This is a genomic window from Umezawaea sp. NPDC059074 (genome assembly GCF_042738955.1).
Lineage (GTDB): Bacteria > Actinomycetota > Actinomycetes > Mycobacteriales > Pseudonocardiaceae > Umezawaea.
Window position 1 is genome coordinate 35710 of record NZ_JBHYHC010000037.1, and the last position, 40689, is coordinate 76398.

Here is a 40689-nt window from a genome sequence, read left to right on the forward strand (position 1 = left end):
CGTGAGGCACCGCCTTGGCGTACCCCCCCCCCCGCTCGCGAAATTTTTACACCCCCCGTTCCGTCTTGTCACGGGGGTAACGTGCCCTTCACAAGACGAAACGGGTGCGAAGGCGCTTCTGATCGGGGTGGGGCGAGGGGGCTGGGTGCCGCCTTGGTTGCGTGCTTCCGTGTGTCCCTTGGTGGTCCGGTTGCGTGCGGCCGTTAGCCCTTCAGGGCTAGGTCTACCGCTGCTTCGACGTGTAGTCGGGTGGTGGGGAAGACCGGGACCGGGCTGTCGTTGGGGCTGATCAGCAGTTCGATCTCGGTGCAGCCCAGCACGATTCCTTGAGCCCCCTCCTTGACCAGGCGCTCGATCACCTCTCGGTACGCGTCCCGAGATGCTTCTCGCACTACTCCGACGCACAGTTCGTCGTAGATCACTCGGTGCACCAGTGCGCGATCGTCCACTTCGGGCACCAGCACTCGCAATCCGTGTCCTGCCAACCGGTCCCGGTAGAACGACTGTTCCATGGTGAACGCCGTTCCGAGCAGCCCGACGGATTCCACCCCGGCGGACACCACGGCTGTGGCGGTCGTATCCGCCAGATGCACCAACGGAATCCCCACCGCCTCCTGCACCTGATCAGCGACCTTGTGCATGGTGTTGGTGCACAGCAGCACCATGTCCGCCCCAGCCGCCTCCACGCTCCGGGCGGCGGCCGCGAGGACCACCCCGGCCTCTTCCCACCGCCCCTCCACCTGCAACCGCTCGATCTCCGCGAAATCGACCGAGTACAGGACGCACCGCGCCGAGTGCAGGCCTCCGAGCCTCTCCCGGACCAGGGCGTTCACCAGCCGGTAGTACTCCGCGCTGCTCTCCCAGCTCATCCCGCCGATCAACCCGATCGTCAACATCCCGCGTCCTCCTCGTACGGCCGGTTTCCCGGTTCGCGCAACCTGTTCGGCACTCCGGCGCGTCCTACGGACGACACTCTTCCAAACGGAGGCCTGATCTTGCCGACCACCGTGTGCCGTGCCTGTGGCGGAGCGGGTAGCGCGCTCCGCTGGGCCTGTCCCAGTTGTGTCCGCGTGACGACCGATCGGCTCGACGAGATTCGCGGTCACGCCGTGGCGATCTGCACCGCCGGGATGCTCGACGGGCCCGGTCGCGCGGGGCGCGTCGACGACTCGCCGTTGGGGGAGGGGCTGCTGGTGTCCGTCGACGACGAGCCGCTGCTCGCCCCTGACCCGGCGTTGGTGGTGTTGTCGATCCTGGAGGTCCTGCACCGGATCGCCCGGCACGTCCGCCACCACCGCGGTGAGCCCGCCGAGTTCCGCTGCACCATCGCGAGCGAGGTCCGGTACCTGCGGGCGAACGCCGAATGGTGTGCCCACCAGCTCTGGGGGCACGAGCTGGTGGGAGCGGTCGAGCGGCTGCACGGGTTGACCCGTGCCCGGTCGGGTGCGCTGGTGCGTTAGCTGCGACCTTCCGGCAGCGGTCGTACGACTTTCGGTCAACCCTGACGTGCGAGCACGGGTTGACGCGCGCTGACGTCGTCGACCGGCAGTCTCATCGGTGTACAGCTTCTCCCCCTAAGGAGTGGAACCGATGGACACCAACCACGTGCTCGCGGCCCAGAGCACGGCCCTGAACTGGGCTTTCGCCGCCGCCATCGTCGTGGTCCTGCTCGGGCTCTTCCTGTTCTTCCTCGGTGCGCTGGTCAGCGTCCTGCGCTCGGACCTCACCGGGGGCATGAAGGTCGTCTGGGTGCTGTTCGCGTTCTGGGCGCCGTTCCTGGGGCCGCTCGTGTGGTTCCTGCTCGGCAAGCGGGACGCCGAGCGGCGCGGGATCCGCGTCTGAGTCAGCCCAGCCCGGCGTCGTGGACCACGATCGCGACCTGCGTGCGGTTCACGACGTCCAGCTTGGCCATGACCCGCCCGATGTGGACCTTCACGGTCGACTCGCTCAGCACCAGCGACCGGGAGATCTCCGCGTTGCTCAGCCCGCCGCCCACGGCGACCGCGACCTCGCGTTCCCGCGCGGTGAGGGCTGCCAGACGGGTGACGGCCTCCTGCTTCGCGCCGCCGCCCGCGAACTCCCGCAGCAGCCGCTTGGTGATCCGCGGCGAGATCATCGCCTCGCCCGCGGCCACCATGCGCACGGCCTGCACGAGGTCGCGCGGCGGCGTGTCCTTCACCAGGAAGCCCGACGCGCCCTCGCGCAGCGCGGTGTGCACGTACTCGTCCAGGTCGAACGTCGTGAGCACCAGGACGGGCGGCCCGTCCGGCAGCGCGGCGACCAGCCGGGTCACCTCGAGGCCGTCGACGCGCGGCATCTGGATGTCGGTGAGCACGACGTCGGGCCGGTGGCGGGCGACCAGGTCCAGCACGCCGGTCCCGTCGGCCGCCTCCGCGACGACCTCGAGGTCCGGGTCGGACTCCAGGATCATCCGGAGGCCGCCGCGCACGAGTTCCTCGTCGTCGAGCAGGAGCACCTTCACCGTCACGGGCACGTCATCCGATCACCGGGGGAACCGAGCGGACACAACGTACCCACCGCCGTCGGTCGGCCCGGACCGCACCGTGCCGCCCGCGAGCGCGACCCGCTCGCGCATCCCGACCAGCCCGTAGCCCGCGCCGGTAGCCCCGACCGGCGTCCGCGCGCCACCGGGGTCCCGGTTGGTCACCTCGACCGCCACGGCGTCGTCGGAGGCCACGACCTCGACCCGCACCGGCGCGCCGGGCGCGTGCTTGCCCGCGTTGGTCAGCGCCTCCTGGACCACGCGGTACGCCGCCCGGCCCACCGCGTCCGACGTCTCCGGCACCACGTCCGGCAGGGCGAGGTCCACCCGCGCCCCGGCCGAGCGGAACTCCTCGACCAGCTTCGCCACGCCGTGCAGCGCGGGGCTGTGCCGTGGCGTGGGGGCGTCGCCGTCGTCGCGCAGCACCCGGAGCACGTCGCGCAGCTCGGTCAGCGCGGCCGTGCTGCTGGTCCGGATGACCTCGGCGATCTTGCCCACGTGCTCGTCGTCGGTCGTCAGCTTCAACGCGCCCGCCTGGAGGGCGATCACGCTCACCCGGTGCGCCACCACGTCGTGCATCTCCCCGGCGATCCGGCGGCGCTCCGCGGTGACGGCCCGCTCGGCGAGCAGGTCGCGTTCGCGCTCGGCCTGCTCGGCGCGGTCGTTCAGCGCGGCCAGGAGCGTGCGGCGCTGGAACGTCCACAGCCCCGCCACCACCGGCAGCGCGACGAACACGACGATGACGAGGGATAGCGGGTCCCACTCGTCCGAACTCACCCACGTCGTGATCAGCAGGGCGGCGAGGATCACGGCCGTCCCGATCCACGTGCGCAGGGCGGGCCCGTACCGCGACGCGAGGCTGTAGGCCGCCACCAGCGGTGGCGCGAGGTTCGGTCCGAACACCAGGACGACGACCGCCGCTCCCACCGCGACCAGCGGGAACCTGCGCCGGACGAGGAGCCCGGCGAACGCCACCACGCCCCAGGCCACCAGCGCCGGGGTGAAGGCGTGGCCCGCGACGCCGAACCAGGTGACCACCGCGGCCACCGCCACGTCGAACAGCAGCGACCGCACCCGGCCGTCCCACCACGTCAGCACCGATCGCGGTTCGCGCATCACCACGGCGATCACGGTAGTGCCGTCGGCCCGACCGGATCGACCACGACTCCACGCACCGTGTCCGCCCGGACCGCCCCGGAAGACCGACTGGTCCAGTGGAGGGGTGCGTTGTGCCTGGCCAGAGGTCCTTTGCAACGCAAAGTAGTTGGTTGCGCCGATAGGGTGACTTCGGTAACGAATCGGAGCCGGGTGCCACGGGTCGCGTCAAACTCCCGCGTCACCCTGGAGCGCCACTTCGCGGAGGGATCCCCGGTGCAGTTCCGCATTCTCGGCCCGGTCGAGGTCCTCGACGACGACGGGGTCGTCCTGCCGCCGTTGCCGCCCAAGCCGACCCGGATCCTCGCGGTGCTGGCCGCCGACTGCGGGCGCGTGGTCCCGGTGGACCGGCTCATCGACCTGGTCTGGGGCGAGAACCCGCCGCCGCAGGCCCGCAAGTCCCTCCAGGTGCACATCTCCGGCCTGCGCCGCGCCGGCGTGCCCGTCGAGCACCGCGCCGCGGGCTACCGGCTGGCCGCCGACCCGGACCAGGTGGACGCGCACGTGTTCGGCGACCTGGTGGCGCGCGCCGGGGAGACCGCCGACCCGGCGGAGCGCCGCGCGGTGCTCGGCCGGGCGCTGGAGCTGTGGCGCGGGACGCCGATGGCCGGGATCGACCGGCTCGGCGCGCCGATGGAGGCCCGGCACCTCGCGGCCGTCGAGGACGCCGTGGACGCGGACCTGGAGCTGGGCCACCACGCCGAGGTCGTGGACCTGCTGTCCGGGCTGGTGGAGGAGCACCCGCTGGCCGAACGGCTGCGCGTGCGGCTCATGCGGGCCCTGTCCGGCGCGGGCCGCCGCACCGAGGCGATGCGGGTCTTCCAGGACACGCGCCGCGTCCTCGTGGACGAGCTGGGCGTGGAGCCGGGTCCGCAGCTCCAGCGGCTCTACCAGGCGGTGCTGGAGGGCGACGAGCCGGAGGAACCCGTGCGGCGCAACTACCTGCCCCGCGACGTCGGCGACTTCACCGGCCGCGTCGCCGAGCTGGCACGGCTGACCGAAGGCGACGCGCAGGGCGTGTGGTGGATCGAGGGAGCGCCCGGCGTCGGCAAGAGCGCCCTCGCCGTGCACGCCGCCCACCTGCTGGCGAGCCGCTTCCCGGACGGGCAGCTGTTCGTCGACCTGCACGCGCTGCCGCCGGGGGCCGCGCTCGACACGCTGCTGCGCGCGCTCGACGTGCCCAGCGTCCGCATCCCCACCCAGCTCGACGAACGCGCCGCCCTCTGGCGGGCCCAGCTCACCGGACGGCGGGTGCTGGTCGTGCTGGACGGCGTGTCCAGCGTCGCGCAGGTGCGGCAGCTGCTGCCCGGCGCGCCCGGCTGCCTGACGCTGGTCACCAGCAGGCTGCGCCCCGGCGACCGGCAGGTGCGGCGGCTCGCGCTAGACGTGCTGACCTCGGCCGAGGCGGTCGCGCTGCTGGCGGACATCCTCGGCGACGACCGCGTGGCCGAGGAGCCGCAGGCGGCGTTGGAGGTCGCGCGGCTGTGCGGGCACCTGCCGTTGGCCGTGCGGATCACCGGCGCGCGTCTCGCGGGTCGAGTGCACTGGCCGGTGTCCCGGCTGGTCAGCCGGTTGCGCGACGAACGGGGGCGGTTGGACGAGCTGGTCGCCGACGACCTGGCCGTGCGCAGCAGCCTGGAGCTGACGGTCCGGGCGCTGGACGAGCCCACCCGCCGCGCCTACCGGGCGTTCGGCTTCCTCGACCACCCCGAACTGCCAGCCGACCTGGCGTCGCCGCTGCTCGGGCTGCCGGAGGACGAGGCGGAGGACGTGCTGGACCGGCTGGTCGACGCGCGGCTGCTCGACGTCACCGGCGAACTCCGCTACCGGATGCACGACCTGGTCCGCATCCACGCCCGTGAGCTGGCCGAGGCGGACCCGGCCGACGCCGACCGCCTCACGGCCGTGCACCGGGTCGTGGAGGCGTGCCTGGCGAAGGTGGACGCCTGCGCGGAGCGGCTGATGCCCGCGATCCCGCGGATGCAGGGGTTCTTCGGCGAGCTGCCGGACCACCCGGTGGCGCCGGGGGAGCGGGACGGGTGGTTCGCGGTCGAGGAGCCGCTGCTGATCAAGGTCGTCGAACGGGCCGCCGAGCTGGGCTTCGCCGCGGCCGCCTGCGACCTGGCCGAAGCGCTGGTGTTCGCCTGGTTCGGCCTGCGCAACCGGTACGACGGCTGGGAGCGGACGCACCGCGCCGCGCTGGACGCCGTGATCGCGACGGGCGACCGCAGGCGCGAGGCGGTGCTGCGGTGCAGCCTCGGGCAGCTCTACTTCAAGCGCGACCGGTTCACCGAGGCCGGGCTGTGGTTCGGCGCGGCGGGGGCGCTGTTCGTCGAGCTGGGCGACCTGCACGGCGAGGCCGTGGCGCTCAACGGCGAGGGCATGGTCACCCGTGAACGCGCCGAGTACCACCACGCGCTGGCGGCCCTGCACCGCGCGCGGGACCTGCTCACGGGTCTCGGCGACCGCGAGGGCGTGGCGCACTCGCTGTACGGGCTCGGCTCGGTCCAGCGGGAACTGGCCCGCGACGAGGAGGCCATGGCGAACCTGCGGGCCGCCGAGACCGCGTACCGGGTGGCGGGCAGCAGGCGTGGCGAGGCGCTGGCCGTTCGGGGGATCGGGCTGGTGCACCGGGCGCGTGGCGAGTACGCGGAGTCCGAGCCGTACTTCCGCCGAGCCCACGACATCGTGCTCGCCATCGGCGATCCGTTGATGCGCTGCTACACCGCCCAGTCGCTGGCGAAGGCGTGGCTGCGCACCGGTCGGACCGCCGAGGCCGCCGACCTGCTCGCCGAGGCCCTACTGGACTGCCGCGAACTGGGCGACCGATTCGGCCTCGCGCTGCTGCGACGCACGATCGGCGAACTGCACCTCGCCACCGGCGAGGCGGACCGGGCCGTCGTCGTGCTGGGCGCGGCGCTGGCCGACTGGGACGAGCTGGACCTGCCCGCGTGGCGCGCCCGCACCCTGCGCGACCTGGGCGCGGCGCACGCCGCGGCCGGGGACGACAGCAGCGCCGCCCGCTGCTGGAGCGAGGCGGCGCTGCTGCTGGAGGGGCTGGGCTCCAGGGAGGCGGGGGAGTCCGACACCTGGGCCCGGTGGGGCTGCTCCTCGGTCAGTCCGTGATCTTCTTGTACTTCCACGGCACGTACCCGTTGTCCTTCAGGTACGATACGGACACCGTCTCGTGGTCCATGTCCGTGGCCGTGCTGCCCTCCTCGTAGATCCACATCGACGTCTTCGCCGACGAGGTCCACTTCTCGAACAGCTTCACGTGGTGCCCGGCCCGCAGCACCATGTCACCCGGCTTCAGGCTCGCCCACGCCACCTTGGTGGCGATGTCGTCCAGGGTGCTCGTGTTGCGGCTGCTCGTGATCTTCCAGGTCATGGACACGAAGCCCGAGCAGTCGGTCCGGTACTTCTTGCCCTTGTTCACGTCCCACGCGTACGCGCTCTGGCTGTACGGGACCTTCCGGTCCCACCAGTCCTTCGCCCGCGCGAGGACCTCCTTGCGGGTGATCGTGCCGCCGTAGCCCGCCGCCTTGAGGGCGGGACTCGCGTCCTCGAGGTCGGGCGCGCCCTCCGGCGCGTCCACCACGATCGTCGTCGCGGGCACGGCGAAGGCCGGAGCCACCACCACGCCCGAGAGGAGCCCGAACACGAGTGCGGTCGCCGGCAGCAGCGCCGCGGTTCGAATCTGCATCTGCGGAGTTCTCCTCGCTCGTCCCGGTCGTTCGGACCGGCACACCGTGTCCGCGAGTGCTGAAGAACCGCCTAAGACCCGGTAACCGCCCAGGTCAGCACCCCCGTGGACCACACGATGGGGTGACGCCCGCATGATCCGCGTCGGCGTCGGGCACCCCTTCGTCGTGGTGTCCACAAGGGACGCCGTCGAGGGAGGCTCCGAGCTCATGGGTATCGGCGACAAGTTCGACGCTCTGAAGGACAAGGCCAAGGACGCGCTCGGCGACCACGGCGACAAGGTCGACCAGGGCATCGACAAGGCCGGTGACTTCGCCGACGAGAAGACCGGCGGCAAGTACTCGGACCAGGTCGACCAGGGCCAGCAGAAGGCCAAGGAAGGCCTCGACCGCTTCAGCCAGAGGTAACCACACCAGCACTCCCGACGGCCTCCCCCGCCACGACGGGGGAGGCCGTCGCGCGTTGCGCACAGGAAACCCGGACGACGACCACGACCAGGGCTGAGCGGGTCGTGAGCCCGTTCGTTCCGGGTTCGACCGAACGCCGCATTGCCTTCCTGCTCGCACCCCCTACCGTTGTTCGCGTAGGACCGAACTCTGGCGGCGCCTACCGGTGGTGCGAGCCCCGGTGGCCAGTGTGCGGGAACCCATGGGGTTCGCGTGCTGCCCGTCGGAGGATCGTCGTCCGCTCCTCCTCGTCCAGCGCCGCCGTCGCGGACCCCGCACACCAGCACGACCGTGCGCGGGTCCGCTCCCTGCTGACAGCGGGCCCGCCGAGATCAAGGAGCCTGCACATGGTTGGTTGGACTTCACGACTGCTGGCCGTCGGCGCGGCCATCGCCCTGCTCGCCGCACCCGTCTCCGCGTCGGCGGCGCCGGTGGCGGCGCTCGCGGACACCTGCGCGCTCAAGGCCAAGCCCGCGGGCAAGGTGCTCCAGGGGTACTGGGAGAACTGGGACGGCGCGTCGAACGGCGTGCACCCCCCGTTCGGCTGGACCCCGATCACCGACTCCCGCATCCGCGACCACGGCTACAACGTGATCAACGCGGCGTTCCCGGTCATCCGCTCCGACGGCACGGTGCTGTGGGAGGACGGCATGGACGCGACCGTGAAGGTCGCGACGCCCGCCGAGATGTGCGCGGCGAAGGCGGCGGGCGCGACGATCCTGATGTCCATCGGCGGCGCGGCCGCGGGCATCGACCTCAGTTCCACGGCCGTGGCGAACAAGTTCGTCTCCACGATCGTGCCGATCCTGAAGAAGTACAACTTCGACGGCATCGACATCGACATCGAGACCGGTCTGGTCGGCAGCGGGAACATCAACACCCTGTCGGCCTCCCAGGCGAACCTGATCCGCATCATCGACGGCGTGCTCGCCGGGATGCCGTCGGGCTTCGGCCTCACCATGGCCCCGGAGACGGCGTACGTGACCGGCGGCAGCATCACCTACGGCTCGATCTGGGGCTCCTACCTGCCGATCATCAAGAAGTACGCCGACAACGGCAGGCTGTGGTGGCTCAACATGCAGTACTACAACGGCAGCATGTACGGCTGCTCCGGCGACTCTTACTCGGCGGGCACGGTCGCGGGCTTCCAGGCCCAGACCAACTGCCTGAACAAGGGTCTGGTCGTGCAGGGCACCACCATCAAGGTGCCGTGCGACAAGCAGGTCCCCGGTCTGCCCGCCCAGCCGGGCGCGGGCGGCGGGTACATGTCGACCAGCCTCGTGTCGCAGGCGTGGAACACCTGTAGCAAGGGCATGAAGGGGCTCATGACCTGGTCGATCAACTGGGACGGGTCGAAGAACTGGACGTTCGGCAACAATGTCAAGGCACTCCAGGGACGCTAGGCACGTCCGACCGTGGGCGCGGATCGCGGATCCGCGTCCACGGTTAGAGTCACGATCATGCTGACGGTCGGGATCGTGGGAGGTCAGGACGCCGTGGCCGCGGCGTCGCGGTTGCGCGCGCTGGGGGTCGCCGCCGTCCTCGGCCCCGGTTCGGCGGTCGCCTTCCGCATCGCGACCTCGGACACCTCGGTCGACACCCGGTTCGTCGACGCGGTCCTCTCGGCCGACGAACCGGTTCACGTCCAGGTCGAACGGCTCTGGACCACGCGGCTGCGGCCGTGGTCCGAGGCGCTGGCGGGCGGCCCGGTCGACCGCCGCACGGCGGCCGTCCAGGTCCACGACCCCCGCTGGCAGTGGGCGGGCCGCCGCGGCCTGGACCGCGTCCGCTCGGCCCTGTCCCGCCTCGACCCCGCGGGCGCGTTCCGCTACGACCACATCGGCTCGACCGCCGTGCCCGGCCTGGGCGCCAAGGCGTTCGTCGACCTCCAGGTCCGGGTCACCCGGCTGCCGGACCCGGCGGAGATCGACCGGGCCATGAACGCCATCGGCTTCCTCGCCGCGACCGGCGCCCGCCCGGACTCGCCGGGCGTGCACCGCGACCTGCCGCGCGGCAGCGAGGTCGTGCCGGACGAGGTGTGGGCCAAGCGCCTGTTCACCTCACCGGACCCGGTGTCGCCGACGATCGTGCACGTCCGCCGCGCGGACTCGCCGTGGGGCAACCACACGGTCTGGTTCCGCGACTGGCTCCGGGCGCACCCCGACCAGCGCGACCGGTACCAGGAGATCAAGATCCGGCTGGCCGCGGAACACTCGAACGACCCGGACCACGACGACTACACGCGGGCGAAGACGGCGTACTTCGACGAGGTCCAGGGCGTGTTCGAGGAGTGGGCGGCCCGGCGCTGACCCGGTCGGCCACCCGATCGGGGCCGCCGATTTCGGGCCCCGCGGTCGGGGAACCGGGGGACACTGGTCGTTCCAGGTCCCCGTCCGGAACGAGGAAGCATTGTCCAGCGACACCCCCAGGGAATTACCGCCGTACCGAGCCGTGCTCGTCGTCGACACCAAGGGCTTCGGCAGCAACAACGACGTCGTCCAGGCGGCCATCGCCGACACCATCCACGATGTGGTGGCCCGCGCGTTCGAGCGGGCGGGCCTCGCGCACGTGCTGGAGGGCGCGCTGTTCCCGCACAACACCGGTGACGGGTTCGGCATGGGGTTCGAGACCCGGTACCTGCCCGCCGTCGTGAGCCTGTTCTTCGACGCGCTCCAGACCGAGTTGGCCGAGCAGAACGCGCGGATGAGGTCGAGGCCCGGCCGGGCCTCCCTGCGGATGCGGGCCAGCCTGAACGTCGGCCCGGTGCGGGACGTCGACCCCGAGGGCAACGCGTCGGTGGTCGGGACCACGGTCGTCACGGCGCACCGCCTGCTCGACGCCGAACCCGTCCGCCGGGTGCTGACCGGGTCGGATCCCGAGCAGACGTTCGTGTCCGCGGTGCTGTCGCAGCGTGTGTTCGAGGACGTGCTGGCCAGCGGGTACGCGACGGTGGCGGTGTCACGGGTGGCTGAAGTGCCCGTCCGGGTGAAGGAGTTCACCGGGACGGTCTACCTCTACGTGCCCAACCCCAGCGGCGACCTGCTGCGCGACGGGTTCGGTTCCAACCCCGAGTACCGCGAGAAGCTGGCGGCCGCCGAGGTCGAGCGCGAGCGGGAGGCGCGGTCGAGCCGCGCGACCAGGAACATCATCAGGGGCGGTACCCACAGCGGGCCCACCATCCAGGTCGGCCACCTGCACGGCGGCCTCAACCAGCGCTAGCGGGCCCGGTTCAGCGACACCGACACCACCAGCGCGAGCACGCTGAACCCGGCGATCACCGCCGCCATCGGCAGCGCCGTGCCGGGGCCGCCCAGCCCGACCAGCGGGGTGGCCAGCCCGCCGCCGATGACGAACTGGAGCACGCCGAGCAGCGCCGACGCCGCACCCGCCGACCTGGCCTGGTCCGCCAGCGCCAGGGAGGTGGCGTTCGGCATCACCATGCCGACCGTCGACACCAGCAGGAACAGCGGCACGAGCAGGCCGACCAGCCCGAGGTGGAACACGACGGCGGCGAGGACGCCGAGACCGGCCGCGGCGGCGATCGACAGGCCCGCCAGGAGCAGGGTGTGCTCGGAGACCCGGCCCACCAGTCGGCGGTTCACGCCGCCCATCGCGATGATGCCGACGCCGTTGAGGCCGAACACCAGGCTGAACTGCTGGGGGCTCAGGCCGTAGACGCCCTGGAGGGCGAACGACGAGCCGGAGATGTAGGCGAACATGGCCGCGAACATCAGGCCCGAGGCGAGCGCGTAGCCGACGAACGAGCGCTGGGTGAGCAGCCGGGCGTAGGTGCGCAGCACGGCACCGGGGCGGGCGGGGGAGCGGAGGCCCGCGGGCAGCGACTCCGGGAGCAGCAGCGCGACCACGGCCAGCAGCAGCGCGCCGATGACGGCGAGGGTGACGAACACGCCGCGCCACGACGTCCAGCCGAGCAGTTGCGCGCCGAGGACCGGGGCCAGCACCGGGGCGACGCCGTTGACGAGCATGAGCGTGGAGAAGAACCGGGCCATGGCGACGCCGGAGAACAGGTCCCGTACGGACGCCCTGGCGATCACCAGTCCGGCGGCCGCCCCGACGGCCTGGAGGGCGCGGGCGGCGATCAGCACGCCGCTGGTCGGGGCGATCGCGCACAGCAGCGAGCCGACGACGTAGAGGGCGAGCCCCGCCAGCAGCGGGCGGCGCCTGCCGAGCGAGTCCGACAGCGGCCCGATCACCAGCTGGCCGATGGCCAGACCGAGGACGAACGACGTGAGCGTGAGCTGCACGGTGGCGTCCGCCGCGTGCAGGTCGCCCGCCATCAGCGGCATCGCGGGCAGGTACATGTCGATCGACAGCGGGCCGAACGCGGTCAGCCCGCCGAGCACCAGCGCGAGCTTCGCCACACCCGGCGCGATCGTCGGACGGTCGGCCGTGGTGGTCATCGTGCTCCCCGTCTCGGATGGTGTTCCGTGGTGCACAATCCCCCACGACCCCCGTTTGTTTCCACCTGTGAGGCGGAACACCGTCCACCTCGGACTCCGCCGTGGAACCCGTTGACCCGAAAGGAAGTCCTGTGACGCGCGTGCTGGTCGTCGGAGGCGGTATCGCCGGGGTGGCCACGGCCGTGGCGCTCAAGGGCGAGGTCGACCTGGTCGAGCGCGCCCCGGCGTGGCGACCGGGCGGCAGCGGCCTCTACCTGCCCGCCAACGCGGTGCGCGCGCTGCACGCGCTCGGCGTCGGCGCGGAGGTCGAGCGGCGCGGCGCCCGCATCACCCGCCAGCGGATGCTCGACCACCGCGGCCGGACGCTCGTGGACGTGGACCTGGAGGCGCTCTGGGGTGACGTCGGCGCGTGCGTCGCGATCACCCGCGAGGACCTGCACGAGGTCCTGCGCTCCGCGCTGCCCGAGGGGGTCGCGCGGCTGGGCGTCGGCGTCACCGACGTGGACCAGGACGGGCGGGTGACGTTCGACGACGGCTCGACGGAGACCTACGACCTCGTCGTCGGAGCGGACGGCATCGACTCCACGGTCCGCCGCATCGCGTTCCCCGCCACCGAACCCCGGTTCCTGAACCAGGTGTGCTGGCGGTTCGTGCTGGACGGCGAGCCGTCGCAGACCGGCTGGACGGCCCGTCTGGGCAGCGGCGGCCGCACGTTCCTGGCGGTGGAGCTGGGCGACGGCCGGATCTACTGCTACGCGGACACGAACAGCGCCACCCCGTCGGCTCCCGACGGCGACTGGCGCGACCTGTTCGCCGACTTCGCCGACCCGGTGCCCGGTCTGCTCGCGCGGGCGACGGACGCCTACTTCGCGCCGCTGTCGGAGATCGACGGGTCGGACTGGGCCCGGCCGGGCCTGGTGCTCATCGGCGACGCTGCGCACGCGTGCTCGCCGAGCATGGCCCAGGGCGGGGCGATGGCGCTGGAGGACGCCGTGGTGCTCGCGGAACTCGTGCGGGAGGACCGGGTCGCCGACTACACCGCCCGCCGCGCCGAACGCGTCCGGTGGGTGCTCTCGCAGAACCACCGCCGCGACCGCGCCCGCACCCTGCCGACCCCGTTGCGGAACCTGGTCCTGAAGCTCGGCGGCCAGAAGCTCGTCCGGGCGAACCACGCTCCGCTGCACGCCGCACCGTGACTTCGGTACGGCCACTCGAGCGAGAGTTGATCAAGCCATTCGGGGGCTGTCCGCACGTCGGCGACGTGGTTGTCTGACGGCGGAAGTCCCCGTGTGGAAAGGAAATCCATGACGCGAGTCCGTTTTCTCGTCGTGCTCTCGCTGGTGCTGGGAATGCTGGGGATGGCGGTCGCGCCGGGCTCGGCGGCGATCGTCCCGACCCCGGTGTCGACGGCGAGCGACCCCACCGCCGAGGAACAGGAGAAGCTCCGCCTGGTGGCGGGCGCGATCTGGACGCCGGAGCTGGCCGCGGGCTGGAACATGAACAGCGACGTCGCCGACGTCCTCTCCACCGCCACCGGCGAGATCCTCACCTGCTCCGAGCGCTTCGCCCTCGTGCCCCGCCCGCCGGGTTTCGTCCCCGGCCTGCTGTACCTCGTCACCTACGCCCTGAACCTCCGCGACTACTTCCTCGTGGTCACCGCCAACCGCACCTACCGCGCCTGCGTCGTCACGGCCGCCGCGAACTACCGCACGGCGATCGAACTGGCCTCCATGGGCATCTGACACCCCCGGCCGGGTGGCGTCCCACGACGTCACCCGGTTCCGGCGGCCCGCTGAGTACCGTGGAGGCGGGTCGGACCCCACCGAGGAGGAACGCCGATGGCCGCAGCGGAGATCTGGATCGTCGGCGGGTACCAGAGCGACTTCGCCCGCAACCTGACCCGCGAGGGGCTGGAGGTCGCGGACCTCGCGGCCGAGGCGGTGCGCGAGACCCTCGACGCCGCCCGCGTCGAGCCCGCACGGGTGGGCGTGGTGCACGTGGGCAACGCGTTCGGGCAGCTGTTCACCGGGCAGGGGCACTTCGGGGCGCTGCCCGCGACCGTCGAGCCCGCCCTGTGGGGTGTGCCCGCGTCCCGGCACGAGGGGGCCTGCGCGTCCGGGTCCCTGGCGGTGCTGGCGGCGATGGCGGACTTGGAGTCCGGGCGGTACGACTGCGCGCTGGTGCTCGGCGTGGAGCTGGAGAAGACGGTGCCGGGTGACGTCGGCGCGCGCTACATGGGCGCGGCGGCGTGGGTCGGGCACGAGGGGCAGGACGCGAAGTTCCTGTGGCCGCACATGTTCAGCGTCCTGGCGGACGAGTACGACCGGCGGTACGGGCTGGACGCCGCGCACCTGTCGGCCATCGCGGAGCTGAACACCCGCAACGCCCGCGCGAACCCGTTGGCGCAGACCCGGAAGTGGGCGTTCGAGGAGCGGAGCTTCCAGCCCGACGACGAGGTGAACCCGGTCGTCGAGGGCAGGCTGCGCAAGTCCGACTGCGGGCCGCTCACCGACGGCGCCGCCGGTGTCGTGCTGGTGAGGGGGGAGTTCCTGGCCGCGCACCCGGAGGTCGCGGCCCGACCGCGGGCCCGGATCCTCGGCTGGGGGCACCGGACCGTGGGGCTGTCGCTGGAGCAGAAGTTCGCCCGCAGCAAGGACGACGCGCTGGTCCTGCCGCATGTGCGGGACACGATCCTGGACGCGTTCGGGCGGGCAGGCGTCGGTGGCGTCGACGACTTGGACCTCGTCGAGACGCACGACTGCTTCACCATGAGCGAGTACCTGGCGATCGACCACTTCGGCATCACGGCCCCCGGCGAGAGCTGGAAGGCCATCGAGTCCGGTGCGTTGGAGATCGGCGGCCGTGTCCCGATGAACCCCAGCGGCGGGCTGATCGGAGGCGGGCACCCCGTGGGGGCGACCGGCGTGCGGATGCTCGTCGACTCCTTCAAGCAGGTCACCGACCAGGCGGGCGGGTACCAGGTGCCGGGCGCGCGCACGGCCGCCACGCTCAACATCGGCGGCAGCACCACGACCACCGTCAGCTTCGTGGTCGGCGACGCGCGCTAGACGACCCGGTCGATCGTCCCGCCCCGCAACGGCGAGGCGCACCGCGAACACGCCGACCGCGGCCGGAACGCGTGCCCGGCGTGCCCGTAGACCAGCGCCGGGCCCTCGGGGGAGCGGAACCACCGCTGCGCCCACTCCATCGTGTGCACGGCGACGGGGAAGAACGCGAGACCCTTGGCCGTCAGGCGGTAGTCGTCGGTCAGGACGCCGAGGTCGACGAACGTCCGCAGCCGGTCCGCGATCACCACCGGCGGCGCGGACAGGCGTTCCTCGAAGTCGCGGAACCGCCGCGCCCCCTGGAACGCGGCCCCCAGCAGCGCGCACGACCACCGGTTGCCCACCAGCGCCGTGGTCTGCGGGAAGAACCCCTCCCGGTGCCCCGGCGCGGACGCGGCCCGCCGCCGGGTCGTGGCCGACGGCATCGACCGCTCCCACGTGCCGCTGGGCCCGAACCCGCCGGTGAGGTCACGCGGCCGCACCGGTTCCGAGCACGTGCCGCACACCAGGACGGGCTCGAAGAACTCGCCGCACTCCCGGTGGCGCATCCGGGGCAGCTCCTCGGCGTGCTGCTCCACGAAGGACAGTTCCCACGCCCACACGCCCAGCAGGATCGGCCACACGCCCCGACCCCGCCCGGTCAGCCGGTACTCGAACCGCTCCGGCCGCTCCTGGTAGACCACGCGCTCCAGCAGCCCGAACTCGGTCAGCCGCGCCAGCCTGCCGGTCAGCACGGCGTGCGAGATCGGCAGCCTCCGCATCCAGTCGCCGTACAGGCGCGTGCCCTGGAGGGCGTGGCGCAGGATCAGCAGCGTCCACTCGTCGCCGAGCAGGCCCAGCGCCACGCCGATCGGGTTGCGCCCGCCCGCGGGCAGCGCCGTGACGTCCTCAGAGACCGAGGGCAGCAGCGGCATCGTCACTCGTCCGCCAGTTCGGCAGGCTCTCCCCGGACGCCCACGTGGCGTGCGTGCCGCTGGACACCCGCTCGGGCAGCCGCACCCGCGCCACCGGGCCGTTCGCGACGTTCCGCGCGTCGAACACCAGGCACTCCGACAGGTTCCGGTTCATGTCGACGGTGATCGTGACGAGGTAGCCGTCGTCCTCGCTCGTCGCGCCGGGCCGGGGAGCCATCACCGTCTCGCTGCCGAACACGCCGTCGCCGAACGGGTAGCGCTCCTCGGCCCCGGTCAGCAGGTCGTGCTTCACCAGGCCGTTGAACAGGAACCAGCCCGGCTCGCCGGTCGCCGCGTACACGTACTGGTACGCACGGCCGCCGTGCGCGGCGTTGATCATGCCGAACTCGGTGACGCTGTCGGAGATCCGCTCCTCCTTGACCTGCCCGGTGGCCAGGTTCAGCCGCCACCGGTGCAGCTTGGTCTGCAACCGCTCCAGCGCCAGCCCGCGGAACACCCGCTCGCGGTTGTCCGCGGAGCCGTTGAACTTCGGCATCGGGTCGCCCTGGAAGAAGCCGTCCAGGACGATCTCGTCGCCCTCCTCGTAGGCGTTGGTCCAGTGCAGCACGTACGTCGGGTCCGCCTCGAACCACCGCACGTCCGCGTTGCCTCCACGCCGGGGCACCACGCCCAGCCGCAACGGGAGGTCGCGGTGGAAGCGCGGGACGTGCGCGCCCTGCTTGAGCAGCTCGGCGTCCCAGAACAGCGGGCAGTCGTTGAGGATCGCGTAGTTGTCGGTGAACGCCATGTCGTGCGGCAGGCGCGGGCCGGGCAGTTCGATGCCCGTGTAGTGGGCCAGCTTGTCGTCCGCTCCCACGACGCCGTAGTGCAGGTACGGGGATTTCTTGCCGTAGCCGAAGAACAGCAGCTCACCGGTGCGCGGGTCGACCTTGGTGTGCGCGCTGACGCCGACCGAGGACGGGAACTTGCCCTCCCAGTCGGACTTGCCGAGCGTGTCGAGGGTGAGCGGGTCGAGCCGGTACAGGTCGCCGCACTGGTAGAAGCTGGTCAGCGCCACCCCGGCGTGCACCACGACGTCCGTGCTCGACGCGTCCTTCATCCGGCCGCGCGCGCCCCACCCCTGCTCCCGGACGGCGCTGTTCGGGTCCTCGGTGACCCCGGCCCACAGCGACCGCTTCTCCTCCTGCTCGGCCAGGAACCCGTCAGTGCGGACGAACCTGTTGCGGTAGAAGGCCTTCCCGTCGCGGAACCCGACGACGTGGACCATGCCGTCGCCGTCGAACGGGTGGTAGCGCTCGATCGCCGGGTGCAGCGCGGTCTCGGTGTTGCGCAGGTACACGCCGTCGAGGTCGGGCGGGATCTCGCCCACCACGTCTAGGTCGTCCGCGCGCCACTCCGTCGTCTGCCCCTGCCACGCCCCCGTGCGGTACGGGTGGTCGTCGTCGGCGGGGAGGGTGCTGAGCACGCGTCCGAGAACTTCCACGTCCATGGTTCGGGCTCCCTGGGTCGGATCCTCCCTTACTACAACAAGCAGAGTGACCGGTCAACGGCGTCGGGTGGTCGACCGCGGGCGATCACCCGTACGGTGCTCGCCTGCGAGGAGGAGGTCCTGGGGTGGTCAGGGAGCAAGCCGGTCAGGTGCTCGCGGCGAACCTGCGCGCGCTGCGCGACCACGGCGGTCTGTCGCTGTCGGAGTTGGCGCGCCGGTCGGGCATCGCCAAGGGCACGCTGTCGCAGCTGGAGTCGGGGGCGGGCAACCCCACCATCGACACGGTGTTCAGTTTGTCGAACGCTCTGGGGGTGCCGGTGTCCGACCTGCTGACCGCGCCCGCCGAGTCCGAGGTCGTGCTGGTGCGCGCGGCCGACCTCGACGTGCTGTCCAGCAACGCCGTCGACCTGCGCATGGTCCGCAGGCTGACGCTCGGGGACACCGTCGTCGAGGTGTACGACCAGCGCGTCCGACCCGGCCAGACCCAGTACTCGGCGGGCCACCCTGGCCGCGAGCACGTGCTGGTCACGTCAGGAGTGCTCCGGGTCGGCCCAGCGGCAGCGCCCTACGAGTTGGGGCCAGGCGACTACGTGTGCTTCCCGGCCCAAGGCGCGCACACCTACGAGACGGTCGGCGGCCCGGTGGAGTCCGTGCTGCTGCTGGAGTACCCGGACGGCGTGCACGCCTCGCACGGGGATTGACCCTGCTGAGGTCCGCGCTTACGCTCCGGGTGTTCACTTCGCTGAACGATGGGGGTGCGCGTGCGGTACCCGGACGTGGTCGTGGTCGGCTCGGGCGTCATCGGCGCGGCGTGCGCCGAGGCGCTGAGCGCGGCCGGGCTGCGGGTCACCGTGCTGGACCGCGGCCCGCTCGGCGCGGGCACGAGCGCGGCGGGCGAGGGCAACGTCCTGGTCTCCGACAAGGAACCGGGCCCGGAACTCGACCTGGCCCTCGCGTCGCTGCTCCTGTGGCCCGCGCTGCTCGACCGGCTGGGCGTGGACGTCGAGTGGGACGCCAAGGGCGGCCTGGTCGTGGCCACGAGCCCGGACGCCGCCGAGGCCCTGGCCGGTTTCGCGGCCTCCCAGCGCACGGCGGGCGTGGACGCCCGGCCGATCACTCCGACCGAGGCCCTCGACCGCGAACCCCACCTGACACGAGCCGTCGTCGGCGCGGTCCACTACCCCCAGGACGCCCAGCTCCAGCCCGTCCTCGTGACAAAAGCCCTGCTCGCGGTAGCGGCGGGTCGCGGCACCACGCTGCGCCCCGGCGTCCGAGCACTCGGCCTGCGCCGCACCGCGGGCGCCGTGTCCGCCGTGGTGACCGACGACGGCGACCTGCCCTGCGGCGCGGTGGTCAACGCCTGCGGCCCATGGGCGGGGGAGACCGCCACGGCGTTCGACTCGCCGATCACCGTGCTGCCCCGCCGAGGCGTGGTGCTGGTGACCGCCGCCCTTCCGCCGACCGTGCGGCACAAGGTGTACGACGCCGACTACGTGGGCGCGGTCGCCAGCGGCGACGCCGACCTCCAAGTCTCGACCGTGGTCGAGTCCACCGCGGGCGGCACCGTCCTCATCGGCTCCAGCCGTGAACGAGTGGGGTTCGACGCGGCACTGCGAGTCGAAGTGCCCCGCGCCTTGGCCAAGCGGGCGGTCGCGCTGTTCCCCGTGCTGGCGGACGTCCCCGTGCTGCGCGCCTACGGCGGCTTCCGCCCGTACGCGCCAGACCACCTCCCGATCATCGGCCCCGACCCCCGCACTCCGGGCCTCTGGCACGCGACCGGCCACGAGGGCGCGGGCATCGGCCTCGCGGCCGCCACCGGCCGCCTGCTCACCGACCTCCTCACCAGCGCGGAACCCGTGGTCGACCCGACCCCGTTCCGCGTCGACCGACCGGGGGTGTGCCCATGAGGATCACCATCGACGGCGAGCCGCACGACGTGCCACCGGACCGGACCCTGGCAGCCGTGCTGATCGCCGCGGGCCGCCCGTCGTGGCGCACGACCAGGACCAACGACCGTCCGCGCGGCGTGTTCTGCGGCATCGGCGTGTGCTTCGACTGCCTGCTCGTGGTCAACGGCGTCCCCGACGTCCGCGCCTGCCAGCGGTTCCCGGCGGACGGCGACGTCGTGCGCACCCAACACGGGGCGGAGCTGCCGGAATGAGGGTCGTCGTCGTGGGCGGAGGCCCCGCCGGACTCGCCGCGGCCGACGCGGCGGCCCAGGCGGGCGCGGACGTCGTCCTGGTGGACTCCGAACCGCGATTGGGCGGCCAGTACCACCGCGGCACCGAACAGCACGTGGACCCCCGAGTCCGCCACCTGCCGCTGAGCACGGTCTGGGCCACCGAAGGCCGACGGCTCCACGTTCGAACCCGCCCCGCCGACAGCCCTCACCGCACCGGCCAGGTCCTCGACGCCGACGCCGTCGTGCTCGCCACCGGCGCACACGACCACGTGGTCCCGTTCCCCGGCTGGGACCTCCCCGGCGTCTACACCGCCGGAGCCGCGCAAACCCTGGCCAAGGCCCATGGCGTCGCCGTGGGCGAACGGGTGGTCGTGTCCGGCACCGGCCCGTTCCTCCTGCCCGTCGCCCACGAGTTGCGGAAGATCACCAGGGTCGTCGCGCTGCTGGAGGCCAACGGCGTCGGCGGCTGGGCGCGGCACCCGTGGGCGGCGGCGGGCAAGCTGGGGGAGTTGGCGGGCTACGCGCACCTCCTTCCCCGCGTCCGCACCCGAACGGCCGTGGTCGCCGCCCACGGCGAGGACCGCGTCACGGCGGTCACGGTGGCTCGGCTGAACCCCGACTGGTCGATCCGCGAGGACACCCGCCGACGAATCGCCGTGGACGCGGTCTGCGTGGGCCACGGCTTCACCCCGCGCCTGGACCTCGCCGTCAGCATCGGCTGCGACATCGTCAACGGCTTCGTGCGCGTCGACACCACCGGCGCGACCTCGATCCCCGGCGTCTACGCGGCGGGCGAGATCACCGGCATCGGCGGCGCGGCCCTGGCCGCCGCCGAGGGCACGGTCGCGGGATCAGCCGCCGCTCGCGCCCCCCAACCACCCCTGGACGCCCTCCGCGCTGTACGCCGAGGCAGGGCCTTCGCGGCTGCCCTGGCCTCCGCCCACCCACTGCCATCCGGCCGCCACACCTGGCTCACCCCGGACACCACGCTGTGCCGGTGCGAGGAGGTGACCGTGCGCGATCTCGACGCCGCACTCGCCCGAGGTGCGGCCGACGGTCGCACCCTGAAGCTGACCAGCCGCGCGGGCCTGGGCCTGTGCCAGGGCCGCGTGTGCGGCCGTGAGGTCACGGCCCTGGCCACCACCCGGCTGGGCCACCCGCTGCCCGACGCCGAAGCGTTCCACCGCAGACCGTTCGCCACGCCGGTGCGCCTGGGCGAACTGGCCGACACACCCCTGCTGCCCGAGGAGGACCCGTGACCGAACGACTCGACGGCGTGATCGTGGCGACCGCGCTGCCCTACGCCGAGGACCCGAGCGCCCCGGCGGGCCTCCGGCCGGACCTGGACCGCTACGCCGAGCACTGCCGGTGGGTCGTGGACAACGGCTGTCGCGGCGTGGGCCCGAACGGCTCCCTGGGCGAGTACTCGTCCCTCACCGACACCGAGCGCCGTGACGTCGTTCGCACGGCCGTCGCGGCAGTGGGCCACGACGCCGTGGTGGTGGTCGGCGTCCACGGCCCCGGCTCACACCAGGCCCGCCACTGGGCCGAACTGGCGGCCGAGGACGGTGCGGACGGCGTCCTGTGCCTGCCGCCGACGATGTACCGCGCCAACCCGCGTGAGGTCGTCGCCCACTTCACCGAGGTCGCGGCCGTGGGCCTGCCGGTGATGGTCTACAACAACCCGTTCGACACCAAGGTCGACCTCACCCCGGCACTGCTGGAGGAGATCGCCGCCATCGACAACGTCGTGGCGGTGAAGGAGTTCTCCGGCGACGTCCGCCGAGTCCTGGAGATCCGCGAACGCGCACCGGGCCTGACCGTGGTCTCCGGCGCGGACGACGTGGTCCTCGAGTCGCTGCTGATGGGTGCCACCGGCTGGTTCGCCGGGTTCCCCAACGTCTTCCCGGCCGAATCCGCCCGCCTGTTCGAGCTGGCCACGACCGGCAAGGTCGAGGAGGCACGGGCCCTCTACGAGCCACTGGTGGCGGCGTTCCGCTGGGACTCGCGCGTCGAGTTCGTGCAGGCCATCAAACGCGGCATGGACGCCGCGGGTCGCTTCGGCGGCCCGTGCAGGCCCCCACGCGGTCCGCTGTCCGCCGAGCAGATCACGGTCTTGGACGCCGACCTCCGCCGCGCCTTCGACCACCTGAGGGGGGAGTGACATGCGCTCGACCCGCTGCCTCACCGCGGTCGACTCCCACACCGAGGGCATGCCCACCAGGGTGATCACCGGCGGCATCGGCGTCATCCCCGGCTCCACCATGGCCGAACGCCGCATGCACTTCATCGAGCACCTCGACCACCTGCGCCGCTTCCTGGTCAACGAACCACGCGGCCACTCCGCGATGAGCGGCGCGATCCTCCAACCGCCGACCCGCCCGGACGCGGACTGGGGCGTGCTCTACATCGAGGTGTCCGGCTGCCTCCCCATGTGCGGCCACGGCACGATCGGCGTGGCGACAGTCCTGGTGGAGACGGGAATGGTCACCGTCACCGAACCGGAGACCATCGTCCGCCTGGACACCCCCGCGGGCTTGGTGGAAGCACGGGTCCAGGTCCACGACGGCCACGCCGACTCCGTGACCATCGAGAACGTCCCGTCGTTCGCCACCGAGCTGGACGCCACCGTCACGGTCCCCGGCCTGGGCACGGTCCGCTACGACATGGCGTTCGGCGGCAACTTCTACGCGATCCTCCCGCTGGCGGACCTGGACATCCCCTTCGACCGCTCGGAGAAGGACCGCATCCTCAAGGCGGGCCTGGACATCATGGCCGCCATCGACACGACCGCCCGCCCGGTCCACCCCCGTGACCCGTCCATCAGCGGCTGCAAACACGTCCAGTTCACCGCGCCGGGCCGCGACGGCAGCGACTCCCGCAACGCCATGGCGATCCACCCCGGCTGGTTCGACCGTTCCCCGTGCGGCACAGGCACCTCAGCCCGCCTGGCTCAACTGCACGCGCGCGGCGAACTCCGGTTGGGCGAGGACCACGTCAACGAATCCCTGCTGGGCACCAGGTTCACCGGCCGCCTGGTCAGAACAGCCGACCACGACACGGTCATCCCGACGGTCACCGGTCGAGCCTGGATCACCGGCACGGCCCAGTACCTCCTGGACCCGACCGACCCGTTCCCGGAGGGTTTCGTCCTGTAGCGCGTGATCACTCCACCAGATTCGCGTCGTGCGCGAAGATCGCGGCCTGCACCCGGTTGGACAGGTCCAGCTTGCTCAACAGCCGGCTCATGTGGGCCTTCACGGTGGCCTGGCTGTTGTGCAGTCGCTCGCCGATCTCCCCGTTGGACAACCCCCGCCCCACCAGCGCCAGCACTTCCCGCTCCCGATCCGTCAACGCCTTCAACCGACTCCGGGCGTCCTCCCCGATGGGGGAATCACGCTCCACGAAAGCCGAGATCAGGTTCCGGGTGACCGAGGGCGACAACATCGCCTGCCCATCGGCCACCACGTGCACGGCCTTGATCAAATCCCGAGGCGGCGTGTCCTTGAGCAGGAAGCCCACCGCCCCGGCCCGCAACGCGGCGTGCACGTACTCGTCCAGGTCGAAGGTCGTCAACACCACGACCTTCGGCGGATCAGCCATGCCCCCGATGGCTCGGGTGGCCGTCAACCCGTCCGACTGCGGCATCCGGATGTCCATCAGCACCACGTCAGGCCGACACCGAAGAACCCCGGCGACAGCCTCGTCCCCGTTCCGGGCCTCGGCCACCACCGTGATCTCGTCGTCGGCCTCGAGCATCGTGCGCAACCCGGCGCGCATCAACTCCTCGTCATCGGCGATCAGCACCCGGATCATCCGACGGGAATCCGAGCCATGATGCGGAACCCGCCCACCCCGACTGGCCCGGACTCGAACTCCCCACCCACCAACGACAACCGCTCCCGCAGCCCCGCCAACCCGTGCCCCCCGCTGGGCAGGTCCACCCCCACGGCCTTCCGAGGCGCGGAGTTCCGCACGCTCACCTCCAGCAGGTCGGGCAGGAACCGCAACAGGATCTCCGTAGGTGCCCCGAAAGCGTGCTTGTGCACGTTGGTCAGTCCTTCCTGGACCACCCGGTAGGCGGTCCGCTCGGCCGCGTTGGCCAACCGCCGTCGCCCTTCCACCCGGAACTCCACCGGCACCCCGGCTCCCCGCGACTGCTCGACCAGTTCCTTGAGGTCGTCCAACGTCGGCTGCGGGGCCAGGGGAGCGGCGTCGTCGTCGACCTTGAGCACCCCAACGGCCGCCCGCAACTCGCCCAACGCCTGCCGCCCGATCTCCCCGATCTTGCCAGCAGCCGACGCGACCGACGACGACCCCTGGCCGGGTTTCATCTCCAACGCCCCGGCGTGCACGACCATCAGGCTCACCCGGTGCGCCACGACGTCGTGCATCTCCCTGGCGATCCGCGTCCGCTCCTCGGTCCGCACCTGCCGGGCCACCAGCTCCTGCTCGCGCTCCAACCGCGCGGCCCGCTCGCGCAGGCTCGCCATCAGCCCCCGCCGCGCCGAGGTGTACAGCCCGAGCACGACCGGCAGCACCACGGCCACCAGCATCGACACCGCCGTGAACGCGACGACCAGGTACAGCGCGGCCGCGTTCGGCGCGCCCTGCCAGTTCCACGGCTTGAGCGCGCCGACGATCGCGAGCACGCCCAACCCGATCACCACCGCGCGAGACGCGGCCAGCGCGGCGACCGTGTACAGCGCGATCATCAGCCCCAGCATCGACGCGTGGCCGAACGCCTCGGCGACGATCACGACGACCGCCACGACCTCGGGGTACCGACGACGGCCGATGAGCGCGAGGTTCCCCAGCGACGTGACCAGGTGCGCCAGGACCGTGGCCGTCGTGACGGTCTGCGGGGGGAGCGCGGCCCGCTCTCCGACGAGCGGCAGCAGCGGGGTCAACCAGGCGGCCACCAGCCACAGCAGGACCGGCAGCGCGGTCACGACCAGCGTGAGGACGATGTCGAACACGGCCCCCCGCCGCGTCCTCCACCAGCCAAAACCCGTGCTGTCCACGCCACCGAGTCTAGATCGGCTTCCTGCCGGACGCAGGTGGCCGACCGGCTACCCGTCCGGTCCGAAGGTCGTACGCCGAACCGCCGCGAGCACCCCCGTCGGTAGGGGGAAGGGAGCGCTCGCGGGCCGATGCGCCGCACCGGCCGAACCCGAGAGGATCTTCGTGTCCCACCGCCGACGAGGAAGAAGGCCCCCATGGACGTCCGGAACATCCGGAAGGCCCTCCCCAACGCCGAGGACCCGCCCGAGCTGCGTCCCGTCTTCTACCTGCTGTTCGCGAACCTCGGCATGAGCATCGTCCTGACGGTCCTGGTGTTCGTCTTCCGCGACAGCCTGGTGGACTACCAGCTGGCGCACGCCCAACTCCCGCCCGGCACGAACGTCGAGGCCTTCCGGTCGGCGTTGCACCAGCAGGTGTGGCTGCGGGTGGCGGGCGTGGTCCTGGTCTCCGCCGTGTACCTGCGCATCGGCTACCGCCTGCGCCAGGGTCACCGCGCCGCCTACCGCCGCGTGCTCTGGGTGTCGATCGCCGGCCTGCTCGGGCTCGTCTCGCTGCTGCTGTCGCCGGGCTACCCGCTGTGGATGCACGTGGAGCAGGTCGTGCAGGGGGCCGTGCTGGCCGCGCTGCTCTGGTTCGTCACCCGGCCCGCGCTGCGCGCCAGGTTCGCCAAGAAGCAGCTGGACTGGCGTGTGTGAGCCACCTTCGCGCACCGGGCCTTTCGAGTGGTCGGTCCAGGGTAGAGAGGGGGGCATGACGGACTCCGACCTGTGCTTCGCCGGTGTGCTCGGTCAACTGGACCTGCTGAGGTCGGGCCGGGTGACGTCGGTGGAGCTGGTCACCGCGCACCTGGACCGGATCGAGCGGCTCGACGGCGACCTGAACGCGTTCCGGCTGGTGTTCGCCGACGCGGCGCTGCGCGAGGCGGCCGACGCCGACGAGCGGCGGGCCGCGGGGGAGGACGCGCCGCTGCTGGGCGTGCCGATCGCGGTCAAGGAGGAGACCGACCTCGCGGGGCTGCCCACCACCTTCGGCACGGACGCCGTCACCAGGATCGCCCAGCGGGACGCGGAGACCGTGGCCCGCCTGCGCCGGGCCGGTGCAGTGATCATCGGTCGGACCAGGGCGTCCGAGCTGTGCCTGTGGCCGTTCACCCAGACCGAGTCCGCCGGCCCCACCCGCAACCCCTGGTCGCGGGAGCACTCGCCGGGCGGGTCCAGCGGGGGATCGGCGGCGGCCGTCGCCGCGGGGTTCGCGGCCGCGGCACTGGGCAGCGACAGCGGCGGCTCGATCCGGATGCCCAGCGCCGCCACGGGCCTGTTCGGGCTGAAGCCCCAGCGCGGACGGGTGTCCCTCGCGCCGCACGCCGAGTTCTGGGCGGGCCTGGCCGTCACGGGCCCCATCACCCGGACCGTCGCCGACGCCGCCGCGCTGCTCGACGTCCTGCACGGCCCCGCCGACGGCGACCGGCACGCCGCCCGCTCGCCGTCAGGCCCGTTCGCCGCCTCCGTCGACCGGCCCGCGACCCTGCGGATCGGCCTGTCGCTGCGGCCGTGGCCGGTCGGCGGCACGCTCGACCCCGCGGTCCGGGACGCCGTGCTGGCCACGGCCCGCCTGCTCACCGAACTCGGGCACGTGGTCGTCCCCGTCGAACCTCCGCAGGCCGACCCGACCGGGATGCTCAGCTACGCGCCTCTGCACCTGGGCAGCCTCGCCGACACGGTCGCGGCGATCGACCGGCCGGAGGCCCTGTCTCGGAGGACCCGCACGCTCGCCGCCGTGGGCAGGAGGATCCCCCGCTCGGTGCGGGCCGCCGCCCGCCGCCGCGGCGAGCGGATGGAGGTGGCCGTCAACCGGGTGTTCGACCAGGTCGACGTGCTGCTCAGCCCGGTGACGCCGCGTCGGGCGCTGCGCGTCGGGGAGCTGTTCGACGCGAGCTGGCTCGCTACCCTGCTGGGAGCGCAGAAGTACACCTCGTACCTGACCCTGTGGAACGTCGTCGGCAACCCGGCGGCCTCTGTCCCGGCCGGGCTCGGTCCGGACGGCCTGCCGATCGGCGTGCAGCTCATCGGGCGGCCGCACGCCGAGGAGACCGTCCTGGGCCTGGCCGCCCAGCTCGAACGGGCCCGCCCGTGGTCGGACCGCCCTCCCTCGTTCGCATGAGGAGAAGGTGCACCCATCGGGCCGCCGCCACCTACGGGTTCCCGTGTTCGCACGATCGGCTTCCCGCGCTCCGAACGGTTGACTGAGCAGCACAAACACCGCTCGTCACGCCAGGAGGACATCATGACCAGTCGCATCGCCACCACCCGCTGGGAAGGCGACCTGATGCGCGGCAAGGGGCAGGTCGAGTTCGCGTCGTCCCACGCGGGCCGGTTCGACGTCTCGTTCCCGACCCGCTCGGGCAACCCGGACGGCCAGACGAGCCCCGAGGAGCTGATCGCCGCGGCCCACTCGTCGTGCCTGGCGATGAACCTCTCCGGCACGCTCGCCGCCGAGAAGCTGGTCGCCCGCTCCATCGAGGTCACCGCCGAGGCCACCCTCGGCCCGGACCCGCAGGGCGGGTTCGCCATCACCGGCATCGCCATCACGCTGCGCGCCGACGTGGAGGGCCTGGACGCGGAGCGGTTCGCCGAACTGGCGGCGACCGCCGAGCGCACCTGCCCGGTGACCAAGGCGCTCGCGGGCACCACGATCACGCTGGACGCCGCCCTCGTGTGACGCCTAGTCGATGAACCCGCTTTGCAGGAGGAGGACGAACACCGCCACCGCCGCGTAGACGGCGGTGGCGGAGGCCGCGAGGACCACCCGTCCCCAGCGGCCGCCGTTCGGCCCGGCCGCCGACCACTGCCACACCCCCACGGCGGTGGCGGCGACCAGCGACGGCGGGGCGAGCACGAGCGTCCACGGGCTGACGGCCGCGGTCACGACCCCGATCGCCCCGAGCTGCGCCAGCCCGAGCAGTCCGGTCCCGACCGCCGCGACCCGCCACCGGCCGAGCCCGGCGCCCCCGCCCAGCAGCCGGGTCGCCACGGCCGAAGCGGCCACGAGCAAGCCGACCAGCACCGCGCCCGCGATCAGCGGCCCGTCGCTCGTCCGCCACCACGGCACCGCGTCCTGCCACCCGGCCCGGTCCGCCTCGGACAACCCCAGCCCGTCGTCGATCAGCACGGTCGGCGAGGCGTGCCCGTAGTCGCCGAGTACTGCCATGCACGGTACCTCCCGGCCGCCGTGCGAGGCCGTGCAGCTGCCGGGGTCCGGCCACACGACGGTCATCTCCAGGTCCCGCCCGCCGACCGGGACCACGCAGGTCGCCGACTCCCCGGCCCGGTGGCACGACAGGGACTCGGTGGTGATCAGGATCCCGTCCACGTGCACCTGGTAGACGCCGTCGGTGACCCTGCTCGGGGCGACCAGCGCGACCAGCGCCGCCACCCCGAGCAGGACGGCGACCAGCACCACCGGCGGTGCCAACCACGCCCCGATCCGACGGGTACTGGTGATCGTCACGATGTCTCCCCCCAGACGCCCTGCCCAGGGGATCGCGGACGGGCCCACGCCGTTACTCGAACCCCTCCGCCGAGCCACCGCGTGTTCCTGGACTCGTGCCTCTGCGTGGGCGTTTCGGTTTCGCCGTTCACCCCGAAAAGCCGGCGGCACCGGACAGCCCCTGGATACGGGATACTGGATGGCGGCGGCCGTCGGCTTCCTCCGACGACCGCCCCTTCCACTTCGCCCGGTCCGCTCGCCGAAACGTCGGACAGGTTAGTAATCGGTACCGTACCGTTTGCTAAATGACCGACACCGTGCTCATCGCCGGGGCGGGTCCCACCGGCCTGGCCCTCGCCGTCCACCTCGCCCTGAACGACATCCCCGTCCACGTCGTCGACGCCGCCGACGGACCCGCCACCACCTCCCGCGCACTCGGCCTGCAACCGCGCGGCGTGGAGGTGCTGGAACGCCTCGGCGCGCTCGGCGACCTGCTCGCCCGCTCCCGCTCCCTGCTGACGCTCGACTACGTCGAGGGCGGTCGCACCGTCCTGCGGCTGCGAGCGGGGCAGACCGTACTGGCGAAACCGGCCCTGCTCGTCTCGCAGGCAGAGGTGGAGGGCGCGCTGCGGGCCCGGTTCGCCGCGCTCGGCGGCGTGATCCACTGGGGCACCCGCCTGGTCGACGCGCGCACGGCGGACGACCGCGTGGTCGCGCGGCTCCGGTCCGACGGCGGCGAGCGGACCGTGGAGGCGGGCTGGCTGGTCGGCTGCGACGGCGCGCACAGCGCGGTCCGCAAGACCGCCGGGATCGGCTTCCCCGGCAGGCAGCTGTTCGAGCGGATGCTCATGGTCGACGTGCGGGCCCGGTGGCCCTACGACCGCGACGGCAGCACGACGTGGATGGACGTCGGCCACGTGCTGTCGGTGACGTCCCTGCCCGACGACGTGTGGCGGGTCTTCAGCGAGGCCCCGCCCGACCTGCCCGAGGCGCTGTCCGAGGAGGAGGTCGTCGACCGGGTGCTCGGCGAGTTCTCCCGCCGCAGCGGCCTCGCGGCCGACACGGTGTCGGAGGTCCGGTGGGCCACGGAGTTCCGCGTGCACCGCAGGCTCGCCGAGACCTACCGGCGCGGCCGGGTCCTGCTCGCGGGCGACGCGGCCCACATCCAGAGCCCGTCCGGCGGCCAGGGCCAGAACACCGGGCTCGGCGACGCGGAGAACCTGGGCTGGAAGCTGGTCCTGGTCTCAGCCGGACGGGCCGACCAACGGCTGCTGGACACCTACGAGGCCGAACGCCGCCCGCTGGCCGCGAAGGTGCTGGCGGCGACCAGCACGGCCGTGGACGTGATGCTGCCCGACACCCGCTGGAAGCGGGTCGTCCGCGACCGGCTGGTCGTGCCCGCCCTGCGCCTGGGCTTCGTGCAGCGCCGCCTGTGGCTGGCCGCGTCGCAGCTCGGCATCGACTACCGCGGTGGTCCGCTCGCCCCCGGGACCCCGTGGTGGACCACCGGTCCACGCCCTGGGGACCGCGTCCCGGACGTGGCCTGCCGACGGTACGACGGCGTCGAGGTCACGCTGCACGCGGCGACCGCCGGGTCGTGGGTGGTGCTGGCCCGCGACCCCGCCGCCCACGCCGCCGCGGCCGCCGTCCACCTCGGCCAGGTCACGGCGCTGACGCCGGTCCGACCGACCCGCCGCGAGGTGTTCCTGATCCGCCCGGACGGGCACCTGGCTTGGCGTGGCCGGGCGGCACCGGAGAAGCTGTCGGCATGGCTGACCCAGGTGCTGTGGCCCGAGCGGAGCGCGGTGGCCGTCCCCGCGACCCCGGCAACGACAACGCGATCCTGGACGCGGCGCTCGACCTCTTCGTCGAACGCGGCGCCGCGGGCGCGAGCATCGAGGCCATCGCCCGGCGCGCGGGAGTCGCGAAACTGACCGTCTACCGCCGCTGGCAGGCCAAGGAGGACCTGCTGACGGCCGCGCTGGAACACGCGCGCGACCCGGACGCCGCCCGGCACGCGGGCGTGCCGCCGACGGTCGAGGGCCTGGTCACGTCCACCGCCGAACTCCTGAGCAGTCCCCGGTTCCGCGCGTTGATGGCGCGGGTGATCGGCGCGTCGGTCGACCACCCGGCGCTGGTCGACGCCTACACCGCCCGCTACCTGCGGCCCCGGCAGGAGGCCGTGGCCGCCGTGCTCCGCCAGGCCGTCGCCGACGGCCTGTTCCCGCCGGGCACCGACCCCGACGCCGTCCAGGACGTCCTCGCGGGCTCGGTCGGGATGGTGCTGCTGGCCCCGACCGACCTCACCGCGGCCGAGGTCGAGCGCAGGCTGCGGGCGTTGCTGCGCTTGGCGGGCTACCGCGGCCCGGCCACCGCCCCGCGGGACGTGGCCGGGCCGTCCGACTGACCGCGGTCAGGCCTTCGAGGACCACCACGCCTGACCGGTCTCGCCCAGCGTCGAGATCGGGTCGTAGTACGGGTAGCGGCGGTCCAACGCCTCCGGGTCGGCCAGTTCGATGCCGGTCCGGTAGTTCTTCGTCCAGTACGAGATCCCGAGTTCGCGGTCGTACTCCGCGAGCTGGTGCACCCAGCGCTTGCCCACGTACGGCACGTCGCACACGATCCGCGGCGTCGCGTAACCCGGCAGGTAGCCCATGATCGCGTGCTGGAGCGCCTGCGCCTCCCAGACCGCGACCCGCCAGTGCTCGGCGTTCGGGATCATGTCGCACATGTAGAAGTAGTACGGCAGGATGTTCGCCTCGCCCTGGAGCGCGAAGCACAGGTCGAGCAGGTCGTTCGGGGTGGCGTTGACGCCCTTCATCAGCACGCCCTGGTTGCGGACGTCGCGGACGCCGACCTCCAGCGCGGTGCGCGCGGCCTCGGCGACCAGCGGCGTCACCGACTGGGCGTGGTTCACGTGCGTGTGGATCGCGAGGTTGACGCCCCGGCGCGACGCCGTGCGCGCCACGCGCTCCAGGCCCTCGACCACCCTGGGCTGGAGCCAGTGCTGGGGGAGACCCGCCAGCGCCTTGGTCGCGAGGCGGACGTCGCGCACCGTGTCGATGTCGAGCAGGCGCATGAGGAACGACTCGAGCTGCGGCCACGGCACGTTGGCGACGTCGCCGCCGGAGACGACCACGTCGCGGACGCCGGGCGTGCGCTTGAGGTAGTCGATCATCTCGTCCTGCCGGTCCACCGGCTTGAGCAGCAGCTTGTGCTTCTGGACCGTTGGCGTGCTGTTGCCGACCAGGTCCATGCGGGTGCAGTGCCCGCAGTACTGGGGGCACGTCGACACCAGCTCGGCCAGCACCTTGGTGGGGTAGCGGTGGGTCAGGCCCTCGACCACCCACATCTCGGCCTCGTGCAGCGAGTCGCGCTCGGAGTGCGGGTGGCTCGGCCACTCGGGGTCGCGGTCGGACCGCACCGGCATCATGTAGCGGCGGACCGGGTCGGCGAGGAACGCGTCGGTGAAGTCCTCCGGCGCCGCGTTCGGCGCCATCGTGTTGAGCATCTGCGGCGGCAGCAGCATCGACATCGTGGCCAGCTCGGCCTGGTCGGCCGCCAGCTCGTCGTAGAAGTGCTCGCTCAGCAGGTCGCCCATGATCTTGCGCAGCTGCTTCGCGTTCTTCACGCAGTTGACCCGCTGCCACTGGGCGTCGCGCCACTGGGCGTCGGTGACGTGGCTCCAGCCGGGGAAGCGCCGCCAGTCGGGCTCCACCAGTTCCTTGCGCACGTAGGTGTACGGCTGGTGGTCGACGCCCTCAGACGCGGGCACGACCTCGTGAAGCGCAGTCATACGTGCTCCCTACCGGTTGGTTCGCGTGAAGATATCCTGTCACACCGCTAGTTCGACGTAAATATTGCGGCACGAGGGTGTGTTGACGGTGTAACGGCGGTCAACGGCGAGCATCACCCCGTCCGGTGGAAGCCGGGTCGGGCCGCGGGAGCGTTTTGACCGACTTGCGCGTTGAGGGGGTATGCGCGTCTTCCTGTTGCTGTTGGTCGGCATGGCCGTCGAGATCGGGACCCTCATCGCCGTGGGCAAGTCCGTGGGGGTGCTCGCCACGATCGGGCTGCTCATCCTGGGCGGGGTCATCGGCACGGCCCTGCTGCGCAGAGAGGGCTCCCGCACGATGGCGTCGTTCTCCGAGGCGCTGCGCACCCGGCGCGCGCCGCACCAGGAGGTGGCGGACGGCGTGCTGATCGCCGCCGCGGGCGCGCTCATCATCCTGCCCGGCTTCGTCAGCGACGTGGCCGCGCTGTTCCTGCTGTTCCCGCCGACCCGCAGGCTCATCAGCCGCCGCATCGCGCGCCGCTCCGAGGAGCGCGCCGCCACCGCCGTGCTCAACCACCAGTACGGCAGGCCGCAGACCGCGGGCCGGGTCGTCGTGGACGGCGCGGTGGTGGACGGGGCAGTGGTCGACGGAGCGGTCGTGGACGTCCAGGTGGACCCCGAGCCGCGGCCCGGTAGTCGACCCGAGTTGGCCTAGCGATACCGAGTATTTGTCCGTTTTGTCGGATGACAACAGAACTAGACCACTTAATCGGAAGGAAAGTTTCCTAACTTATTGACCGCCCGTCCACGGGTCTGCCACGCTCCGTTCCGCCGCCACCGCTTCCCCTTGCGGAGGAACGAATGAACAGAGCAGTACGTGCGATCGCGGTGTCGGTCGCACTGGTCGGAAGCGTGATCGGCACGACGGGCGGGGCGACCGCCGCGGTGGGAGCGACGGCCTACGTGCCGGGCACCATCCGGCCCTCGGCCTCCCAGTCCGTCCAGGACGCGGCGCTCTCCAAGTACTACGCCTTCTGGAAGACGAACTTCCTCACCACCAAGTGCGGCAGCGGGACCTACGCCGTGCTCTCCAAGGACGCCGACCACTCCTTCGTCGCCGAGGGCGAGGGGTACGGCATGACGATCGCCGCGCTGATGGCCACCAAGGACCCGGACGCGCGCAAGATCTTCGACGGCATCCTCAAGTTCGTGAAGGCCCACCCGTCGGTCAACGACAAGGACCTCCACGCCGCCGAGCAGGACTCCAACTGCAAGAGCGTCAACGGCAGCGACTCGGCGACCGACGGCGACCTGGAGATCGCCTACGGCCTGCTGATCGCCGACAAGCAGTGGGGCAGCAGCACCGGCACGTACAACTACAAGGCCGAGGCCGTCCGGATCATCAACGGCATCAAGCGCGCGGAAGTCAACAACAGCACCAAGTTCCCGCTGCTGGGCGACTGGGGCAACGACGCGCAGTACAAGAACAGCTCGCGCTCGTCGGACTGGATGCCCGGACACCTCCGCGCGTTCAAGGCCGCCACCGGCGACTCGTTCTGGGACCAGGTGCGCACCCGCCAGGAGACCGCGGTCTCCCAGCTCCAGTCGCAGTACGCGCCGAGCACCGGCCTGCTGCCCGACTTCGTGGTGAACACCAACAGCACTCCGAAGCCCGCCCCGGCGAACTTCCTGGAGAGCTCGTACGACGGCAAGTACAGCTGGAACGCCTGCCGCGACCCGTGGCGGCTCGGCGTGGACGCGATCACCGTGTCCGACAGCGCCGCCAAGGCCCAGGTGGCGAAGATGACCACCTGGATCAAGTCGAAGACGGGCAGCGACCCGGCCAAGATCGGCAGCGGCTACTCCCTCGCGGGCGCGGCGACCGAGTCCGGCGAGCACCCCTGCTTCACCGCCCCGTTCGCCGTGGCCGCGATGAGCGACCCCGGCAGCCAGGCGTGGCTGGACAAGCTGTTCACGCGGATCTCGAACACCACGCTGGACAGCACGGACTACTACGGCACCGGCATCCAGGTGCAGGTCCTGATCATCCTGACCGGCAACTACGTCGCGGCGTGATGACGGCTTGATGGCGCGCGCCGAACCCCCGGCGCGCGCCATCAGCGCGTTCAGGCCTAAAAAGGACACGTCCGGGGTACCCGCAGTCCCATGACGTTGTACGGAGTGCACGCCTCCCACGAACAGGTCCACCCGTCCGAGTCCCTGTCAGCGGTGCGGCACGCCGACGAGGCCGGTTTCGACGCCGCGATGTGCTCCGACCACTTCTCGCCGTGGAGCGAACGCCAGGGCCAGTCCACCTTCGCCTGGTCGTGGCTCGGCTCGGCGCTGGAGGCGACCAGCCTGCCGTTCGGCGTGGTCAACGCCCCCGGCCAGCGCTACCACCCGGCGATCATCGCCCAGTCCATCGGCACCCTCGCCGAGATGTACCCCGGCCGCTTCTGGGCCGCGCTCGGCACCGGCGAGGCCAGCAACGAGCACATCACCGGGGAAGTGTGGCCCCGCAAGGGACTCCGCACCGCCCGGCTGCGCGAGTGCGTCGACATCATCCGCGCCCTGCTGGCGGGGGAGGAGGTCAGCCACGACGGCCTCGTCACCGTCGACCGCGCCAAGGTCTGGACCCGCCCCGAGGAACCGCCACCGCTGATCGGCGCCGCCGTCAGCGTCGAGACGGCCCGCTGGTGCGCCGAGTGGGCCGACGGCCTCATCACCGTCAACGCCCCGAAGGACCACCTGCGGCAGATGGTCGACGCCTACCGCGACGCGGGAGGCCGCGGCAAGCTGCACCTCCAGGTCCACCTGAGCTGGGACGCCGACGAGGACACGGCCGTGCGCGTCGCCCACGAGCAGTGGCGCAGCAACGTCTTCCCGCCGCCGGTCTGCTGGGACCTCGACACCGCCGAGGCGTTCGACACCGCGTCGGCCGACGTCACCCCCGAGAAGGTCGGCGAGGTCGTCAACATCTCGTCCGACCTCGGCAGGCACGCGGCGTGGCTGCGCGAGTACGCCGACCTCGGCTTCGACGAGCTGTACCTGCACCACGTGGGCCAGGACCTGCACCCGTTCATCGACGCCTTCGCCGAGAAGGTACTCCCGGAGGTCCGCTCGTGAAGCTCACCAACACTTCCGACGTCTGGTGGAAGAACGCCGTCGTCTACTGCCTCGACGTCGAGACGTACGCGGATTCCGACGGCGACGGCCACGGCGACTTCAAGGGCCTCACCCAGCGCATCGACCACCTCCACAAGCTCGGCGTGACGTGCCTGTGGCTCATGCCGTTCTACCCGTCGCCGGACCGCGACGACGGCTACGACATCACCGACTTCTACGGCGTGGACCCGCGACTGGGCACCCACGGCGACTTCGTGGAGTTCATCCGCACCGCGAGGGATCGCGGCATCCGCGTCATCGCCGACCTGGTCGTCAACCACACCTCGGACCAGCACCCGTGGTTCCAGGACGCCCGGTCCAGCAAGGACGCGACCCACCGCGACTGGTACGTGTGGGCCGACGAACCGCCGGCCGACGGCCCGCAGGGCGTGGTGTTCCCGGACCAGGAGACCAGCCTCTGGGAGTTCGACGACAAGACGAAGCAGTACTACCTGCACCGCTTCTACCGCCACCAGCCCGACCTCAACGTGGCGAACCCGGAGGTCCGCGACGAGATCGCACGGGTCATGGGCTTCTGGATGGAGCTGGGCCTGTCCGGCTTCCGCGTCGACGCGGTCCCGTTCCTCCTGGAAACCGACGGCCAGGCCGACAAGGGCAACCTGCCGGACCCGCACGACTACCTGTGCGACCTCAGGGCGTTCCTCAACCGTCGCAACGGCGAGGGCGTGCTGCTCGGCGAGGTGAACCTCCCGTACGCGGACACGATGAAGTTCTTCGGCAACACCGAGGGCGTGGGCGACGAGTTGACCATGTGCTTCGACTTCATCGGCATGCAGCAGATGTACCTCTCCTTGGCGCGCAAGGACTCCGGCTCCCTGGCGAAGTCCCTCACCGAACGCCCCCAGCCGCCGAGGGACGCCCACTGGGCCACGTTCGTCCGCAACCACGACGAACTCACGCTGGACAAGCTCACCGAGTACGAGCGCAAGGAGGTCTTCGAGGCCTTCGGCCCGGACCCCGACATGCAGCTCTACGACCGGGGTCTTCGTAGAAGACTGCCGTCCATGTTGGAGGGCGACCAGCGGAGGATCCGCATGGTCTACAGCCTCCTCTTCGCCCTGCCGGGCACCCCGGTCCTGTTCTACGGCGAGGAGATCGGCATGGCCGAAAACCTCGCGGCGGAAGGCAGACTGGCCGTCCGCACCCCCATGCAGTGGGACGCCACGACAAACGGCGGCTTCTCCACAGCCCCCGCGAAGTCCCTTCCAGGCCCGGTGGTCACCGGCGAGTTCGGCCCCAAACACGTCAACGTGGAAGCCCAACACCGCGACCCGAACTCCCTGCTGTCGTGGATCAGACTCCTGGTCGAGCGCTACCGCGACTGCCCCGAACTGGCCTGGGGCAAGTTCCAAATCCTGAAAACCGACGACCCGGCCGTACTGGCCCACCGCTGCGACTCGGACGGCACGGTGGTGGCGGTCCACAACTTCGGCGACAGCACCACCGAGGTGATCCTGCCCCTGACGGACTTCACGACAGCGGAAGACCTGTTGCAGGACGGAAAGACCAGGATCCCGAAGAGCGGCAACACCAAGGTCTCCCTGGAGCCGTACGGCTGCCGCTGGTTCCGCCTCACCTGACCAAACGTGATTGCATGTGGCCGACTGTCGATTGTAGACAGTCGGCCACATGCGTGTCCGGGGGAGGAAGAGATTGAGAGAGCAGAGGCAGAGGCAGGGGAAGGGGGAAGGGGGGAAGGGAACAAAGGGAGACAAGGAGAAGGGCAGGGAGTCAGGGAGAAGAACAGGAGAGCGAAGGAGTGTGAGGGAAGGAACGGGTGAGAGGGGAGAAGGAGTGAGCGAGCGGGGGAGCGGGTGAGCGATTGAGAAGGCGAGCGAGTGGGCGAGCGGGGAGAGGGCGAGCGAGTGAGCGGGAGGGCGAGAGTGGAGAGGGGGAGAAGGCGAGAGGGGAGAGGTGAGAGGGTGAGAGGGTGATTGAAGGTTGGGGCTGGAAAGCCAGGCTGTGGGCTTGGAATTTAGGGAGGGGGTTGGCCGGGGGGCTGCTGGCCGTAAGCCGGGCTGTGGGGTGGGATTGAGGGCTCGGGGTTCGGGTATTGGGGTGGGGGCTGGGGCTGGGGAATTGACGGTTGATGGGTGGCCCACTGAGGGACTGACTGCCGCCTGGTGGCCCTCTATGGGATCTGCGGTGAATTGTTGACCTGCTACGGAACGCTTCGGGCCGCACGCAACCGTGGCCGATTTTACTTGGGGATTTTGGCCTTAAAATTGGAGATCGGGCAGGGCTTTGGGGCACTGCCTTTTGGCCCGATCAAGGTCAAAATGAGGGGTCCCCAAGTCAAATCGGCCACACCAACTACGGAAATCGCCCGGTGACCACAACGCCACCGGCGGCCGCCTGACGACCACAGCATCCCGGCGGCCGCAATAGGCCCAATCGGCCCAACAGGATTGAGACGGCTCTTTCTCGCCGCCCACCAAGGAATGACCCCACCCCCACCCATCCCCCTCCATATGGTGATCAAGACCTGAACGTTTCCAGTGCCGCCCAAGCGGCAAGGGTGGGAAAGGGTTTTGATGAGAAGAGCACTAGCGACAGTGGCAGCAATCTGCCTGGTCACAGTCGGCGTCACCCCCACAGCCACCGCCACCCCCGACGTCATCAAGACGTGGGACGCCACACTAACCCCCGCCCAACTCCCAGCCCTGGCAAGAGCAGGCGTCGACACCCAGGAACTGGCAGACGCAGCAACGGGCACCGTCGAAGTCCAACTCACCACCAAACAGGCCACCCAAGCACGAGCAGCCGGCATCACCCTGACCGAACGCAAAACCACAGCCCCGGCCGGCGACCACGTCTTCCGCCCCTACAGCGGCCTCACCGGCCTAGCTCAGGAACTCCGGGACTTCGCCCGCGACCACCCGACCCTCGCCAAGGTCGAGTCCCTCGGCAAGACCGTCAAGGGCCAGGACATCCTCGCCGTCAAGGTCACCAAGAACGCCGCGTCCACTCCGGACGGCGCTCGTCCCGGCACCCTCTACCTCGGCGCTCAGCACGCCCGTGAGTGGATCACGCCCGAGATGACCCGCAGGCTCATGCACCACGTCGTCGACGCCTACGGCCAGGACTCCACCGTCACGTCGCTCGTCGACACCACCGAGCTGTGGTTCCTCCCCGTCGCCAACCCGGACGGCTACGACTACACCTTCTCCGGCGCCCCAGGTGCCCGCAACTGGCGCAAGAACCTCCGCGACAACAACGGCGACGGCCAGATCGCCGTGGGCGACGGCGTCGACCTCAACCGCAACTTCGGCTACCGCTGGGGCTGGGACGACGAGGGGTCCTCGCCCGACCAGGCCTCGGACCTCTACCGCGGCCCCGGCCCGGACTCCGAGCCGGAGACCAAGGCGCTCAGCGCGTTCGAGGCGCGGGTGAGGCCGAAGATCGCGGTCAACTACCACTCGGCCGCGCAGGTGCTGCTCTACGGCGTCGGCTGGCAGACCGCCACCCCCACCCCTGACGACGTGCTCTACAAGGCGCTCGCGGGCGACCCGGCCCACCCGGCGATCCCCGGCGTGCGGCCCCAGGTCACCTCGGACATCTCCACGTCCAACGGCGACTCGGCGGGCTACGCGCACAACGTCAACAAGGTCCTGATGATCGCCGACGAGATGGCGAGCTGCCAGACCGTGTCGGCGGCGGACCCGACCGACGAGTGGGAGCCGCAGGACTGCGGCAGCACGTTCCAGTTCCCCGACAGCGAGAAGCTGATCCAGGCGGAGTTCGTGAAGAACCTGCCGTTCGCGCTGTCGGTGGCGCGGTCCGCACCGAACCCGGAGAACCCGGTGTCCTCGGTCGGCCTGCCCGCCGCCCCGTTCACGCCCAACGCCTTCGGCACCTCCTACGCGGAGACCGGCGCGCAGACCGTGTCCGTGACCGCGCGCAAGAGCCTCGGCGACAAGCGCCTGCACTACCGCGTCGGCCAAGGAGTCGAGGTCACCGCCGCGATCACCCCGTGGTCGGGCGGCAGCGTCTACGGCGGCGCGAACAACCTCTACTACGACGAGTACCGCGGCCAGGTGAAGGGCGCGAAGCCCGGTGACGTCGTTGACCTCTGGTACACCGGCACCGCGGCGGGCTCGACCGTCACCAGCGCCCACACGACCTACACCGTGGCCGACCGCGCGGACGGCGACGTGCTCGTGGTCGCCGACGAGGGCAGCGGCACCGGCAACACCGCCGCCTACGTCGACGCCCTGGCCGCCGCGGGCCACCCGTACGCCGCGGTGTGGAACGTGGCCACGCAGGGCACGCCGGACGCGCTCGGCGTGCTGGGCCACTTCAAGGCGGTCGTCTGGGCCGTCGGCGGCCACACCGCGGGCGCGGCGACGACCCTGGAGGTCCGCGACTACCTCAACGAGGGCGGCAAGCTGGTCGAGGCCGGGGCCGCGGCTGGCGTCACCGAGCCGCTCAACGCGACCAGGGTCAACGTCGACGACTTCGGCCAGTACTGGCTCGGCGTCGACTCGCCGACCAGGCTGAGCCCGCCGACCGGCCTCACGGGCACCGGCGCGCTCGCGGGCGTCACGGGGTCGTTCGTCAACCCTCCCGCGGCGTCCGGGTTCGCCTCGATCTCCGACACCCTGCCGGTCGCGAAGTTCCCGCAGTTCGCCAGCGCCTCCGCCGCGACCTACGGCGGCCTGGTCGGACCGTTCGAGCCGTTCACGGGCAGCGGGTTCGCCGCCGTCCGGCACGTCGACAACAGCTACAGCCGCCTGACCCGCACCGTCGACCTGACCGGCGTCACCGCCGCGCAGGCACCCAAGGTGAGGTTCGCGTTCTCCTACGACACCGAGCCCGGCTTCGACAGCGCGATCATCGAGGCGCACGAGGTGGGCACGGACGCGTGGACCACGCTGCCGGACACGTCCGGCACGACCACGACCAGCGCGCCGGACGACTGCGCGAGCCTGCTGACCGAGCACCCGTTCCTGACGCACTACCTGACCGTGTCCGGCACGAGCTGCGCCCCCAGCGGCACCAGCGGCGCGTGGAACCGGGTCACCGGCAGCGGCGGCGGGTGGAAGCAGGTGTCGGTCGACCTGTCCGCGTACGCGGGCAAGCGGGTCGAGTTCGCCGTGGCCTACGTCAGCGACTTCGGCAGCGGCGGTCGCGGCGTGTTCGTGGACGACGCGGAACTCGTCGTCGGCGGCACGACCGTGGACAAGGCGGACTTCGAGTCCACGCTCGGCCCCTGGAGTTCGACGGTGGCGCCGGGTTCCGGTGGCACCGCGGAGTGGAAGCAGTCCGGCGCGGTGCTCAAGCTCAGCGCCGCGATCTCCCGCAAGCGTTCGGTCGTGCTCGGCGTCGGGCTGGAGTCGG

37 protein-coding genes are annotated in these 40689 nt (G+C 71.6%); 26 read left to right on the forward strand and 11 right to left on the reverse strand.

Annotated elements, in window-relative coordinates:
• Positions 1-203: 203 nt before the first annotated feature.
• Positions 204-896 carry an aspartate/glutamate racemase family protein gene (locus ACFWW9_RS18835; RefSeq protein ID WP_390378950.1) on the reverse strand — a complete coding sequence of 231 codons (693 nt, stop codon included), beginning with the start codon at positions 894-896 and terminating at the stop codon, positions 204-206.
• A 174-nt stretch (positions 897-1070) separates the two neighbouring features.
• Between ACFWW9_RS18835 and ACFWW9_RS18840 the strand changes: the two genes are divergently transcribed.
• Together ACFWW9_RS18840 and ACFWW9_RS18845 are read left to right on the forward strand one after the other, a co-directional pair.
• The gene (locus ACFWW9_RS18840; protein WP_390378953.1) at positions 1071-1460 is read left to right on the forward strand and encodes a hypothetical protein; all 390 of its coding nucleotides are present in this window, start codon (positions 1071-1073) and stop codon (positions 1458-1460) included.
• A 130-nt stretch (positions 1461-1590) separates the two neighbouring features.
• Positions 1591-1842 carry a PLDc N-terminal domain-containing protein gene (locus ACFWW9_RS18845; protein WP_390378956.1) on the forward strand — a complete coding sequence of 84 codons (252 nt, stop codon included), beginning with the start codon at positions 1591-1593 and terminating at the stop codon, positions 1840-1842.
• Position 1843: 1 nt separating this feature from the next.
• Here the strand turns inward: ACFWW9_RS18845 and ACFWW9_RS18850 are convergent, their stop codons facing one another.
• Positions 1844-2488, reverse strand: coding sequence for a response regulator (locus ACFWW9_RS18850; RefSeq protein ID WP_390378959.1), 645 nt, complete (start codon positions 2486-2488; stop codon positions 1844-1846).
• Between the two features lie 15 nt (positions 2489-2503).
• Complete coding sequence (locus ACFWW9_RS18855; protein ID WP_390378962.1) at positions 2504-3619, reverse strand: sensor histidine kinase; 1116 nt, start codon at positions 3617-3619, stop codon at positions 2504-2506.
• Positions 3620-3874: 255 nt separating this feature from the next.
• On the opposite strand from ACFWW9_RS18855, the gene ACFWW9_RS18860 reads away from it, so the two are divergent.
• Positions 3875-6784 carry a BTAD domain-containing putative transcriptional regulator gene (locus tag ACFWW9_RS18860; RefSeq protein ID WP_390378965.1) on the forward strand — a complete coding sequence of 970 codons (2910 nt, stop codon included), beginning with the start codon at positions 3875-3877 and terminating at the stop codon, positions 6782-6784.
• Here ACFWW9_RS18860 and ACFWW9_RS18865 read toward each other — a convergent pair.
• Entirely contained in the window at positions 6774-7361 is a 588-nt protein-coding gene (locus ACFWW9_RS18865; RefSeq protein WP_390378968.1) for a hypothetical protein, read from the reverse strand. The genes ACFWW9_RS18860 and ACFWW9_RS18865 overlap by 11 nt on opposite strands.
• Positions 7362-7494: 133 nt before the next feature.
• Here ACFWW9_RS18865 and ACFWW9_RS18870 point away from each other — a divergent pair, with 133 nt between their 5' ends.
• From ACFWW9_RS18870 to ACFWW9_RS18885, 4 genes are all read left to right on the forward strand, one after another.
• Positions 7495-7767 (forward strand): antitoxin, encoded by a 273-nt coding sequence (locus ACFWW9_RS18870; protein WP_390378971.1) that lies wholly within the window; start codon positions 7495-7497, stop codon positions 7765-7767.
• Between the two features lie 386 nt (positions 7768-8153).
• The gene (locus ACFWW9_RS18875; RefSeq protein WP_390378972.1) at positions 8154-9209 is read left to right on the forward strand and encodes a chitinase; all 1056 of its coding nucleotides are present in this window, start codon (positions 8154-8156) and stop codon (positions 9207-9209) included.
• Between the two features lie 57 nt (positions 9210-9266).
• Positions 9267-10115 (forward strand): GrpB family protein, encoded by an 849-nt coding sequence (locus ACFWW9_RS18880; protein WP_390378975.1) that lies wholly within the window; start codon positions 9267-9269, stop codon positions 10113-10115.
• A 100-nt stretch (positions 10116-10215) separates the two neighbouring features.
• Positions 10216-11025: a hypothetical protein gene (locus ACFWW9_RS18885; protein WP_390378978.1), complete on the forward strand. Its 810-nt coding sequence runs from the start codon at positions 10216-10218 to the stop codon at positions 11023-11025.
• Here the strand turns inward: ACFWW9_RS18885 and ACFWW9_RS18890 are convergent.
• Positions 11022-12227: a multidrug effflux MFS transporter gene (locus ACFWW9_RS18890; protein WP_390378981.1), complete on the reverse strand. Its 1206-nt coding sequence runs from the start codon at positions 12225-12227 to the stop codon at positions 11022-11024. The two genes, ACFWW9_RS18885 and ACFWW9_RS18890, sit on opposite strands and share 4 nt — an antisense overlap.
• Before the next feature lie 131 nt (positions 12228-12358).
• Between ACFWW9_RS18890 and ACFWW9_RS18895 the strand changes: the two genes are divergently transcribed.
• From ACFWW9_RS18895 to ACFWW9_RS18905, 3 genes are all read left to right on the forward strand, one after another.
• Positions 12359-13423: an FAD-dependent monooxygenase gene (locus tag ACFWW9_RS18895; RefSeq protein ID WP_390378984.1), complete on the forward strand. Its 1065-nt coding sequence runs from the start codon at positions 12359-12361 to the stop codon at positions 13421-13423.
• 108 nt (positions 13424-13531) lie between these two features.
• Positions 13532-13969, forward strand: coding sequence for a hypothetical protein (locus ACFWW9_RS18900; protein ID WP_390378987.1), 438 nt, complete (start codon positions 13532-13534; stop codon positions 13967-13969).
• A 96-nt stretch (positions 13970-14065) separates the two neighbouring features.
• A complete protein-coding gene (locus tag ACFWW9_RS18905; protein ID WP_390378989.1) occupies positions 14066-15295 on the forward strand; it encodes an acetyl-CoA acetyltransferase in 1230 nt (409 codons plus the stop codon).
• Here ACFWW9_RS18905 and ACFWW9_RS18910 read toward each other — a convergent pair.
• A complete protein-coding gene (locus tag ACFWW9_RS18910; RefSeq protein ID WP_390378992.1) occupies positions 15292-16206 on the reverse strand; it encodes a winged helix-turn-helix transcriptional regulator in 915 nt (304 codons plus the stop codon). The genes ACFWW9_RS18905 and ACFWW9_RS18910 overlap by 4 nt on opposite strands.
• Positions 16181-17695: a carotenoid oxygenase family protein gene (locus ACFWW9_RS18915; protein ID WP_390378995.1), complete on the reverse strand. Its 1515-nt coding sequence runs from the start codon at positions 17693-17695 to the stop codon at positions 16181-16183. Before ACFWW9_RS18915 ends, ACFWW9_RS18910 begins: the two co-directional genes overlap by 26 nt.
• A 125-nt stretch (positions 17696-17820) precedes the next feature.
• Here ACFWW9_RS18915 and ACFWW9_RS18920 point away from each other — a divergent pair, with 125 nt between their 5' ends.
• Genes ACFWW9_RS18920 through ACFWW9_RS18945 form a run of 6 tightly spaced genes read left to right on the forward strand, consistent with a single transcriptional unit; the run spans position 17821 to position 23035 of the window.
• Positions 17821-18396: a helix-turn-helix domain-containing protein gene (locus ACFWW9_RS18920; RefSeq protein ID WP_390378998.1), complete on the forward strand. Its 576-nt coding sequence runs from the start codon at positions 17821-17823 to the stop codon at positions 18394-18396.
• A gap of 48 nt (positions 18397-18444) precedes the next feature.
• Entirely contained in the window at positions 18445-19602 is a 1158-nt protein-coding gene (locus ACFWW9_RS18925) for an NAD(P)/FAD-dependent oxidoreductase (protein WP_390379001.1), read from the forward strand.
• Positions 19599-19856, forward strand: coding sequence for a (2Fe-2S)-binding protein (locus tag ACFWW9_RS18930; protein ID WP_390379004.1), 258 nt, complete (start codon positions 19599-19601; stop codon positions 19854-19856). The genes ACFWW9_RS18925 and ACFWW9_RS18930 overlap by 4 nt, the downstream gene beginning before the upstream one ends.
• Positions 19853-21136: an FAD-dependent oxidoreductase gene (locus tag ACFWW9_RS18935; protein WP_390379007.1), complete on the forward strand. Its 1284-nt coding sequence runs from the start codon at positions 19853-19855 to the stop codon at positions 21134-21136. The genes ACFWW9_RS18930 and ACFWW9_RS18935 overlap by 4 nt, the downstream gene beginning before the upstream one ends.
• Positions 21133-22041 (forward strand): dihydrodipicolinate synthase family protein, encoded by a 909-nt coding sequence (locus tag ACFWW9_RS18940; RefSeq protein ID WP_390379010.1) that lies wholly within the window; start codon positions 21133-21135, stop codon positions 22039-22041. Before ACFWW9_RS18935 ends, ACFWW9_RS18940 begins: the two co-directional genes overlap by 4 nt.
• A 1-nt stretch (position 22042) precedes the next feature.
• Entirely contained in the window at positions 22043-23035 is a 993-nt protein-coding gene (locus tag ACFWW9_RS18945; protein ID WP_390379013.1) for a proline racemase family protein, read from the forward strand.
• 7 nt (positions 23036-23042) lie between these two features.
• Here the strand turns inward: ACFWW9_RS18945 and ACFWW9_RS18950 are convergent, their stop codons facing one another.
• Both ACFWW9_RS18950 and ACFWW9_RS18955 read right to left on the reverse strand, forming a co-directional pair.
• Positions 23043-23693 carry a response regulator gene (locus tag ACFWW9_RS18950; RefSeq protein WP_390379016.1) on the reverse strand — a complete coding sequence of 217 codons (651 nt, stop codon included), beginning with the start codon at positions 23691-23693 and terminating at the stop codon, positions 23043-23045.
• Positions 23690-24856 carry a sensor histidine kinase gene (locus ACFWW9_RS18955; RefSeq protein ID WP_390379019.1) on the reverse strand — a complete coding sequence of 389 codons (1167 nt, stop codon included), beginning with the start codon at positions 24854-24856 and terminating at the stop codon, positions 23690-23692. The genes ACFWW9_RS18950 and ACFWW9_RS18955 overlap by 4 nt, the downstream gene beginning before the upstream one ends.
• Positions 24857-25096: 240 nt before the next feature.
• On the opposite strand from ACFWW9_RS18955, the gene ACFWW9_RS18960 reads away from it, so the two are divergent.
• The 3 genes from ACFWW9_RS18960 to ACFWW9_RS18970 all read left to right on the forward strand — a co-directional run bounded on the left by ACFWW9_RS18960 (position 25097) and on the right by ACFWW9_RS18970 (position 27620).
• Positions 25097-25597 carry a hypothetical protein gene (locus ACFWW9_RS18960; RefSeq protein WP_390379022.1) on the forward strand — a complete coding sequence of 167 codons (501 nt, stop codon included), beginning with the start codon at positions 25097-25099 and terminating at the stop codon, positions 25595-25597.
• A 55-nt stretch (positions 25598-25652) separates the two neighbouring features.
• Positions 25653-27062, forward strand: coding sequence for an amidase (locus tag ACFWW9_RS18965; RefSeq protein WP_390379025.1), 1410 nt, complete (start codon positions 25653-25655; stop codon positions 27060-27062).
• Positions 27063-27185: 123 nt separating this feature from the next.
• Positions 27186-27620, forward strand: coding sequence for an OsmC family peroxiredoxin (locus ACFWW9_RS18970; protein ID WP_390379028.1), 435 nt, complete (start codon positions 27186-27188; stop codon positions 27618-27620).
• A gap of 3 nt (positions 27621-27623) precedes the next feature.
• Here ACFWW9_RS18970 and ACFWW9_RS18975 read toward each other — a convergent pair whose 3' ends face one another.
• The gene (locus tag ACFWW9_RS18975) at positions 27624-28409 is read right to left on the reverse strand and encodes a hypothetical protein (protein WP_390379031.1); all 786 of its coding nucleotides are present in this window, start codon (positions 28407-28409) and stop codon (positions 27624-27626) included.
• 284 nt (positions 28410-28693) lie between these two features.
• On the opposite strand from ACFWW9_RS18975, the gene ACFWW9_RS18980 reads away from it, so the two are divergent.
• Together ACFWW9_RS18980 and ACFWW9_RS18985 are read left to right on the forward strand one after the other, a co-directional pair.
• Positions 28694-30322, forward strand: a complete 1629-nt coding sequence (locus ACFWW9_RS18980) for an FAD-dependent monooxygenase (protein WP_390379034.1) — start codon at positions 28694-28696, stop codon at positions 30320-30322.
• Complete coding sequence (locus ACFWW9_RS18985) at positions 30232-30795, forward strand: TetR/AcrR family transcriptional regulator (protein ID WP_390379055.1); 564 nt, start codon at positions 30232-30234, stop codon at positions 30793-30795. Before ACFWW9_RS18980 ends, ACFWW9_RS18985 begins: the two co-directional genes overlap by 91 nt.
• 6 nt (positions 30796-30801) lie before the next feature.
• Here the strand turns inward: ACFWW9_RS18985 and ACFWW9_RS18990 are convergent, their stop codons facing one another.
• Positions 30802-32184 carry a KamA family radical SAM protein gene (locus ACFWW9_RS18990; protein ID WP_390379037.1) on the reverse strand — a complete coding sequence of 461 codons (1383 nt, stop codon included), beginning with the start codon at positions 32182-32184 and terminating at the stop codon, positions 30802-30804.
• A gap of 181 nt (positions 32185-32365) precedes the next feature.
• Between ACFWW9_RS18990 and ACFWW9_RS18995 the strand changes: the two genes are divergently transcribed.
• From ACFWW9_RS18995 to ACFWW9_RS19015, 5 genes are all read left to right on the forward strand, one after another.
• Positions 32366-32878, forward strand: coding sequence for an FxsA family protein (locus tag ACFWW9_RS18995; RefSeq protein WP_390379040.1), 513 nt, complete (start codon positions 32366-32368; stop codon positions 32876-32878).
• 146 nt (positions 32879-33024) lie between these two features.
• Complete coding sequence (locus tag ACFWW9_RS19000; protein WP_390379043.1) at positions 33025-34239, forward strand: glycosyl hydrolase family 8; 1215 nt, start codon at positions 33025-33027, stop codon at positions 34237-34239.
• 90 nt (positions 34240-34329) lie between these two features.
• A complete protein-coding gene (locus ACFWW9_RS19005) occupies positions 34330-35289 on the forward strand; it encodes a TIGR03885 family FMN-dependent LLM class oxidoreductase (protein ID WP_390379046.1) in 960 nt (319 codons plus the stop codon).
• Positions 35286-36929 carry an alpha-amylase family protein gene (locus ACFWW9_RS19010; RefSeq protein ID WP_390379049.1) on the forward strand — a complete coding sequence of 548 codons (1644 nt, stop codon included), beginning with the start codon at positions 35286-35288 and terminating at the stop codon, positions 36927-36929. The genes ACFWW9_RS19005 and ACFWW9_RS19010 overlap by 4 nt, the downstream gene beginning before the upstream one ends.
• 975 nt (positions 36930-37904) lie before the next feature.
• The coding region (locus ACFWW9_RS19015) for a M14 family zinc carboxypeptidase (protein WP_390379052.1) at positions 37905-40689 on the forward strand (2785 nt) is incomplete at its 3' end.

Bases quoted from the DNA above. Each gene is read 5' to 3' on its own strand.
- ACFWW9_RS18995 (WP_390379040.1), top strand. From the start codon at position 32,366: ATGCGCGTCTTCCTGTTGCTGTTGGTCGGCATGGCCGTCGAGATCGGG.
- ACFWW9_RS18845 (WP_390378956.1), top strand. From the start codon at position 1,591: ATGGACACCAACCACGTGCTCGCGGCCCAGAGCACGGCCCTGAACTGG.
- ACFWW9_RS18930 (WP_390379004.1), top strand. From the start codon at position 19,599: ATGAGGATCACCATCGACGGCGAGCCGCACGACGTGCCACCGGACCGG.
- ACFWW9_RS18990 (WP_390379037.1), bottom strand. From the start codon at position 32,184: ATGACTGCGCTTCACGAGGTCGTGCCCGCGTCTGAGGGCGTCGACCAC.
- ACFWW9_RS18970 (WP_390379028.1), top strand. From the start codon at position 27,186: ATGACCAGTCGCATCGCCACCACCCGCTGGGAAGGCGACCTGATGCGC.
- ACFWW9_RS18935 (WP_390379007.1), top strand. From the start codon at position 19,853: ATGAGGGTCGTCGTCGTGGGCGGAGGCCCCGCCGGACTCGCCGCGGCC.
- ACFWW9_RS18915 (WP_390378995.1), bottom strand. From the start codon at position 17,695: ATGGACGTGGAAGTTCTCGGACGCGTGCTCAGCACCCTCCCCGCCGAC.
- ACFWW9_RS18890 (WP_390378981.1), bottom strand. From the start codon at position 12,227: ATGACCACCACGGCCGACCGTCCGACGATCGCGCCGGGTGTGGCGAAG.
- ACFWW9_RS18855 (WP_390378962.1), bottom strand. From the start codon at position 3,619: ATGCGCGAACCGCGATCGGTGCTGACGTGGTGGGACGGCCGGGTGCGG.
- ACFWW9_RS18875 (WP_390378972.1), top strand. From the start codon at position 8,154: ATGGTTGGTTGGACTTCACGACTGCTGGCCGTCGGCGCGGCCATCGCC.
- ACFWW9_RS19000 (WP_390379043.1), top strand. From the start codon at position 33,025: ATGAACAGAGCAGTACGTGCGATCGCGGTGTCGGTCGCACTGGTCGGA.
- ACFWW9_RS18925 (WP_390379001.1), top strand. From the start codon at position 18,445: ATGGGGGTGCGCGTGCGGTACCCGGACGTGGTCGTGGTCGGCTCGGGC.
- ACFWW9_RS18905 (WP_390378989.1), top strand. From the start codon at position 14,066: ATGGCCGCAGCGGAGATCTGGATCGTCGGCGGGTACCAGAGCGACTTC.
- ACFWW9_RS18880 (WP_390378975.1), top strand. From the start codon at position 9,267: ATGCTGACGGTCGGGATCGTGGGAGGTCAGGACGCCGTGGCCGCGGCG.
- ACFWW9_RS18950 (WP_390379016.1), bottom strand. From the start codon at position 23,693: ATGATCCGGGTGCTGATCGCCGATGACGAGGAGTTGATGCGCGCCGGG.
- ACFWW9_RS18865 (WP_390378968.1), bottom strand. From the start codon at position 7,361: ATGCAGATTCGAACCGCGGCGCTGCTGCCGGCGACCGCACTCGTGTTC.
- ACFWW9_RS18835 (WP_390378950.1), bottom strand. From the start codon at position 896: ATGTTGACGATCGGGTTGATCGGCGGGATGAGCTGGGAGAGCAGCGCG.
- ACFWW9_RS18900 (WP_390378987.1), top strand. From the start codon at position 13,532: ATGACGCGAGTCCGTTTTCTCGTCGTGCTCTCGCTGGTGCTGGGAATG.
- ACFWW9_RS18980 (WP_390379034.1), top strand. From the start codon at position 28,694: ATGACCGACACCGTGCTCATCGCCGGGGCGGGTCCCACCGGCCTGGCC.
- ACFWW9_RS18960 (WP_390379022.1), top strand. From the start codon at position 25,097: ATGGACGTCCGGAACATCCGGAAGGCCCTCCCCAACGCCGAGGACCCG.
- ACFWW9_RS18945 (WP_390379013.1), top strand. From the start codon at position 22,043: ATGCGCTCGACCCGCTGCCTCACCGCGGTCGACTCCCACACCGAGGGC.
- ACFWW9_RS18910 (WP_390378992.1), bottom strand. From the start codon at position 16,206: ATGCCGCTGCTGCCCTCGGTCTCTGAGGACGTCACGGCGCTGCCCGCG.
- ACFWW9_RS18965 (WP_390379025.1), top strand. From the start codon at position 25,653: ATGACGGACTCCGACCTGTGCTTCGCCGGTGTGCTCGGTCAACTGGAC.
- ACFWW9_RS18870 (WP_390378971.1), top strand. From the start codon at position 7,495: ATGATCCGCGTCGGCGTCGGGCACCCCTTCGTCGTGGTGTCCACAAGG.
- ACFWW9_RS19005 (WP_390379046.1), top strand. From the start codon at position 34,330: ATGACGTTGTACGGAGTGCACGCCTCCCACGAACAGGTCCACCCGTCC.